Consider the following 56,930-nt stretch of genomic DNA (forward strand, 5'->3'; position numbering starts at 1 on the left):
GAGCGGCGGGTGAATTGATCGTCATCGGGAGGAGCGAAACAACAAAGCGATCCAGAATCCCTCCACGGTGGCATTTCTGGATTGCTTCGCTTTGCTCGCAATGACGGTGCGGAGGCAGACACGCGCCTCAATCCACCGTCATTGCGAGGAGCCCTTGCGACGAAGCAATCCAGACTGTCTCCGTAGAACGACTCTGGATTGCTTCGGTGCGCTCGCAATGACCGCTTTAGTGCTTCCCCGGCCCCATGTAGCCGAACAGGAACCCCGCCACCTTGCGCATCTGGATCTCCTCGCTCCCTTCGGTGATCCGATAGCGACGGTGGTGGCGGTAGATGTGCTCGAACGGCTTGTGACGTGAGTACCCCATGCCGCCGTGGACCTGCATGGCGCGGTCGGCGGATTCGCAGCAGAGGCGGTTCGCCCAGTAATTGCACATCGAGACGCGGTCGGAGAGCGTGCGCTCGATCTGTTCCTGGGTGAGCTGGTCCATCTCCCACGCGGTCTTCCGGATCAACAGGCGCAGCATCTCGGCCTGTGTCGCAAGTTCGACCAGCGGGAACTGGATCGCCTGGTTCTCGGCGAGCGCCTTGCCGAACGGCTTTCGCTCGCGCGCATACGTCACGCTTTCATTGATGCAGTAGACGGCAGCACCAAGCGAGCTCGCCGCCTGCCGGATGCGATTCTGATGCACGAAGCATTGCGCCAGCGACAGGCCGCGGCCGACCTCGCCGAACAAGGCATCCTCCGGCACGAACACGTCCGTGAAGCTGACGCGCGGGTGATCGGTCGGCATGTTGAAGGTCCACATGTACTCCTCGACCTTCACGCCTTCGCTCTTGGCCGGCACCAGAAAGCAGGTGATGCCGCGCGCGTCGCCGTCGTCGCCCGAGGTGCGCGCGAACAGCGCGCAGTGGGTGGCCACGTGCATGCCGGTGGTCCACATCTTCTCGCCGTTGATGATCCAGCCCTTAACGTTGTCGCGCGTCGCGGGCACCGCGCGCGTCTCCATGTGAGTGGCGTCCGAGCCGTGATGCGGCTCGGTAAGACCAAAGGTGATGCGGTACTTGCCCCTGATCGAGCCGTCGATCATCGCCTTCTGGTCGTCGCGACCGTAGCGGTCGAGCATGGTGACCACCGGGAAATTGCCGACGATGGAGTGCTCGTTCTGCAAGTCATTGTGAAGCCCAAGGCCCTTGGCGGCGAAATGCTCGCGGATCACCGCCATCCAGAGATTGGAACCGTCCCTGCCGCCATACTGCTTCGGCACCGGAAGGCGCAGGTGACCCGCGGCGTCCGCGAGATCCTTTGCCTTGCGCAGCAGCGCCTCCCATTCGTGCCGCGGCAGACCGCCATTCTCGAAATCGGTGCGCGCCCATTCGCGGCGATGGTCGAAGAAGCGGATGTTGTCGTCGGCCTCTTCCAGCGGCTTGATCTCGCGTTCGATGAAACGGTCGAGCTCTCCGAGATAGGCGACGAGATCGGCAGGCAATGAGAAATCCACGGTTCTCTCCCGGAATGATTTTGTCGTTTTGCGTTAAGGCGCTACGCGCGTTTTTGCTTCGCACGATTAAGGTGAGAAGAGCGCACGCAAGTCAAGCAAGGCGAGGCGTGTGAAGCACGCAAGGCGCGCCCGCGCAAATCGATGGTGCTGCGGCGTGTCCGCGCGCTACTATGAGCCCATAATTCTCTGCCACAGAAAAATCCGGGAGCGACCATGGAGCTGAAATTTTCCAAAGTGGAACGCAAGGGGCCGATCACGATCATCACGTTGTCGCGGCCCGAGGTCTACAACGCTCTGCATACCGATGCGCATTTCGAGCTCAACAAGGTGTTCGACGATTTCTCCGCCGATCCCGAGCAGTGGATCGCAATCGTCACCGGCGCCGGCGACAAGGCGTTCTGCGCCGGCAATGATCTGAAGTGGCAGGCGGCCGGCGGCAAGCGCGGCTGGGACAAGGGCGGCTTTGCGGGCCTGACCTCACGCTTCGATTGCGACAAGCCGATCATCGCCGCCGTGAACGGCGTCGCGATGGGCGGCGGCTTCGAGATCGCGCTCGCCTGCGACCTCATCATCGCCTCGGAGAATGCGACCTTCGCCCTGCCCGAGCCGCGCGTCGGCCTTGCCGCGCTCGCCGGCGGCCTGCACCGGCTGCCACGTCAGATCGGCGTGAAGCGCGCCATGGGCATGATCCTCACCGCGCGCCATGTCAGCGCCAAGGAGGGCCTTGAGCTCGGCTTCGTCAACGAGGTGGTGCCGCAGGGCGAGGCGCTGACGGCCGCGCTGCGCTGGGCCGAGATGATCACCAAGAACTCGCCGATGTCGATCCGGGCCTCGAAGCAGACCATCCAGAAGGGCCTCGCCGTCTCGCTCGAGCAGGCGATCGAGGAGCAGCGGGACTACCCGGCGGTAAAGGCGATGGTGGCCTCGCAGGACTACATCGAAGGCCCGAAGGCGTTCGCGGAGAAGCGGCCGCCGAAATGGCTGGGGAAGTAAGACGTCTTCCCCTCTCGTCATTCCGGGGCGCGCCCGCTTGGGCGCGAGCCCGGAATCCATCTCGCGGCAGAGACAGCGGATGAATGGATTCCGGGCTCGTCGCTGCGCGACGCCCCGGAATGACGGTAGAGAAAGAAGCACGCTTGGCTCGACACCGTCATTGCGAGCGCAGCGAAGCAATCCAGGCTGTCACCGCGGAAAGACTCTGGATTGCTTCGCTGCGCTCGCAATGACGGAGGATGTGGCGCCGCCTATTCGCTTCTCGACACTTCCCGCTTGTAGGAGGCGTAGTTCGGCTGATCCACGGCGAGCTTGTCCATCGTGGTCTGCCAGAGATGCTCGGCCAAGCCCGGCGTCGCGAGATCCACCTCGCCCTTGGCGATGCGTTCTGCCAGCGCGCGGTTGAGCTCGGTGACCGAGCCATTCATGCCAAGCAGCGTGCGCAGGCGCTCGACCTCCTTCGCGTCACTCCCCTCCTCCAGCGCCAGCTGCCGGGTGACGAGATCGAGGATGTTGATGGCGACGCGCAGCTTGAACGCCTGGTGGCCGGAGATCAGCGGCGCGATGTCGTTGCGGAGGAAATCGGCGACGGCCTTGGTCAGCTCGATCGGTGTCGGTTCGTCCTGCATGCATCACCTCCCGCGCGGCGCGAGCAGCCGCAACAGATCGATCTCGGTCTCGGAGGCGCGGCGGCCGATCATGGCGCGCTCCATCGAATGGTCCGGGCCTTCGCGAAAGCGCTGCATCATGCCGCCGCACATGATGCCCCAGCGCAACGTGCCCATCACTTCCCAGAATTTGACGCGCGCCGGATCGACCTTGCGGCCCGCGGCCTCATAACCTGCGAACAGCTCCTCGCGCGAGCCGAAGCCGCCGACCGGTTTGTCGATCTCGCCAAAGCGCCACGAGTTGACGCAGAGCCAGCCGAGATCCTCCATGGGATCGCCGAAATGGGCGAGCTCCCAGTCGAGCACGGCGCGCACGCCGTCAGAGCCGATGATGAGATTGCCGTTGCGAAAATCGCCGTGTACCAGCGTCACCTCGACTGAGGGGCCAGGATCGTTGTCGCGCAGCCAGCGCAGCGCCAGCTCGAACACGGGCTTGGGCCAGTTCAGGCTGCGATAGTCGCGCTCGAACTCGTCGATCTCCTTCGCCGCGGTCATGAGGCGCAGCTCGGGCAACTTCTCCTGCGGCAGCCTGTGCAGGCCGGCGAGCACACCGCCGATCTGCCGCGCGAGCACAGGGCGGGCCGCGGCGAACTCGTCGTCGCGGAGAATCTTGCGCGCGATGGTCTCGCCCTCGACCCGCTGCATGATGAAGCCGGTACCGAGATCGTCCTCCGGCGTGAGTACATGCAGCACCCGCGGCGACGGCACACCGGCTTCATAGGCGAGCTGCATCAACCTCGCCTCGGCGGCAAGCCCCGCCGCGCGCGTCGGCGCGGCGCCATAGCCTTTTGGCGCGCGACGCAGGATCGCGCCGATCGGCCCGTCGGGATGCTCGATGTCGAAGCGCCAGGTTTCCTGGCTGGCGCCGCCGGACAGCTTTGCGGCGCAGCTCGCGCCGGTCGCGCCCGGGCACCAGCGCACCACGCTGCGCGAAAGCTCCGTCTCGATCATTTGCCTTTGAACTGCGCCGGGCGCTTCTCCAGGAACGCGCCGACGCCTTCGCGGAAGTCCTGCGTGTCGCCCGCGCGCAGCTGGCACTGAAATTCGAGATTGAGCTGTTCCTCGAAGGAATTCTCCGGGCTGTCCCAGTACAGCTTGCGGATCAGCGCGAGCGCGACCGTCGGGCCACTCGCGAGTTCGTGCGCGAGCTTCATCGCCTCCTCCATCAGCACGCCGTCGTCATAGACGCGGTTGACGAGGCCCCATTCCAGCGCCTTTTCGGCCGGAAGGCGCTCGCCCATCAACGACAATTCGACCGAGCGCGCCTTGCCGATCAGCCGCGGCAGCAGCCAGGTCGAGCCGCAATCGGGCACGAGGCCGATGCGGCGGAAGGCCTGCAGGAAATAGGACGAGCGCGCGCACAGGATCATGTCGCCGAGCAGCGCGAAGCTCATGCCGGCGCCGGCGGCCGGGCCATTGACCGCTGTGACGATCGGACAATGCAGATTGCGGATGCGTCGCAGAAATGGATGAAAACCGGTCTCGAGCGTCAAGCCGGCCTTGGTCTTCTTCGACTGGTTGTTGCGGCCCTGAAGATTCGCGCCCGTGCAGAACGCCCGCCCCGCGCCGGTCAGCACGACGCAGCGCACCTCCTCCTTTTTCTCCTCGATCGCGTCAAGCGCATCAGCGAGGCCACCCAGCATATCCATGGAGACCGCGTTCATCACCTCCTGATGGTCGAGCTTCAGGATCGCGACTGAACCATCGAACTCGAGCGTGACGTGTTTGAACTGCATCGTTTCCTCGTCAGTTGCGGCCTGCGTCAGTTTCGCAGACCGGAATTAGGTTTGCCGGGGCGCATATTTGATTTTTGGCGCGGCCTTGTCCATGGTGGAGCGAACATACCTTACCGTCGTATCGCACAATCTTGCGCGCACCGGCTGGCGCGCGGGCGTGCCAAGAACAGGAAACGCTCCATGAACATTTTCGACCTCACCGGCCGCGTGGCCGTGATCACCGGCGGCAATGGCGGTATCGGGCTCGGCATCGCGCAGGCGCTCGCGGGCCAGGGCTGCAATGTCTCGATCTGGGGCCGCAACGCTGACAAGAATAAAGGCGCTGCCGCGAGCATGGCCGACCTGCCCGGCAAGGTCGATACCCGCGTGTGCGACGTCACTGATCCGGCCTCGGTCAATGCGGCGATGAAGGCGACGCTCGACACGTTCGGCCGGGTCGACGGCTGCTTCGCCAATGCCGGCATCGGCGGCGGCGGCCGGCGTTCCTTCATCGAGCGCACCGAGGAAGAGTGGCGCACGATGTTCGCGACCAACCTCGACGGCGTGTTCCACGCCTTCCAGGCCGCCGCAAAACACATGACCGACCGCGCCAATGCCGGCGATCCCTTCGGCCGTCTGGTCGCAACCTCCAGCCTCGCCTCGATCTTCGGCACCGCGCGCAACGAGCACTATGCCGCGACCAAGGCCGCCATCAACGCGCTGGTCCGCGCGCTCGGCGTCGAGCTCGCCCGCCACGGCGTCACCGCGAACGCAATCCTGCCCGGCTGGATCAAGAGCGACATGACCGCCGGCATCATGGCCAACGACAAATTCGTCGCCAACGTGATGCCGCGGATTCCGCAGCGCCGCTTCGGCGAGCCCAGCGATTTCGGCGGCATCGCGGTGTACCTGATGAGCAAGGCGTCGTCCTATCACACCGCCGATACGTTCGTGATCGACGGCGGCTATACCGCGTTTTGAGATTTCGTAGGGTAGGCAGAGGCGCGCTTGCGCCGTGCCCACCAACGTTATTTTCCATTGCCATGGTGGGCACGCTGCGCTTTGCCCACCCTACGGTCTCTGGTTTTGTAAGCGCAGAAGGGGGATAGGCAAACATGTTCTCGCACGTGATGGTCGGCACCAACGACCTCGACAAGGCCAAGGCGTTCTACGACAAGCTGCTCGGCACGCTCGAGGTACGACCGGCAAGGCTTGACGGCCACCGCATCTTCTACATCACCAAGACCGGCATATTCTCCGTCTCCAAGCCGATCAACGGCGAGCCCGCAACGCCCGCCAATGGCGGCACCATCGGCTTTGCCTGCAACTCGCCGGAGCAGGTCGATGCGTGGCACGCGGCCGGCCTCGCCGCTGGCGGCAAGACGTGCGAGAATCCGCCCGGCATCCGCCAGGGCCCGGGCGGCAAGCTCTATCTTGCGTATTTGCGCGACCTCGATGGCAACAAGATCTGCGCGATGCACAGGCTGGGGTGAGTGCGCCCATACGTAACGCTGTCATTCCCCGCGAAAGCGGGGAAGCCATTAGGCCGTGGCTTCTTCGTGAGTCACCGACGCCTCTGGAATACTGGATCGCCCGCCCCAGTGCGCAATTGCGCACAAGGCGGGCGATAACGACGGAGAGCGTGAAGCCTAGCAGCACCGTTCAAACAACATTTCAAACGCTCTCGCGATATTCCATCGCATGGCATGGCGCGCGTGAAAAATGCGCGCTCGCGCTTTGGCCGCGCTGCGACTATTCTCCGGCCCAACGCGATGTCAACGAAACGGGAGGAACAATGAAACACACCTACATTCCCCGCACCACCAACTACACCCTCAATCCCGGCGACGAGCTCAACGACCTCAGGATGTCGGACCAGGTCCGGCCGCTCTATGATCACGTCAAGAAGTTCATCCGCGACACCGTCGAGCCGATGTCGATCGAGTTCGCCAAGGCCGGCGAGAACAAGGAAGACCGCTGGAGCTTTACGCCGAAGCAGCTCGAGGTGCTGGAGAAGGCCAAGGACAAGGCCAAGAAGGAAGGCCTCTGGAACTTCTTCCTGCCCGATGACGAGACCGGCCAGGGCCTGAAGAATCTCGACTACGCCTATATCGCGGCCGAGCTCGGCAAGAGCCCGCTGGCCTCGGAAAGCATGAACTGCTCGGCGCCCGACACCGGCAACATGGAAGTGCTGGAGCGCGTCGGAACCAAGGAGCAGAAGGAGAAGTGGCTGAAGCCGTTGCTCAACGGCGAGATCCGCTCGGCCTATGTCATGACCGAGCCGAACGTCGCCTCCTCCGACGCCAAGAACATCTCGACGACGGCCAAGCTCGTCGGCGACGAATGGGTCATCAACGGCGAAAAGTATTACATCTCCGGTCTCGGCGATCCCCGCTGCAAGATCCTCATCGTGATGGTGAAGACCAATCCGGATGCGGCGCCGAGCAAGCAGCAGTCGCAGATCCTGGTGCCGCGCGACACGCCCGGCGTCGAGGTGCTGGGGCCCATGTACGTGTTCGGACAGGATCATGCGCCGCGCGGCCACATGCATATGCGCTTCAACAATGTGCGGGTGCCGAAGGAGAACATGCTGCTCGGCGAAGGCCGCGGCTTCGAGATCTCGCAGCTCCGCCTCGGACCCGGCCGCATCCATCACTGCATGCGCACGATCGGCAAGGCCGAGAAGGCGCTCGACCTGATGGTGCAGCGTGGCCTCACCCGCGAAGCCTTCGGCAAGAAGATCGCCCATCTCGGCGGCAACATGCAGATCATCGCGCAGGCGCGCTGCGAGATCGAGGCGATGCGACTGATGGTGCTGAAGGCGGCGAAGGCCATGGACGTGCTCGGCAACAAGGAGGCTCGCGTCTGGGTCTCGATGGTCAAGGCGATGGTGCCGGAGCGCGCCTGCAAGATCATCGACCAGGCGATCCAGATGCACGGCGCGACCGGCATCTCGCACTGGACGCCGCTCGCCGAGATGTATCAGGACGTGCGCCACCTCCGCTTTGCCGACGGTCCGGACGAGGTGCACTGGATGGTGGTGGGACGCCACGAGCTGAGCATGGCGTAAGGGCTCGCCTCTTGCGGGGGGCCGTAGGGTGGGCAAAGGCGCGCTCCTCGCGCGCCGTGCCCACCATCGCAGTTTTCGCATGAAGTTGGTGGGCACGCTTCGCTTTGCCCACCCCACGATATCTTCATGCGATGCGACCTCTCCCCGCAAGCGGGGCGAGGTAGGAGGAGCGCCGCCTACGACGCAGCTGCCTCGATCTTGTCCTGCGTCTTGGTCTCGAAATCGCTCGCGTCGTGACGCTCATGGAGCTGGCTTGCGGGATCGCCGGAGACGCGGTTGACCATGCGTCCGCGTTTCACTGCGGGACGTTTGGCAATCTGGTCGGTCCAGCGCTGCACGTTCTTGTAGTCCTGCACGGACAAGAATTCGCCTGCGCCATAGACCAGCCCCTTGGCGAGCGCGCCGTACCATGGCCACACCGCGATGTCGGCGATGGTGTATTCGTTGCCCGCGAGATACTCGTTGTCCGCGAGCCGCCGGTCGAGCACATCGAGCTGGCGCTTGGTCTCCATCGCGAAGCGGTCGATGGCATATTCGATCTTGGTCGGCGCGTAGGCATAGAAGTGGCCGAAGCCACCGCCGAGATAGGGCGCGCTGCCCATCTGCCAGAACAGCCAGGACATGGCTTCGGTGCGGGTCTTGATATCCTTCGGCAGGAAGGCGCCGAACTTCTCGGCGAGGTAGACCAGGATCGAGCCGGACTCGAATACCCGGATCGGCTCTGGTCCGGAGCGGTCCATCAGCGCCGGGATCTTCGAGTTCGGGCTGATGTCAACAAAGCCACTGCCGAACTGGTCCCCATTGCCGATCTTGATCAGCCAGGCATCGTATTCGGCGCCCTTGTGGCCGAGCGCCAGCAGCTCCTCCAGCATCACCGTGGCCTTCACCCCGTTCGGCGTTGCCAGTGAATAGAGCTGGAGCGGATGGCGGCCGACCGGCAGCTCCTTGTCGTGGGTGGGACCGGCGATCGGACGGTTGATATTGGCGAACTGCCCGCCGTTTTCCTTATTCCAGGTCCAGACTTTGGGCGGTACGTAGGCGGGGGTATCGGTCATGCGGAAGGGCTCCGGCGCGGAAGGCGCGTGGCCTGTTAGCTAGCGACCGGGGCGGGATTGGCAAGGGTATTGGGATGCATTACCCGCCGGGAGGCCTCTGCGTTTCGTCATGGCAGCCCATCTCTACGCCGTCATTCCGGGGCGCCCGAAGGGCGAGCCCGGAATCCATCGTCCCACAGGAGTGCTTGGAGAAATGGATTCCGGGCTCGATGCCCCGGGCCGCGCTTTGCGCGGTCCGGTCGCATCGCCCCGGAATGACGGCGCGGAGAGAGCAACTATGACGCAGCAGCCGCCTCCGGCTGCACCGCCCGCTCCATCACAAATCCCTCATATCCCTTCGCGGCGACGTCGTTGCAGATCTGCCGGTAGACGCCGACGCCGCCGATATAGGGCATGAAGATGCGCGGCTTGCCGGGGATGTTGGCGCCCATGTACCAGGAGTTGGCCTGAGGATAGAGCGTGCCGTGAGCGACCTCGTTGACGTGGGTTACCCATTTGTCCTCGGCCGCCCTGCCCGCCTCCATGGTGGCAAGACCATGCTTGCGCATGTGGACAAGGCCGTCGGCGATCCAGTCGACATGCTGCTCGATCGACACGATCATGTTCGACAGCACCGAGGGGCTGCCCGGCCCGGTGATGATGAAGAGGTTGGGAAAGCCCGCGCTCATCAGGCCAAGATAGGTCTTTGGGCCCTCCGCCCATTTCTGGTTCAACGTCTGTCCACCGCGGCCACGAATGTCGATCTTTGCGACCGATCCGGTCATGGCGTCGAAGCCGGTCGCGAGCACCAACGCATCGACCTCGTGGTCAGTGCCCGCAACGCGCACGGCATTCGCGGTGATCTCCTGGATCGGGTTGGTTTTGATTTCGACCAACGAGACGTTCGGCCGGTTGAAGGTCGCGAAATAATCCGTGTCGATGCAAATGCGCTTGGTGCCGATCGGATGGCTGTTCGGCTGGAGCAGTTTTGCGGTCTCGGGATCGCTAACGATCTCCGCGATCTTACCGCGCACGAAATTCGCTGCCGTGTCGTTCGCGGTGCGATCGAGGCCGAGATTGTTGTAGACATACATGAAGGTCAGTCCGCCTCGCTCCCAGCGCGCTTCATATTTGCCGCGCCTTGCATCAGCGTCGTCGTCCAGCGCACCGCGATCAGGCTGCTGTGCATAGATGCCGTTGCGCGCCACTTCGCGCGCGAAACGGCGGATCTCCGGATAGTTCTTGCGGAACGCCTCGCGCTCCTCGTCCGTCAATGCAGCATTGCGGGCGGGAATCGAAAAATTCGCCGTGCGCTGAAACACGGTGAGGTGCTTTGCCTGCTCGGCAATCACGGGCGCCGACTGGATGCCGGATGATCCGGTGCCGATGAGGGCAACGCGCAGGCCGGTGAAGTCCACCGGTTCATGCGGCCAGTTGCCGGTGTGGTAGACAGGCCCCTTGAAGTTTTCGAGGCCGTTGATGTCGGGCTTGCGCGCGTTCGAGAGGCAGCCGGTCGCAAGCACCACGAACCTGGCGTTTACTGTCTTCCCATCGGAGGTCGTCACAGACCAGCTATTGGAGCGCTCATCGAACGCAGCGCGTTCGACGCGGGTGCTGAACTGGATGTCGCGGCGCAGATCAAAACGGTCGGCGACGTGGTTGGCGTATTTCAAAATCTCCGGCTGCGGGGCGTAGCGCTCACTCCAGTCCCATTCCTGCTGGAGCTCCTCCGAGAACGAGTAGGAATACTGCATGCTCTCGACGTCGCAGCGTGCGCCGGGATAGCGGTTCCAGTACCAGGTGCCGCCGACGCCCCCACCCTGTTCAAACAGGCGCGCAGAGAAGCCGAGCCCGCGCAGACGATGCAGCATGTACATGCCGGCAAAGCCGGCGCCGACGACGACCACGTCGTAGCCTTCGGTTGCGATGCGCTCGACGGGACTCGACTGCGCTGACGACATCGGTTGGCGCTCCCTCGTTATTTCTGTTCTTGTGAGCAGCATTCTATCGGCCTGACAAAAGCGCAAGAGGCAAATGGGCGAGCCCTGCTCTGCTTATTTTGTGCAGCGGAATGCGCTGTCCGCGGCGTGACGCCTGCACGCAAGATACGCGCGGGAAATCGGCTTGGCATCGCAGGCGACGATGGGCTAGCGTCGAACAGCCTTCGCCGGAGAAGCAACAACAGCAACGCGAAGGGCCGCCGGGAGAGGACCATGAAATCGCCGATCTGCGACATGCTGGGCATCGAGTTCCCACTGCTCGCCTTCAGCCATTGCCGCGACGTCGTCGCCGCCGTCAGCCGCGCCGGCGGTTTTGGCGTGCTCGGCGCGACTGTGCACACGCCGGAAACTCTCGAACGCGAGCTGAACTGGATCGACGCGCACGTCGACGGCAAGCCCTACGGCATCGATGTGCTGATCCCTGAAAACATCTCGACCGCCGGCGAGAAGGATGTCACCTGGAAGAGCCTCGAGGCGCGCGTGCCGCAAGAGCACCGCAACTACACCCGCGAGCTCCTGAAGAAGTACGATATCGAGCTGACCACGACCTCAGTTGCCGACAATCAGCCGCAGCCGTTCGATGCCAAGACCGCGATGGAGCTGCTGGAAGTCGCCTTCCGCCATCCGATCCGGCTGATCGCGAATGCGCTGGGCGTGCCGCCGAAGGCGATGATCGAAATGGGCAAGACGCACGGCGTGCCGGTCGCAGCCCTCGTCGGCGCCAAGGAGCATGCGCTGCGCCAGGTCGCGGCCGGCGTCGACATCCTGGTCGTGCAGGGCACCGAGGCCGGCGGCCATTGCGGCGAGGTCTCGACCATGGTGCTGGTGCCGGAGGTGATCAAGGCGATCAAACCCATCCGCGACGTGCCGGTGCTGGCGGCCGGCGGCATCATGACCGGACGGCAGATGGCGGCCTGCATGGCGATGGGCGCGGCCGGCGCCTGGACCGGCTCGGTGTGGCTCGCAACCGTCGAGGCCGAGACCACGGAAATCTTTCGCGAGAAGATGATCGCGGCGTCGTCGCGCGATGCGGTGAGATCGAAGGGCCGCACCGGAAAACCGGCGCGGCAGCTCCGCTCGGTGTGGACCGATGCCTGGGATCGCGCGCCGGAGAGCCCGGGCGCACTGCCGATGCCGCTGCAAAGCATCATCAGCCGCGATGCCTTCAATTCGATCGACCGCGCGGCCGCCGCCGGCAACGAAAGGGCGCGTGATCTCGTGAGTTATTTCGTCGGTCAGGGCGTGGGGCTGATCGACAGCGTCAAATCGGCCGGCGCCGTGGTGCAGGAGTTCAAGGAAGAATTTGCCGAAGCCGTCGAGCACATGAACGCGCTGGTGGCGGAGTGATCGCCACACCGTCATTGCGAGCGAAGCGAAGCAGTCCAGATTGTCGCCGCGGAAAGACCCTGGATTGCTTCGCTTCGCTCGCAATGACGAAACAACTGATACCGTGAATTGAAGCATGACAGATAAGACCAACATTTCCCCAGACCGCATTCCCGTCATCGTCGGCATCGGCGAGATCATCGATCGGCCCAAGGAGATCGCCGGCGGCCTCGAGCCGCTCGATCTGCTCGAGCAGGCGTTGCGGCGCGCGGAAGCGGATGCCGGTGCGAAGCTGCTTGACGAATTGCAGTCGCTCGACGTCGTCAATTTCCTGAGCTGGCGCTATCGCGATCCGGAGAAGCTGCTGGCGCAGCGGCTCGGTGCTGCGCCATCGCATTGCTATTACGGCCCGGTCGGCGGCGAGAGCCCGATCCGCTATATCCACGAGGCCGCGCAGCGCATCGCGCGCGGCGAATGCAGCGTGGCCGCGGTCTGCGGCGCCGAGGCGCAGTCGACCGCGACCAAGGCCGAGCGCGCCGGTGTCAAATTGCCGTGGACGCCGTTCGCCCATGATGTCGAGGAGCCCAAGCGCGGCGCGGCGTTCCAGAAGCCGCTTGCGGTCAAGCTCGGCGTGTTCCGCCCCGTCACGGTCTATCCCTTCTATGAAGCGGCCTCGTCGGCGCATTGGGGCCAGACACCGCGCGAGGCGATGGCCGAGTCAGGCACGTTGTGGTCGCGCTATGCGGACGCCGCCGCGCAAAATCCCAACGCCTGGCTGAAGCGCCGTCATGCGCCAGACGAGATCACGACGCCAACGGCCGACAACCGCCTGATCGCGTGGCCTTATACGAAGCTGATGGTTGCCAATCCCAGTGTCAACATGGGCGGCGCGCTTCTGCTCACCAGTCTCGCCAAGGCGCGCGCGGCCGGCATCACCGAGGACCGGCTGGTCTACCCGCTCGGCGGCGCCTCGGCCGAGGAGCCGCGCGACTATCTGCTGCGTGACCAGTTCCATGAGAGTCATCCGCAGAATGCGGTGTTAAGGGCAGCGATGGATCTCGCCGGCGGTGACGGCAAGAATTTCGACGCGATCGAGCTCTACAGCTGCTTCCCTTGCGTGCCCAAGATGGCGCGGCGGACGCTGGGCTTAGGGGCGGACGTGCAGCCGACCGTGAACGGCGGCCTCACCTTCTTCGGCGCTCCGCTCAACACCTACATGACCCATGCGGCCTGTGCGATGGTGCGCCGTCTGCGCGATGGCGCCAAGCTCGGCCTGCTCTACGGCCAGGGCGGCTTCGTCACCAAGCATCACGCGCTGGTGGTCTCGAAGGGGCCAGCACGCGAAGCGCTGGCGCAGGCGACCAGCGTGCAAGCGGAGGCGGACCGCAACAAGCGCGCCGTGCCGGATTTCGTCACGGAAGCCTCAGGCAAAGGCAAGGTCGAGAGCTTTACGGTGCTCTATGGCCGGGGTGGCGAGGTCGAGCACGGCGTCGTCATGCTGCGCACGAGTGACGACCAGCGCACCCTGGCGCGCATTCCCGCAAACGACAGCGCAACGCTGGCGCATCTGCTGAACATGGACCGGACTCCGGTCGGCTCGCTCGGCGACATCACGATGGCCGCTGATGGCGTGCCGGAGTGGCGGGTGGCGGAGCTCCCGTAGGGCGGGCAAAGGCGCTCTTGCGCCGTGCCCACCTTCTTTCCGCGATCGCTTGGAGATTGGTGGGCACGCTTCGCTTTGCGCACCCTACAAGCTCAGAGCTAGCTCCTCGGCGCCTGCTTCTCCGACGCGGTGGCCGGCTTGCCTTTGGCACCGGCGCCGACGACGCGCACTTGATCGCCGTCAGAAAGGCCGTCCGGCGGAGCCGTGATGATGCGGTCGCCGGGCGCGATGCCTGAGGCAAGCTCGATCTCGCGGCCGAGATCGCGGGCGATCGTCACGGTCTTGAACTGCACCTTGTCGTCGGGGCCGACGGTCGCGACACGCAGGCCATTGCTGTTGAAGATGAGAGCGCTGGCGGGGATGCTGAGCGGCGCGGAATCGCGCTGCAGATTGAGCTTCACGCTGGCATAGCCGCCGGGCATCAGTTCGCCGCTCGAATTGTCCAGCCCGAGCTGCATGCGCGTGGTGCCGGAGGCGACGTCGACGGCCTGCGAGGAAGCTTCCACCGTCGCCTGGAACGTCCGGTTCGGGTATTCCGGCAGGGTGATGGTGGCCTTGGCGCCGATCTTGATCGCCGGCACATAATTCTGCGGCACGTTGACGTAGACGCGCAGCTTGGTGATGTCGGAGACCACGAACATCGCCGGGCCCGAGCCGCCACCGGCATTGATCAGCGCGCCGACGTCGGTGTCGCGCGCCGTGACCACGCCGTCGAACGGCGCGGTGATCTTCTTGTAGCCGGCCAGCGCCTCCAGGCGCTCGACATTGGCCTGTCCGGAGTGGACGGCAGCGTTCTTGTTGGAGAGGTCGGCCGTGCGTTCGTCGATCTCCTGCGCGGAGACGAAGTTGGAGGCGACCAGCGTCTTGCGCCGGTTCAACGTCGCTTCCGACAGCCGCGCGCTGGCCTGCTGGCTGGCGAGGTCGGCGCGGGCCTGGAGCAGCTGCTGGTCGAGATCGGGCGCCTCGATCTCGGCGATCACCTGCCCGGCTTTGACGCGGGCGCCCATGTCGGCGCTCCAGCTCTTCAGATAGCCCGAGACGCGCGCGAAGATCGGAGCGCGGTAATAGGCTTCCAGCCGGCCCGGCAGGTCGATGGTGGCGTTGAGGCCCTTGGCGTTGGGCGAGGTCACCGCAACACTCGGAACGGCCTGATCATCGGTCCATTCCTTCAGCTTGGAGCCCTGTTCCTCGCGGGCACGGATGCCGGTGCCGACGAGGAGGCCTGCCGCTATCAGTGCCACCACGCCGAAGATGCCCAGTTTCCGGTGCGACACCGGCGAGCGAGGTTCAGTGGGCGACATGCGGAGTCTCCAATGGGGCGGCGGCTTTGGCGCCTTGTTTCTTGTGTACCATACTGAACACCACGGGAACAAACATCAGCGTGGCAAAAGTTGCAAAGATCAGGCCGCCGATCACGGCGCGGCCAAGTGGCGCATTCTGCTCACCGCCCTCGCCCAGCCCCAACGCCATCGGGGCCATGCCGATGATCATGGCAAGCGCCGTCATCAGCACCGGGCGGAACCGGACGAAGCCGGCCTCGAGCGCGGCCGCGACGGGGTCGCCGAGCTCCTCATAGCGCTCGCGGGCGAAGGAGATCACGAGCACGCTGTTGGCGGTGGCAACGCCCATGCACATGATGGCGCCGGTGAGCGCCGGCACTGACAGCGTGGTCTCGGTGGTGAAGAGCATCCAGATGATGCCGGCGAGCGCAGCCGGCAACGCCGTGATGATCACAAAGGGATCGGACCAGGACTGGAAGTTCACGACAATCAGGAAGTAGATCAGCACGACCGCGCCTAACAGGCCGAACAAGAGGCCGGTGAAAGCGCTGTTCATGGTCTGCACCTGACCGAGCAGCACCACGGAGGAGCCCTTCGGCACCTCCTTGGCGGTATCTGCGATCACCTGGCGGATATCATTGGCGACCGCGCCGAGATCGCGGCCTTGCGTCGTGGCGAAGATCTGCACCATCGACTGGATGTCGTATTGCGACACCACCGCGCTCGACGTCGAGCGCTTGATGTCCGCGATGCCGCCGAGGATCGGCGACTGTGAGTTGCCGGTCGCCGTGATCGGCAGCGTCTGCAGCGCGCTGAGCGAGTCGATCTGGTATTGCGGCGTCTGCATCACGATGGAGTAGGACACGCCGTTGTCCGGATTCAGGTAGTATGTCGGCGCCACCTGCGAGGAGCCGGCGAGATTGACCACCAGGCTGTTGGTGACGTCGCGCTCGGTCAGGCCGACATATTGCGCGCGGGTGCGGTCGACATCGATGTTGAAGGTCGGGTTGTTCGGCGACTGCTGGATGCGCGCATCGGCCACGCCGGGAATCCTGCGCACCTTCGCCAGCAGCTTGTTGGCATAGGCGAAGTTGGCATCGAGGTTGGCGCCGCGGATCTGCAGGTCGATCGGCGCGGGCGCGCCGAAGTTCAGGATCTGGCTGACGATGTCGGCCGGCAGGAACGCGAAGCTCACACCCGGGAACAGACGCGGCAATTGCTCGCGCAGCACGCGCACATGTTCCTCGGTGGGCTTGTGGCCCTCCTTCAGCTTGATCTGGATGTCTCCGTCCTGCGGACCGATCACGCCGGTGTTGTTGTAGGTCATGTTGATGCCGGAGATCGGCATGCCGATGTTGTCGGTCAGCGTCTCGATCTCGCCCGGGATCAGCTTGCGGATCGCCTTCTGCACGTCGGCGAGCTGGTTGGCGGTCTCTTCCACGCGCGTTCCGACCTGGGTGCGGACATGCATCAGGATATTGCCGGCATCGACTGCGGGGAAGAAGTTGCGGCCCAGGAACGGCACCAGCGCGAATGACGCGCCGACCACGCAGAGGAAGCCGATCACGAACACGGCGCGGTGCGCCAGTGCCATGCCCAGGAGGCCGCGATAGCCGCCGCGGATGCGCTCGAACCGCGCCTCGAAGCCGCGCTGGAACCAGACGAAGGGATTGCGCGATTTCGGCGGCGCGCCCTCGTGATGGACATGCGCCTGCAACAGGTAGTTCGCCATGGTCGGCATCAGCGTGCGCGACAGGATGAACGACCAGATCATCGCGAACATCACCGCCTCGGCCATCGGCACGAACAGGAAGCGCGCGACGCCGGTGAGGAAGAACATCGGCACGAACACGATGCAGATGCACAGCAGCGAGACGAAAGCCGGCGTCACGATTTGGTTGGCGCCATCGAGGATCGACTGCTCGACCGGCTTGCCCTGCTCGAGATGATAGTTGATGTTCTCGATTGTGACGGTGGCGTCGTCGACGAGGATGCCGACGGCGAGCGCCAGCCCACCGAGGGTCATGATGTTGAGCGTCTCGCCGATCGCCGAGAGCATGATGATGGCGCCCAGCACCGACAGCGGGATCGAGACCGCGATGATGACGGTGGAGCGCCAGCTGCCGAGGAACAGGAGGATCATGACACTGGTCAGCAGCGCCGCGATCACGCCTTCGAAGGCAACACCTTCAATCGCGCCGCGGACGAACACCGACTGGTCGCCGATGAAGCCGATCTTCAACGCGTCCGGCAGCTGATCCTTGACGTCGATCACCTTCTGCTTGATGCCCGAGATGATGTCGAGCGTCGAGGTCGCGCCCGCCTTCAGCACCATCATCAGCACCGAGCGGTTGCCGTCGACATGGACGATATTGGTCTGCGGCGGATTGCCGTCGCGCACGGTTGCGACATCGCGCACATAGACCATCGCGCCGTTGACGGTCTTGATCGGCAGATTGCCGAGCTCGTCCATCTTGAGTGGAGAGTTGTTGAGCTGGATGTTGTATTCGAACTCGCCGATCTTCTGGGTGCCGACCGGCGTGATCAGGTTCTGGGCGGCGAGCGCGTTGGCGACGTCCTGACCCGAGAGGCCGCGCGCCTGGAGTGCGGTTGGATTGAGGTCGATCTGCACCTGGCGCTGCTTGCCGCCGAACGGATACGGGATCGCCGCGCCGGGCACGGTGACCAGCGGCGTACGCAGCTGGTTGATGCCGATATCAGCGAGGTTCTGCTCGGTGAGCCCGTCGCCCGAAAGCGCCACCTGGATGATCGGCACGGTCGAGGCCGAGTAGTTCAGGATCAAGGGCGGTGTCGCGCCCGGCGGCATCTGCTTCAGCAGCGTCTGCGAGATCGCGGTCACCTGCGCGTTGGCGGTGCGGATGTCGACATTGGGCTGGAAGAAGATCTTGATGATGCCAAAGCCGTTATAGGAGTTGGCGACGATGTGTTCGATGTCATTGACCGTCGTGGTCAGCGCCCGCTGGAACGGCGTCGTGATGCGGCCGGACATCTGGTCCGGTGGCAGGCCAGTGTACTGCCAGACCACGCCGATCACGGGAATGCGGATATCCGGGAAGATGTCGGTTGGCGTCCGAAGCGCCGCGAGCGGCCCGATGATCAGAAGCAGAAGCGCGAGCACGACGAAAGTATAGGGCCGGCTCAGGGCAATACGGACCAGGGCAATCATTCGCCGGGCAATTCCAGGTCAAGTGGGAAAACGGAATCCGCCCCACGGGGATTCCTCTTTTCCCTTTACCCGAACACCACTGGAAGCGCCAACGCGAAGCGGCCTCGCGCCATTCAATTCCCTGCTACCCGCACTGCGGATAAGGCATCGCAGCTATGCAGCCCGTGCTCGAAAGATTACAGCGCCAGCTTTCGGCTGCGCAGAAAAAGAGCGGCGCCCGAAGGCGCCGCTCTCGCAGAACTCTCGTGTCTCCGCGGCCTACGCAGCGCGGACATTGGTCAGGAACCTGCTGACCTCGGTCTTCAGCCGGCTCGAGTCGTTCGACAGCATCTGGGCCGCCGATAGCACCTGCGAGGACGCCGTCCCGGTCTCGGTCGCGCCGCGCTGCACGTCGGTGATGTTGGACGACACTTGCTGGGTGCCCTGCGCCGCCTGCTGCACGTTGCGGGCGATCTCCTGGGTCGCGGCGCCCTGCTCTTCCACCGCGGCGGCGATGGCCGAGGAGATTTCCGACAGACGCTCGATAGTCGAGGAGATCTCCTTGATCGCGCCGACCGAGTCGTTGGTCGCGGCCTGGATGCCGGCGATCTGCTGGCCGATCTCGCCGGTCGCCTTCGCGGTCTGCTCGGCAAGCGCCTTCACTTCGGAGGCCACCACCGCGAAGCCGCGGCCGGCCTCGCCGGCACGCGCCGCCTCGATGGTCGCATTCAGCGCCAGAAGGTTGGTCTGGCCGGCGATGGTGTTGATCAGCTCGACGACGTCGCCAATGCGGGAGGCCGCCTTGGAAAGCTCGCTGACGCGGTCGGTGGTGGCGCGCGCCTGACCGACCGCATCGCCCGCCATGCGGGCCGATTCCTGCACCTGGCGGCTGATCTCGCCGACCGATGAAGCCATCTCCTCGGTCGCCGAAGCCACCGACTGCACGTTGGTGGAGGCTTCCTCCGACGCCGCCGCGACCGTGGTCGCCATCTTCTGCGAGCGATCGGCGGTCGAGGTCAGCGTCGAGGCGGAGGCTTCGAGCTGGGTCGAGGCGGACGACACGGTCTGGACGATCTCGCCGATCATCGTCTCGAATTCGCGGGTGATGTTGTCGACGCGGCGGCCGCGCTCGATCTTGGCCTCGGCATCGTGCGCGGCGGCTTCGTCGGCCGCCTTCTTGGCGATCAGCGCCTCCTTGAAGACCTGGAGCACATCGGCCATGGCGCCGATCTCGGTCTTCTCGCCACGGTGCGGGACTTCCGCGGTGAGGTCGCCCTTGCCCAGCGCCTGCATCGGCTCGACGATGGAGTTGATGCCGCTGGAGACGTCGTGGACGAGATAGAAGCCGACGCCGATGCCCGACAGAACCGCAGCGCCCAAGATGATCGCGACGAGGATAAAGGCGTTGTAATAGGTATCGGCGGCATCCGCAGCGGCCTGATCGCCCCCCTTTGTGTTCAGCTCGATGTCCTTTGCCAGGATGGCGTCGGCTTCAAGCCCGATCTTGTTGACGGTCTTGCTGTTCAGCTCGTGCGCCTCATGCGGGATCTTGCCGGCCTCCTGACGCGACAGCGCCATGACCTGCTGAGTGCCTTTCTTGTACTCTTCCCAAGTCTTAGACCACTGATCGTACAGAGCGCGCTCCTCGGGCGAGGTGATCATCGTCTCATAGGTCTTGCGGAATTTGGCGTTGGACTCGACCACCGTCGCGAGTGTTTTCTCGGCTGCGAGCTTTTCCTCCAGCGTCTCTGCCAGCATGTGCTCGCGGATCACGTTGCGGTAAGTGATGACGCCCGCACGAAGATCGCCGATCACACGTACGCTGGGCATCCAGCTCGTGGTGATGTCGATCGTGTTGGCGTTCATCGACCGCATCTTCATGACGGCGAGCAGGCCCATGCCGCCCATCGCGAAGAGCAGGAACGCCAGGACAGTGATGATCTTGGCGCGAATGGAGATCTTGGCGAACATAATCGGGTCTCTTTGCGTTGGACGCGTTGGCGCGTCCTGGAAATGGCGATCAACCAAAAGGATCGGCGCCGTTATCCAACAACAAAGCGACTGAGCAGTTGTTAACTACGACTCCGTACGACTACCGAAGCCGAAAGAAATGAACAGGCGGCTAAGAAGGCCCTGCGCTCAGCGCATGAGCCTAAGCGCGTCCGAGAAAAACTCCGGTCCACCGAAATTGCCCGACTTCAACGCGAGCAGCATATCGCCGGCATCAGAGCCAACTGCGCGCAACACAGGCACACCAGCGGCGATTTCTACTCCCACGAGAAATCCGGGAATCCTCAACCGGTCGACCACCGCGCCGGATGTCTCGCCGCCTGCGACGATCAGACGCCGCACGCCCGCCTGCACAAGGCCTTCCGCGATATCGGCCATGGTTTGCTCGATGGCGTGACCGGCCGCGTCGCGGCCGTGACGCGCCTGCAGTGCTGCGACCTGATCCGGTGTCGCGCTCGACGCGATCAGGACCGGGCCGTCGGCAAGCCGCGGCGTCGCCCACGCCAGCGCACGCTGCGCTTCGTCCTTCCCCGTAATAATACGGTCCGAGTCGAGATGTAACACCGGCATGACAGCTTCGGCCTTGGCGATCTGCTGGAGCGTCGCCTGCGAGCAGCTTCCGGCAAGACAAGCCGCGGGTCCGCCGACCGCGGCGCCCTCCGCGCTGCCGGCCGAGGCCGATTTGACCTTACCTGTCGACACCAGCGCCCGCGCCAGCCCGAGGCCGATGCCGGAGGCGCCAACCGACAGCGTGTGTTCGGCGGCGACGAGACCGATGGTCTCGAGATCGCGGTCGAACACGGCGTCGATGATCGCCGCGCCGATGCCCCTGCCCGAAAGCTCGGCCAGCCGCGCCCGCACGGCATCGACGCTGCGCGTGACGGCCGCGAGGTCGACGAGGCCGACTTGCGCCTTGCTCTGGCGCGCCAGCACCCGCACCAGGTTGGAATCGTGCATGGGGTTGAGCGGGTGATCCTTCAGCGGGCTCTCGTTGAGCGGCACGGCGCCGACGAACAGATTGCCCTGGTAGACGGTGCGGCCGGTCTCCGGGAAGGCCGGCGTCACCAGCACGATCGCTTCGCCGCAATCGGCGCGCAGCGCATCCATCACCGGGCCGATATTCCCGGCATCGGTGGAATCGAAGGTCGAGCAGATCTTGAACAGCACGTGGTGCGCGCCGCGGCCGCGCAGCCATGCCTCGGCCGCGCGGGAGCGCGACACGGCGAGACCCGCCTCGATCGAGCGGCTCTTGAGCGACACCACGACGGCGTCGACCTCAGGCAGCGCCAGATCATCTGCGGGCACGCCGATGGTCTGCACGGTGCGCAGGCCCGCGCGCGTCAGCGTGTTGGCAAGATCGGAGGCGCCGGTGTAGTCGTCGGCGATGCAGCCCAACGCAAGAGTCACGGCTTCACTCCTGCATAGGGCTTGAACCAGGCGAGACCGTCGGTGGTCTTGCCGCGCGGATTGTATTCGCAGCCGACGAAGCCGGGATAGCCAAGCCGGTCGAGTTCAGTGAACAGGAACGGATAGTTCAGCTCCTCGCCATCAGGCTCGTTGCGCGAGGGAATGCTGGCGATCTGGACGTGGCCGATGATCGGCATCATCTCGCGCAGCCGCATCGTCACGTCACCATGGATGATCTGGCAGTGATAGATGTCGAACTGGAGCTTCAGGTTGGGGAGCCTCAACTCCTGGACCACGTCGCGCGAGAACCCGAAATCGTTGAGGAAATAGCCGGGCACGTTGCGCGCATTGATCGGCTCGATCACGATGTCGATGCCGTGCGGGCCGAAGAACTCCGCCGCCCACGCCACCGACTTGTAAAAGGCCTCGATCGCGAGGCGGTCGCCGCGGTTGGCGATGCCGGCCATCAGATGCAGACGCTTGACGCCGGTCGCCTTGGCGTAGGGCAGCGCCGTGTCGAGGCTCTGCTTGAGATCGGCAAAGCGCGCCGGCAACGCCGCAAAGCCCTTCTCGCCGGCATTCCAGTCGCCCGGCGGCAGGTTGAACAAGGCCTGCGTCAGGCCGTTGCGCTTGAGCCGCTCGCCGACCTCCTCGGCCGGATGCTCGTAAGGAAAGAGGAATTCGACGGCGGTGAAGCCGGCTTGCGCTGCGGCATCGAAGCGGTCGAGGAACGGTACCTCGGTGAACATCATCGAGAGATTGGCGGCAAAACGCGGCATTGGAGTCCTCTTGCTTACTTGTCGCCGGGAAGCTTCACACCGGTGACCTGCGCATACATCCGCGCCACCGACGCGTCATCGTCGCGGCCCATGCCGGCGGCAGCCGTCATCAGGAACATCTGCAGCGCGGCGGCTGAGACCGGCACCGGGAATCTGGCCGTGCGCGCCATGTCCTGGATGATGCCAAGATCCTTGACGAATATCTCGACCGCGCTGCGCGGCGTATAATCGCCGTCGAGCACATGCGGCATGCGGTTCTCGAACATCCAGGAATTGCCGGCGGAGGCCGTGATCACCTCATAGACCTTGCGGATGTCGAGACCCTGCTTGGCTGCGAACGCCATCGCCTCGGACGCGGCGGCGATGTGCACGCCGGCAAGCAACTGGTTGATCATCTTGAAGGCGGCGCCTTGGCCTGCGGCATCGCCGAGCTCGTAGAGCTTTGCAGCCATGGCATCGAGCGCGGCGCGCGCCTTTGCAAAGGCGGCGGGAGTGCCCGAAGCGAGGATCGTCAGTTCGCCTTGCGCGGCACGCTGCGCACCGCCGGAGATCGGCGCGTCCAGATAATGCCGGCCGGACGCCTCCAACTGCTTTGCGAGACGCCGCGCCACATCGGGATCCATGGTGGCCGAGGAGATGAAGACGCTGTCCTTCGGCATGGTCTCGGCGGCACCATCCTTGCCGAACAGGACCGCCTCGGTCTGCGCGGCGTTGACGACGACGCTGACGACGACGTCAGCGCCCTTGGCCGCCTCGGCCGGTGTCTTGGCGCCCGCGCCGCCGTCCTTCACGAAGCGCGCCACCGCATCGGCCGAGACGTCGCAGCCGGTGACGGCAAACCCAGCGCGTTTCAGCGAGGTCGCCATGCCAAAGCCCATCGAGCCGAGCCCGATGACGGCAACGCGCTGATTCTGTGATGTGGAGGCAGACATGCAACTCATCCTCTGGAACGTTCCCCGATGGCCGGCTTTGGTCGGCGGCCTGGCAAACCGAATATCACGGCTTGGCCGCGCTGCCAAAGCATGAGACAAGCGGGCATGACGGCCATGAGCAGTGAGACACGGCTTCGCGAGGACATCTGCCGCTTCGGACGCTCTTTGTTCGAGCGCGGGCTGACGCCGGGCTCCTCCGGCAATATCAGCGTGAGGCTGGATGCCGGCGGCTGGCTGGTGACGCCGACCAACGCCTCACTCGGCTTCCTCGATCCGGCGCGGCTGTCGCGGCTGGATGAGCAGGGCCGGCTCGTCTCCGGCGATGCGCCGACCAAGGAAGTTCCGCTGCACACCGCGCTCTACGACACGCGCGGGGGTGCACGCGCGATCGTGCATCTGCACTCGACCCATTCGGTCGCTCTGTCGATGCTGCCCGAGATCGACCCGCGCGCCGCGCTGCCGCCGATGACGGCCTATTACCTGATGAAATGCGGTGCCACCGCGCTCGTGCCCTATTATCGGCCAGGTGATCCGGCGGTGGCGGATGCGATCAAGGGTCTGGCGGGGAAGTATTCGTCAGTGCTGCTCGCCAATCACGGCCCTGTGGTCGCCGGCGACACGCTGGAGGCCGCAGTGTTCGCGACCGAAGAGCTGGAGGAGACGGCCAAGCTGTACCTGCTGCTGCGGGGGATGAACCCGCGCTATCTGTCGCCCGAGCAGGTGAAGGATCTGGTGAAGGTGTTCGGGGTGAGATTGCCGGAGCATGAGCACTGGGAATGACCGATCTCGCGCGGCCTACACCAGGTGAGATAGAGGCAGCGGCCCGTGTTCTCCACGAAGTGGGCTTGCACCATCACTGGTGGTTGCCGCGGGCGCTCGCGGAGCATCCTTCGAGGCGCGCATCTCAGGATGACGGTTGCCTGTGTGGAGAGAGCCGTAACGCCTACAGCCCCAGATACGCCTTGCGCACCTCGGGATTGCCCTTGATCTCCGCCGACGGGCCCTGCAGCAGCACGCGGCCGGTTTGCAGGATGTAGGCGCGGTCGGCGATCTCGAGGCACTCGGCCATGCGCTGCTCGACGATCAGAACAGTCATGCCGGCGTCGCGGATGCGCTTGACCGCCTGGAAGATCTCGTCGACCAGCTTTGGCATGATGCCCTGCGAGGGCTCGTCCAGCATCAAGAGCCGCGGGCGTGTCATCAGCGCGCGGCCGATGGCAAGCATCTGCTGCTCGCCGCCACTTAGCGTCTCAGCACGCTGCTCGAGCCGTTCGGACAGGCGTGGAAACAGCTTGAAGACGAGATCGAGCGGCTCCTCGCGATTGGTCTCGCCGCGATAGAGATAGCTGCCGAGGCGGAGATTGTCGCGCACCGACAGGCGCGGAAACAGGCGGCGGTTCTCCGGCACATAAGCGATGCCGGCGGCGGTGATGTGATGCTGCGCCATGCCCTCGAGGCGCTTGCCGTCGAACATCACCGTGCCCGAACGCGGGCGCTCCGCGCCGGCGATGGATTTCAGCAGCGTCGACTTGCCCGCGCCGTTGGCGCCGGCGACGCAGACGATCTCGCCCTTCTCGACCTCGATCGAGACCGCGGAGATCGCGACCAGGCCCTGATAGGCGGTCGTGACTTCATGCACTGACAGCATGACGATCTCCCAGATATGCGCTGATCACCTTGGGATCGCGGACGACCTCAGTGGGCTTGCCTTCGACCAGCACCTTGCCGAGGTCGAGCACGATGGCGCGGTCGACCAGCGGCATCACGATCTCCATGACGTGCTCGACCATCAACACGGTGATGCCCGCATCGCGCACCTTGCGCACCAGCGCGACGCCGGTCTGCGCTTCGGTCGGCGTAAGGCCGGTGAGGACTTCATCGAGCAGCAGCAGCTTTGGTTCGGTCGCAAGCGCACGCGCGACTTCGAGGCGGCGCTTCTCGGCGGGCACGAGGTCGCTCGCGAGCACCTCGGCACGCGCGGCAAGGCCGGTGAAGTCCAACACCTCATACGCCTTGCGGCGGGCCTCGCGCATCACGGTGTTGCGCACCAGCGCTCCCACGATGACGTTGTCGACCACCGTCATGGTCTCAAAGCTCTTGACCACCTGGAAAGTGCGCCCCACCCCGAGCTGGCAGCGCTCGGCAGCACGCATCCGGGTCACGTCCTGGCCGTCGAACCAGATTGAGCCCTGGGTCGGCGGCAGGACGCCGGCGATGAGATTGAACAGCGTCGATTTACCGGCGCCGTTGGGTCCGATCAGGCCGACGATCTCGCCGCGACCAACCGAGATCGAGACGTCGCTGTTTGCGACGAGGCCGCCAAAGCGCTGCCAGACGCCACGGGTTTCGAGGAGCGCAGTCATCGTGTGGCTCCCTTTGCTTTCGCGCGCGAGAACAAGCTCACCAACCCTTGCGGCAACGCCAGCGAGATCAGCACGATCAGCGTACCGTAGACGATCAGATCGACGCCGCGTCCGGAGCCGCCGATATAGGAGCGCGTCAGCTCCGTCATAGGGATCAGGATGGCCGCGCCGAGCACCGCGCCCCAGAGCGTGCCGATGCCGCCGAGCACCGCCGGCAGCGCCATCAACAGCGAGAACTGGAAGCCCATGACGCTTTCGGGATCGATATAGGCGAGATACTGCGCATAGAACGCACCGCCGATGGCGACGAGGAAGGCGGAGACGGCGGCCGCACCCATCTTGGAATTGAACACGACGACGCCGAGGCTTTCAGCGGCGTCCGGATTGTCCTTCACCGCGCGCCACCAGAAGCCCCATTTGGAATCCTCCAGCCACCAGGTCACGAACCAGGCGAGACAGCACAGCGCCAGCGCGAAATAGAAATACGGCAGCTTGCTGCGCAGGAACTGGAATTTCAGCCAGCTATCGCCCCGCACCGGAATGGTGATGCCGAGCGCGGCGCCCGCCCAGTCCCAGTTCTGGAACAGCAGCAGCCCGATCTCGGCGATGACGATGGTCGCGATCACGAAGTAATGACCGCGCAGGCGGAAGAAGGGATAGCCGAGCACCATCGCGATCAGGGCCGCGATCACGCCGCCACTGATCATGCCGAACCACGGCAGCACGCCGAACTTCGTGAACAGCAGCTCGGTGGTGTAGGCGCCGATGCCGAAATAGAGCGCGTGGCCGAGCGAGATCTGCCCGCAATAGCCGGAGAGGATGTTCCAGCTCTGCGACAGCGCCGCATACATCAGCGTCAGGATCAGGATGTTCTGGACGTAGACGTCTTTCACGAATAATGGCGCAAGCGCTGCCATGACCGCGAGGACGGCGGCGATGATGAGATCGCGGCGGCGCCGCGCGGCAAAATTCTTGTCCATCACATCGACCCGAACAGGCCGCGCGGCCGGATGAAGACGACGAGCAGGTAGACGGCGTAGATGCCGACCGACTTCAGCGACGGCGGCAGCACCAGCGCTGTGACGGCTTCGACAAGACCAACGACGATGCCGCCGGCGAAGGCGCCGAACACGCTGCCGAAGCCGCCGAGCGCGACCGTGACATAGGCGATCAGCGCAAAGGACGCCCCGACGTCGGGATAGATGTAGAAGAACACCGCCATGATCGCGCCGGCAAGACCAACCAGCGCGGCGCCCAGGCCCCAGCCCAGCGCGAACACCCGGTTCTTGTCGATGCCGACGAGCGCGACCGCGCCGGGATCTTCACGGGTCGCCTCCAGCGCGCGGCCGAAATCGGTGCGGTTGATGAAGAAGTAGAGGCCGGCAAAGGCCGCGATCGAGACCAGCGCGCCGATCAGCTGCGGCTCCGGCAGGAAGATGCCGGCCACCGACACCGTCTTGCCACCGAGCCAGGACTGCGGAATGCTGCGGTAGTCCGGCGTGAAGAAGAACTGTGCGAGCCCGCGCATCACGATGGCGAGGCCGAAGGTCGAGAAGATCTGCACCATGCCGGCGTTGGCCTTGGCGCGCATGGCAAAGCGCACGATCAATAGATAGACCACCGCCCCAAATATGAAGAGCGCCGCGGCGACCAGCGGCGCCGACAACAAGGGGTCGATCGCGAAGAAGGCGAACAGGAAGAAGGTCGCGTACATCGCGATCATCAGGAACTCGCCATGGGCGAAGTTCACGACGTCCATCAGGCCGAAGATCAGCGCGAGACCGACCGCGATCAGACCGTAGAGCAGCCCCATCAGGAGGCCGCTCGCGAGACTCTGGATAATGGCTTGGGCTGTCACTGCATCTTCCCCCACACTCTGACCTCATCCTGAGGAGCGCGCCCCAGCGCGCGTCTCGAAGGATGGGCCCGCCTCGTCCTTCGAGACGCGGGCTATGCCCGCTCCTCAGGATGAGGGCGGGAGCTACTGTCTAAGCTCCCGCTCTCCGCACTACTTCATCGGCCAGGTCGCCTCGGCGATCGCGGCCTGCGGCGGGAAGACAGTGACGAACTTGCCGCCACGATATTGCAGCAGCACCGGGTCGGCGTCGTTGTTCTGGCCCATCTCGTCGAACTTGACGCGCTTCCAGGGCATGATGGTCTGCTCGCCCGGGATGTCGGTGGCGGCCAGCGCATCGCGGATCTTCTCGCCGTCGGCCGACTTGGCGCGGTTGATCGCATCCGCCAGGATGATCAGGCCCATGAACTGGCGCGAGGTGAGGTCGTTGAGGTCCTTGCCCGACTTTGCCTTGAACATCTCGTTGATCTTGCCGACCATCGGGCGCTTCTGAGCGAGGTCAAGCGAGAAGGTGCCGCGCGAGATCACGCCTTCGAGCTTGTCGCCGACGGCGTCATACAGCGCCTTCTCGGAGAAGCCGGCGTCCTGCGCCACGATCGCGTTCGGCTTGTAGCCGAGCTCGGCCATGGTCTTGACCAGGAGGATACCGTCGGTGGTGTAGCTGGAGGGCATCAGAACGTCGGCGTTCGCGGTCTTGAGCTGCTGCACTTCGGCGGACAGCGACGGCGAGTTGGCGCGGTACTTGATGTCGGAGACGATCTTGTAGCCGCGCTCGCCCGCGATCTTGGCCTGGGCGTTGCCGGAGTCGGTGCCGAAGATAGTGTCCTCGTGGAACAGCGCCAGCGTCTCGATCTTGGTGCCCTTCTTCTTCATGGCATCGAAGAAGTCGAACATCGCGGCCGAGTACATCTCGTCGTGCGGTGAAGCGCGGAAGTAATATTTCAGGCCGCGGCGATGCAGGCTCGGCGAGGAGTTGTCGGCGGACACGAACGGGATCTGGTAGCGTTCGCAGATCTGGCTAACCGTGACGGCGACCGCGCTCTGATAGGTCCCGATGATGGCGGAGACCTTCTCCTGCGTGATCAGGCGCTCCGCCTCGGCGCGGCCCTTCTGCGGATCGGCCTGGTGGTCGGCGAACACGAGGCGAACCTTGGCGCCACCGAGGCCGGGCAGGCCCTCGCCCTTCGCCAGCGGCAGGTCGAAATCGGTATCCTTGTTGATGACCTCCAGCGCGGTCTCATAGGCCTTCTGCGCATCGATGCCCTGCTGCGCGCTGCCGCCGGAGAACGGATAGATCACGCCGATCACGACTTCCGAGGTCTGCGCGCGGGCCGCGAGCGGCATCAGTGCGGCAGTGGCGGTGGCACCCAACAATACGTCGCGGCGAGTGATCGTCATGGCAAAGTCCCCTGTTACCCATTTTGGTTCATCGAATGGAGCGATTGATAGACGCCGTAAAGCCTGAAGAAGCAGCAACCGCTGCCCACTAAATCACGGCCATGTTCTTGTTCTTGAGATCCGTCACCAGCATCAGCCCCGGCGAATGCGTGATCGCGAACGGTAGCTTGGCAGCATTGATGACCGATTGCGGCGTGACGCCGCAGGCCCAGAACACGGGGATCTCGTCATCGGCGACCGGCACGGGATCACCGTAATCGGGCTTCGAGATATCCTTGATGCCGATCAGATGCGGATGACCGAGATGCACCGGCGCGCCGTGGACGGCCGGATAGCGCGAGGTGATCTGCACCGCGCGGATCGCATCGGCCGACTTGAACGGACGCATCGACACCACCATGGGGCCGGCGAATGGACCCGACGGGCTGCACGCGATGTTGGTGCGGTACATCGGCACCCGCACATCGTGCTCGATGTGACGGATCGGCATGCCCTCGTCGAGCAGCGCCTCCTCGAACGAGAAGGAGCAGCCGAGCACGAAGGTGACGAGATCATCGCGCCAATGCTTGGACACGTCGGTCGGCTCGTCGACGACCTCGCCGTCGCGCCAGACGCGGTAGCGCGGCACGTCGGTGCGGATGTCGAGATCGGCGCCGAGCGCGGGGATGTGCGGGCTGCCGACGTCGGACATGCCGATGATCGGGCACGGCTTCGGATTGAGCTGGCAGAAGCGATGAAAGGCGCTGGCGTATTTCTCGGGCAGGATCGCCAGATTGCCCTGGACGAAGCCTGGGGCGATGCCGGCGGTGGAGGCGACGCGCCCGTCGCGGTAGGCGAGCCGGGCCTGACGGCTCGGGAGGGCGTCGGGCGTTTCAGTTTGCTGCGCTGCCACCAAAACAGTCATGTGATCGACCTGCCTATAAACTCGACAAGGACAGCCAACACCAAGCATGCTATAAAGTCTAATCGTCCTTTCTAATCAATATCGATAAAGCGGATTTATCGATCGGGAAATTCCTTTCAATGCTGGACTTCAAATCGATCGAAACGTTCCTCTGGGTCGTGAAGCTCGGCAGCTTCCGCGGCGCGGCGGCGCGGCTCAACACCACCCAGCCGGCGATTTCCCAGCGCATCGCCCAGCTCGAACGCGAGATGGGCGTGAAGTTGCTCAACCGCGATCATCGCGTGGCATCGCCAACGCCGAGCGGTCGGCAGATGATGGTCTACGCAGAAAAGCTGATCGGCCTGCGCGCGGCGATGATGGCCGAGATCGGCGACCGGTCCGCGATGCGCGGCGTGATGCGTCTCGGCGTCGCCGAAACCATCGTGCACACCTGGCTGCCGCGACTCGTCAAAAGCGTGAACGAGCTCTATCCGAACCTGTCGCTGGAGATCGAGGTCGACATCACGCCGAACCTGACCGCGCGCCTGCTCGGCCAGGAAATCGAACTCGCATTTGTGGTGGGACCGCTGTCGACCTCGGGCGTGCACAACCGCGTACTCGCCGATTATCCGATCGGTTTTCTTGCGAGCCCCTCGCTCGGCCTCGGCCGCGGCCCGGTGACACGGGCCGAGCTTGCACGGTTCCCGATCATCACCTTCCCGCGCAAGACGCGGCCCTACGAGGTGGTGCGCGAGGTGTTCGACCGGCCGGAGCTGCCGCCGATCCGCCTGCACGCCTCCGCCTCGCTCGCGACCGTCATCCACATGGCGGTCGAGGGACTCGGCATCGCCGTGATCCCGGCGGCGATCGTCGAGAACGAGCTCGCGGACGGACGGCTGCAACTGCTCGACACCGACCTCAACATCGCACCGCTGACGTTCACGGCAAGCTGGCTCGCCTCGCCCGACGTCGTGGCAGTGGAGCGCGTCGCCGAGCTTGCCCGGCAGATCGCGCAGAGCAGCCTCGCGGTTGACGCCGCCGTGACGGCGCGTCATTGAATCAGTCGCCGGACAACTAAATCGTCATTCCGGGGCGACGCGTCAGCGTCGAACCCGGAATCTCGAGATTTCGGGTTCGCGCTTTGGGTGCCCCGGAATGACAAGTGAGAGAACGACCGCATGAGCCGAGCCGCCACCAATCTGCAAATCGATTCCGCCCGCCTCTGGGGCTCCATCCACGAGACCGCGCAATTCGGCGCGACGGCCAAGGGCGGTGTGCGGCGGCTGACGCTGAGTGCCGAAGACAAGCAGGTGCGCGACTGGTTCCGCAAGGCCTGCGAGGACGCCGGACTGGAGGTGCATGTCGATGCGCTCGGCTCGATGTTCGGATTGCGCAAGGGGCGAGACATGTCGAAGCCGCCCGTCGGCATCGGCTCGCATCTAGACACCCAGCCGACCGGGGGCAAGTATGACGGCATCCTGGGCACGCTCGGCGCACTCGAAGTCATCCGCACGCTGAACGATGCCGGCATCGAGACCGAAGCGCCGATCTGTGTCGTCAACTGGACCAACGAGGAAGGCTCGCGCTTTGCACCTGCGATGATGGCCTCTGCCGCCTATGTCGGCGACTTCACCACCGACGACATCCTCTCGCGCAAGGACGTCGAGGGCGTCACGGTCGGCCAGGCACTCGACGGCATCGGCTATCGCGGCGACAAGCCGGTCGGCTTCCAGAAGCTCGGCTGCTTCGTCGAATTGCACATCGAGCAGGGCCCGATCCTGGAGGCCGAAGGCAAGACCATCGGCGTGGTCGATTCCGGCCAGGGCGTGTTGTGGTACGACGGCAAGATCACCGGCTTCGAGAGCCATGCCGGCTCGACGCCGATGCCGCTGCGGCGGGATGCACTGGCCACGCTGTCCGAGATCGTACTGGCGATGGAGGCCACTGCGAAGAAGCGCGGGCCGAAGGCGGTCGGCACCATCGGCGAAGCCATCATCGCCAACCCCTCGCGCAATGTCATTCCCGGCGAGATCGCCTTCACGGTGGATTGCCGCAGCGCCGATGCGACCATCATGGATGCGCTCGACCGCGACCTGCGCGCCGCGATTGCCGAGATCGCCGCGCGCCGCAAGGTCGAGGTGAAGCTCGACCTGGTCTGGCGCAAGCCGCCGACGCACTTCGATCCGAAGCTCATCGCGGCCGTCGAGAACGCGGCCAGGACGCTCGGCTATTCCAGCCGCCACATCACTTCCGGCGCCGGCCATGACGCCTGCAACCTCAATACCGTCATTCCGGCCGCGATGGTGTTCGTGCCCTGTAAGGACGGCATCAGCCACAACGAGCTGGAAGACGCCACGCAGCCCGACTGTGCCGCGGGCACCAACGTGCTCATGCACACCGTGCTGGCGATCGCCGGCGTCGCGTCCTGATCGGAGAAAAACATGCGCGGAGTTTTCGTCGACGCCAATCAAGCCATGGCCGTGATCATGGAGCGGCTCACGAGGCCCGGCGATCCCAAAGTGCGGATCCATCGCGATCCCGACATCAAGCCGGAGCAGTATCCCGAGATTCTCGACGGCGCCGAGATCGCGATCGTCGACCACACCGCGCTGCCGACCGAGGTTGCGAAGAAGTGCGCAGGGCTCAAGCACGTGGTGTTCCTCGGCACCGGCGCCCGCAGCTACATGAATCCTGAGGAGCTTAGCCAGCTCGGCATCTCCGTGCATCTGATCAAGGGCTATGGCGACACCGCGGTGGCGGAATCCGCGATCGCGCTGATGTGGGGCTCGGCCCGCGTCATCGCGATGATGGATCGCGAGATGCGAGCCGGCAACTGGCTGCGCGAGGACGGCATGCAGCTCACCGGCAAGACGCTCGGCCTGATCGGCTTCGGCGGCATCGCCGCGGAAGTCGCGCGCATCGCCTCAGGCAGCGGCATGAAGGTGATCGCCTGGAACCGCTCGCCGAAGAGCCATCCGGGCGTGGAGTTCACCGATCTCGACACGGTGCTGGCCAGAAGCGACGTGGTGTCGCTGCATCTGCTGCTCAACGACGAGACGCGCGGCATGATCACGCGCGAGAAGATCGCGAAGATGAAGCCGGGCGTCGTGCTCATCAACACCGCGCGTGGCGCGATCGTCGACGAGCAGGCGATGATCGATGCGCTGAAGTCGGGCCACATCCGCCATGCCGGCCTCGACGTCTTCAACATCGAGCCGCTGCCAGCCGATCATCCGCTCACGAAACTGCCGAACGTGACGCTGTCGGCGCATTCGGCGTTCCGCACGCCGGAGGCGAGCGAGAACCTGATTTTTGCGGCATGGGAACACTGCCGCCGGATCGCGAAAGGATAAGAACAACAACAATGGCCGATTACCGCACCATCAAAGCCGAGCCGCTCACCAACGTCATCCGCGCCATCGCCAAGGCCGGCGGCTCCACGGACCGCGAAGCGGACCTCGTTGCAACCAACCTCGTCGAAGCAAACCTGAAAGGCCACGATTCGCACGGCGTCGGCATGATCCCGCGCTATGCCGAAGCGGTCAGCGAGGGCGGCCTCGCCGTAAACCAGCACGTCAAGATCGTGATGGATACGGGCCCCCTGCTCACGCTCGACGGCCTCACCGGCTACGGCCAGGTGATGGGTTTTGAGGCGATGGAACTGGGCGCCGAGCGAGCCAAGAGCAACGGCGTGTGCGTCGTCGGTCTCTCCAACGCGCATCATATCGGCCGCATCGGCCATTGGGCCGAGCAGTGCATCGACCATGGCCTCGTCTCGATCCACTTCGTCAACGTGATCTCGCGGCCCATCGTTGCACCCTGGGGCGGCAGCGATGCGCGCCACGGCACCAACCCGTTCTGCGTCGGCATCCCGCGCACGGGCAAGGAGCCGATCGTGCTCGACTTCGCAACCAGCAAGATCGCGCAGGGCAAGACCCGCGTCGCCTTCAACAAGGGCGTCGAGCTCGAGCCCGGCACCATCATCGACAACGAGGGCAAGCCGACCGTCAATCCGCGCTACACCGTGATCGCGCCGCACGGCGCCATCCTGCCATTCGGCGAGCACAAGGGCTCGGGGCTCGCACTGGTGTGTGAAATCCTGGGCGGCGCGCTTTCGGGCGGCGAGACTGTCAAAGGCCCGGCCGACGGCAAGCGCCGCGTCCTCAACGGGATGCTCTCGATCATCATCGACCCGACCAAACTCGGCACCGCCGAGAACCTCGCGCGTGAAGTCGAGAGCTTCGTCGCCTGGCATACGGGCTCGCCCCCCGGCCCTGGCGTCGACAAGGTGAAAATCGCCGGCGACCCCGAGCGCGAAACGAAGACGAAGCGTTTGGCCGAAGGTATCCCGGTCGATCCGAACACCTGGCAGGAGATTTTGGATGCCGGGAAGAAGTTTGGGCTGGATCAGGCGGCGATCGAGAAGATCGCGGGCTAGCTGCCTCCTTCACCGTCGTCCCGCCAAGGCCGGGACGACGGTGGAGTTTGTTGCGGCGGCAGAGCTGACGCTCGCTGGCGCCCTGCCCTAATCCAGCATCTCCGCAACGGCCTTGCCGCAGGCCGTCGTGTCGGCGTTGCCGCCGAGATCCTTCGTCCGCAGGGTGCGTTCGGCGAGCGTGCGCTCGATCGCATCGACGATCGACTTGCCGGCTTCCTTCTCGCCGAGATGCTCGAACATCATCGCGCCCGACCAAATCATGCCGATCGGATTGGCGATGCCCTGCCCTGCGATATCCGGCGCCGAGCCGTGCACCGGCTCGAACACCGAGGGGAAATTGCGCTCGGGATTGATGTTGCCGGACGGTGCGATGCCGATCGTGCCGGTGCAGGCGGGACCGAGATCAGAGAGGATGTCACCGAACAGGTTCGAGCCGACCACGACGTCGAACCAGTCCGGATGCAGCACGAAGTTCGCGGTCAGGATGTCGATGTGGTACTTGTCCCACTTCACGCCCGGGAACTTCTTGGCCATCGCCTCCACGCGCTCGTCCCAATAGGGCATGGTGATCGAGATGCCGTTGGACTTGGTCGCCGAGGTCAAATGCTTCTTCGGCCGCGACTGCGCGAGCTCGAAGGCGAATTTCAGGATGCGGTCGACGCCGGTACGCGTCATCACCGTCTGCTGCGTGACGAACTCGCGGTCCGTATCCGGGAACATGCGGCCACCGACGGAGGAATATTCGCCTTCGGTGTTCTCGCGCACCACCCAGAAATCGATGTCGCCGGGCTTGCGGTTTGCCAGCGGCGACTGCACGCCCGGCATCAGCCGCACCGGGCGCAGGTTCACATACTGGTCGAACTCGCGGCGGAATTTTATGAGCGAGCCCCACAGCGAGACGTGATCCGGGATCTTGGCCGGCCAGCCGACCGCGCCGAAATAGATCGCGTCGTGCTTGCCGATCTTCTCCTTCCAGTCGTCCGGCATCATCTGGCCGTGCTTCTCGTAGTAATCCCACGAAGAGAAGTCGAAATGGTCGAAATGCACGGCGACACCGTGCTTCTTCGCCGCCGCCTCCAGAACGCGCAGTCCTTCGGGCATCACTTCCTTGCCGATGCCGTCGCCGGGAATGACTGCGATCCGGTATTGTTTCTTGCTCATCGAGAACGTCCTTGGTTGGTCCGGCAGCCGCCGCCTTTTGATCGCCCTGCAATGGACCAAACTCGCAGGCAGTGCAACGCTGCACTGCAAGGTTGACCATGGCGCAGCCGACCGCCTACTGATTTGATCCTGTTCCCACCGAGCGAGAAGTCCCCATGGATCTGCATCTGCGTGGCAAGCGCGTTTTGATCACGGGCGCGTCCAAGGGCATCGGCGCAGCCGCAGCCGAGGCGTTTGCCGAGGAAGGCGCGCATCTCCTGCTTGCCGCCCGCAGCGGCGACCAGCTCAAGGCGCTGGCCGATCGCCTGCGCTCCGCGCACCAGATCGATGCCACGACGAGCGTCGTCGACCTGCGCAAGGCTGAGGACGTCGCGCGGCTCGCCAGGGAGGCCGCCAATATCGACATCCTCGTCAACAACGCCGGCGACATTCCCGGCGGCTCGATCGACAAGATCGACGAGGTGACCTGGCGGCACGCCTGGGAATTGAAGGTGTTTGGCTACATCAACCTGACGCGGCAGATCTACGCGCAGATGAAGGCGCGCGGCGGCGGCGTCATCGTCAACGACATCGGCGCGGCCGGCGAGAAGTTCGATGCCAACTACATCTGCGGCAGTGCCGGTAACGCGGCACTGATGGCCTTCACCCGCGCGCTCGGGGGCAAGAGCCTCGCCGACAATATCCGCGTCGTCGGCATCAATCCCGGCCCGGTCGGCACCGACCGCCACGTCACGCTGCTCAAGACGCGTGCCAAGCACCAATTCGGCGACGAGAACCGCTACAAGGAATTCCAGAAGGGCCTGCCGCTGGGCAGGCCGGCGCACGCGCGCGAGATCGGAGATCTCATGGCGTTCCTGGCATCGGATCGCTCCGGCTATACGTCGGGCGTGATCTACACGGTGGATGGCGGCATCAGCGCGGGGTGGGGATAGATTCGGCACCGGCAAAAACCACGCTACGCGCCCCCATACACCGTCATTGCGAGCGCAGCGAAGCAATCCAGGAATGTTCCCGCGGGAACAGACCGGATTGCTTCGCCGCGCTCGCAATGACGACACCAAGACCGGGCATAGGAGTAAAATAATTGTCTCAAGACCTGATCCGCGAAACCGCATGCGCCGTCGTCGACAAGCTGCGTTCGGGCGATGTCACGCCGCTCGAGCTGCTGGATGTGCTGGAGAAGCACATTGCGGAGGTCGACGGCAAGGTCAACGCGCTGCCGACGCTGTGCTTCGATCGCGCGCGGGATAGCGCGAAAGCACTGATGCAGAAGCCGGCCGGCGCGCGCGGGCTGCTGGCTGGCCTTCCGGTGCCAATCAAGGACCTGACGGACGTTGCCGGCATGTTGAACACGCAGGGCTCGCCGATCTTCAAGGACAACATTCCGGCGAAGTCGGACCTCATGGTCGAGAACCTCGAGGCCAACGGCGCGGTCGTCTACGCAAAATCCAACACGCCGGAATTCGGTGCCGGCGCCAACACCTTCAACGAGGTGTTCGGGGCAACGCTCAATCCCTGGGACACGTCGCGCTCGGCCGCCGGCTCTTCCGGAGGCGCGGCAGTAGCGCTTGCGACCGGCATGGCCTGGCTAGCGCACGGCACCGACATGGGCGGCTCGCTGCGCAATCCCGCAAGCTTCTGCGGCGTCGTGGGAATGCGGCCAAGTATCGGCCGCGTTGCGCGCACGCCAAGCGCAAAGATCGACCGGAACCTGACCGTCCACGGCCCAATGGCCCGCAATGTCGAGGACCTTGCGTTACTGCTCGATGCCATGAGCGGCGATTATGCAGCCGATCCGCTGTCGCTGCCTGCGCCGGCGACCTCGTTCCTGTCAGCCGCACGCTCGGGCAAAAAGCCGAAGCGGATCGCCTATTCGCCCGATCTCGGCATCACGCCGGTCGATCCCGAGGTCAAGGCGATCACGCGCAAGGCGGCGGAGCGCTTTGCCGAAGCGGGCGCCATCGTCGAGGAGGCGCATCCGGACTGGCGCGAGGCGCATGAATGCTTTCACGTGCTGCGCGCCTTCGACTTCGCGATCAGCAAGGCGCAATTGTTGCGGACCAAGCGCGACCTGCTCAAACCCGAGGTGATCTGGAACATCGAGGAAGGCCTCAAGCTTGCGGTCGATCAGCTCGCGCGCGCCGAGGCGCAACGTGTCGGAATGACCGCGCGCGCGGTCGAATTCTTTGGGAACTACGACCTGCTGCTGGTCCCGACGACGATCGTGCCACCCTTCCCGGTCGAGAACCGCTACGTCGCCGAATGCGCCGGCAAGAGGTTCGACAACTACATCGAATGGCTGGGCATCGTCTACGCGATCACGCTCGCCTGCTGTCCCTCGCTGTCGCTACCCTGCGGCTTCACCGCCTCAGGCCTGCCGGTCGGCGTCCAGGTGGTCGGCGCCCCGCGTGCCGATGCGCAGGTGCTCGCAGGCGCGAAAGTGCTCGAGGATGTTCTGGGTCTGCGCGGCACGACGCCGATCGATCCGCGAGTGAAGGCGTGACGCGGTCTGCACCGGGGGGAGCTTTAGCTGTCCCTCCGGTGCCGGCATCTTGCCCTTGGATCGATCTGGATAATCCCTTACCGGAATCCGATAGGTCGCGAGGCGAGCCACTGACGTTCGACGCCTTGGTCAAATCCTAGTCGTTCGCTTTCGGTCCGCCGTGATACTGATGCGCATCGTACCCGGAGTCCTCCCCCATTGGAGCGGCAAAGCCGAGGGAGTTCGGATGGACTTCCGATACCCGCATGGTGGCTTCCGAAGCCATGTGTGGATGGTGCATTGCGTCGCGAGCAGCGGCGGCGGAGCAAAGCGCGACCAGCATGGCCGACGCTACGAGAACGGACCTGATCATGATTCCATGTGCCTCTTGTTGAGTACCACCAGCAAACTGCAGATGGATTTGGCAGCGTAGGATTGCCAGTCTGAGTCCAGGCCCGCATTATAGGTGCGGCATAAGCATTCCGCATTCCAGCATAGACTGTCTCTGATCCGCGCCTTCCTTATCGCAAGCGCGTGCACCGGCGCCCGCGACGAGGCGCTTGCCTGTGCGGCCTTCTCCCAAAGCGAGGGAGGAAGGCAGGTCACCTCGATGTGGTATGCGCCTCCAGGCTGCGGCTGTAGCGCGACATCGCGAAGCAGAAGGCGAAATAGATCGCGGCGACGAAGATGTAGACCTCGACCGAAAACTGCTGCCAGGCCGGATCGATGATCGCGGTCTTGGCGGTCGTGAGCAGGTCGAAGATGCCGATGATGAGGACGAGGCTGGTGTCCTTGAAGAAGGCGATGAAGGTGTTGACCAGCGGCGGGATGACGTGGCGGATCGCCTGCGGCAGGATGATCAGCCGGTTCTTTCGCCAGTAGGACAGCCCCAGCGCGTCGGCGGCCTCATATTGTCCGCGCGGCACGGCCTGCAGGCCGCCGCGGACGACTTCGGCGAGATAAGCACCCGCGAACAGGATGATCGCGATCTGCGCGCGCAGCAGCTTGTCGATGTTGAAGCCGCCGGGCATGAACAACGGGAACATCACGCTCGCCATGAAGAGCAGGCTCACCAGCGGCACGCCACGGATCAGCTCGACATAGAGCACGCAGAGCGAACGGATCGCCGGCAGCTTTGAACGCCGGCCGAGCGCCACCAGGATGCCGAGCGGGAAGCCGAAAGCGAGACCGAAGGTGGCGAGGATCAGCGTCACCGGCAATCCGCCCCAGCGATCCTGCGAAACGTACGACAGGCCCAGCACGCCGCCCCACATCAGCAGGCTGATCAGCGCCAGCGCGCCGATCCAGAGATAGATCAGCTCGCGCCGCCACCAGGCGCGGCGGGTGGAGAGATAGAACAGCGCTATGAACAGGAGCACCGACAGCGCCGGCCGCCACTGCTCGTCGAACGGATAGGTGCCGAACAGGATGAAGCGGTATTTTTCGGGAATGATCGCCCAGCAGGCGCCGACGCCGCGCACGGCGCGACAGGCGCTGGAGTCGTTCGCCGGCGTCAGCCAGACCGCGTTGGCGATACCCCATTGCACGAAACTGACGATGCCCTTGGCGAGTATCGCCAGCAGCACCAGCGAGATGATCGCGTTGGGAATCGACGAGAACAGGTTGGTGCGCAGCCAGCGCAGCACCGGATTGCCCATTTGCGGGCGACGGGCGGCGCGCGGTGCGTCGGGAATGTCGGTGATCACCGTCATGATCAGCGCTCCACCAGCGCGATGCGCGCGTTGTACCAGTTCATGAAGAAGCTGATGCCGAGGCTGATGGTGAGGAACACGGCCATGATCAGCGCGATCGCCTCGATCGCCTGCCCGGTCTGATTCAGCGTGGTGTTGGCGACCGAGACCACGTCCTGGTAGCCGATCGCAACTGCGAGCGAGGAGTTCTTGGTGAGATTGAGATACTGGCTCGTCATCGGCGGTACGATCACGCGCAGCGCCTGCGGCAGGATGATCTGCCGCAGCATGAAGCTGCGGCGCAGGCCGAGTGCATTGGCAGCGTCCCACTGCCCGCGCGGCACGGACTGGATGCCGCTTCGCACGATCTCGGCGATGAAGGCCGAAGTGTAAGTCACGAGCGCGATCAGCAAGGCAAAATATTCCGGCGCGAGCGTCAGCCCGCCGACGAAGTTGAAGCCGCGCAGCTCGGGCCATTCGATTTTCCAGGACACGCCGAGCAGCACGGAGACCAGCGCCGGCAGCACCACGATGAGGCCGAGCGCGATGGGCCATGCCTTGCGCGGCTTGCCGTCCTGCATTTGCTGCGCGATTTGCCAGCGCCGGATGAGATAGAACACGACAAGGCCCAGCGCTGCCGTGCTGAGCACCCAGAGCTGTGGCGTCCCGATCGGGATCGACGGCAGGATCAGCCCGCGATTGGACAGGAACACGCCGTCGACCGGCCGCCACGCCAGGCGCGCGGCCGGCAACGCCTGCATCAGCACGTACCAGAACAAGAGCTGAAGCAGCAGCGGGATGTCGCGCAGCACTTCGACGTAGACGGCGGCAAGCCGCGACAACAGCCAATTGGCAGACAGTCGCGAGATGCCGATCAACGTGCCCAGAATGGTTGCGAGCACGATGCCGATCACGGCGACGCGCAAGGTGTTGGTGACGCCGACGACGAAGGCCCAGAGGTAGGTGTCCTTCGGGCTGTACGACAGCAGGCTGTCGGCGATGGGCATGCCGGCTTCGCGGCCGAGGAAGGCAAAGCCGGTCGTGATGCGGCGGGCCGAGAGATTGGTAACGGTGTTGGACCAGAGGAAAGCGACGACCGCGACCGCAATCCCGACGACAAGCACCTGCCAGAACAGGCCTTTCAGCTCGCGGGGGCCCCATGCACCGAACAAGCTGCGGCGCGGCGGCGGTCTGGGATGATCGGTGGTCACAGCACAAAAATCCTTCGTCAGAGGCGGCGATTTCCGGCAGCGTGCGTCAACTGTTGCACCAATCGGCAATTCGTGCAACAAATGTTTCATGGCCGAGCCCGCGAAATCCTCGCCCTTGAGCGAACTCTGCAGTGCATTGCCATCACTCCCCCTGCGGCTGCAGGAGGTCGGGCGGTTCGTTGCGGCCAATGATTACGACGCCACCACCCGTTCGATGCGCGACCTCGCCGCGGAAGCCGGCGCCGATCCGGCCGCGTTCACGCGCCTTGCGAAGGCGATCGGCTATTCCGGCTGGGACGAATTGCGCGCGGCGCTGACGGAGGCGCGACGGCCGTCGCAGACCTCGCCGTTCTCCGGCCGTGCCAAGAGCCGCCGCCATGGCCCCAATGCCGATGTCGCGCTCGTCACCGAGAAGCTCGAGGCCGAGGCCGCGGGCCTGCCGCGCATCCCGGCCCAGTCGATCGCGGATGCCGCCCGCGCCCTGCATAGCGCGAAGCGGATCTGGATCGCCGGCTACCGCAGCTGCCGCAGCGTCGCTGAATTGCTGAATTACGAGCTCCGGCTGTTCCGGCCCGACCAGGTGCAGATCGTCGGCGGCTCCGGCCCCGATGATCTCGATCTCGGCGCGTTCCGTCCCGGCGAAGCGGTCATCGTCATCGGCTTTCTGCCGTACACGCGCGCGAGCGTCCGCGTGGCGCAGGCCGCCTATCACGCCGGCGCGACGCTGATCGCGATTGCGGATAGCGTCGCTGCGCCGATGGCCGAAGGCGCCAATCACGTGCTGCTGTTCGAGGCGGATTCCCCGCCCGGCTTCTTTCCGAGCCTGACCGGCGCCATCGCGATTGCACAGTCGCTGGCGGCGGTGACGTTCTCGCTCGGCGGCTCGGCCGCGAAGAAGCGCCTCCAGGACACCGAGGCGCGGCTGGCCGCAGCCTCCACCTACGTCTCAGAGAAAGGTTGATCCATGGCCGCTCGCACCACACGCGTGCTGCACCGCTCATTGCGTGAAACGCCGCCCAAGGCGATCGGCGGCGAAGGCGTCTATCTCTTTGCCGAGGACGGCAGCCGCGTGATCGACGCCTCCGGAGGCGCGGCGGTCTCCTGCCTCGGCCACCAACACCCGCGCGTGATCGCGGCGATGGCGAAACAAGCTTCGACCCTGGCCTATGCCCACACCGCCTTCTTCTCGTCCCAGCCGGCGGAAGCGCTCGCCGAGATGCTGGTCGGCCACGAGCCCGGCGGTCTTGCCTACGCTTATTTCGTCAGCGGCGGATCGGAGGCGATCGAAGCCAGCATCAAGCTGGCGCGGCAGTATTTCATCGAGCGCGGCGAGCCGCAGCGGCAACATTTCATCGCACGGCGGCAGAGCTATCATGGCAACACGCTCGGAGCCCTTGCCGCCGGCGGCAATGCCTGGCGGCGCGCGCCCTATGCGCCCCTGCTCTCGGCCGCGTTCAGCCATGTGACGCCGGCCTTTGCCTATCACGAGAAGCGCGACGGCGAGTCGGATGCGCAGTTCGTGGCGCGGCTTGCCGCCGAGTTAGAGGCCGAATTTCAGCGGCTCGGGCCCGACACCGTCGCGGCGTTTCTCGCCGAGCCGGTCGTCGGCGCGACCGCGGGCGCGGTGACGGCGCCGGATGGCTACTTCAAGGCAATGCGCGAAATCTGCGACCGGCACGGCGCGCTGCTCATCCTCGACGAAGTCATGAGTGGCATGGGTCGTACCGGCACCACGCATGCCTGGGAACAGGAAGGCGTCGCGCCGGACATCCAGGCGATTGCAAAGGGGCTCGGTGGCGGCTACCAGCCGATCGGTGCGATGCTCGCAAGCGGCACGATCATCGACACGATTCGTGCGGGAAGCGGTGCCTTCCAGCACGGCCATACCTACCTTGCGCATCCCCTCGCCTGTGCGGCAGCGCTGGCGGTGCAGCAGGTGATCCGCGAGGATCGCCTGCTCGACCGCGTCAAGGAGCGCGGCAAGCAGCTCGAGCAGCGCCTCATCGACCGCTTCGGCAATCATCGCCATGTCGGCGATATCAGAGGCCGCGGCCTGTTCTGGGCGATCGAGCTCGTGACCGATCGCGCCAGCCGCACCTCGTTCGATCCCGCGCTCAAGCTGCACCAGAAGATCAAGGCGGAGGCCTTTGCCAACGGGCTCGGCTGCTATCCCGGCGGCGGCACCGTGGATGGCGTCCGTGGCGACCACGTGCTACTGGCGCCGCCCTACATCGCCTCGGCGGCGGAGATCGACCTGATCGTCGACAAGCTCGGCACGGCCGTCGACAACGTCTTGCGTAGTGTCAATCACTGAGGGGAGAGTAGAATGATGAGGAAAGTGGTTATCGCCGCGGGTCTATTCGCGGCTTCGACGGCGATGGGGTCGGCTGCAACGCTCGACACGGTCAAGAGCCGCGGCACGCTGGTATGCGGTGTCAGCGCCGGCTTCGCCGGCTTCTCCGCGCCTGACTCGCAAGGCAATTACAAGGGCCTCGACGTCGATTATTGCCGCGCGCTCGCAGCCGGCGTGCTCGGTGATCCCAACAAGGTCCGCTACGTCGCGCTGACCGCGCAGAACCGCTTCACCGCGCTGCAATCGGGCGAGATCGACGTGCTCTATCGGAACTCGACGCAGACATATCTGCGTGGCGTCACGCTGGGCCTGCGGCAGGGTCCGATCAACTTCTACGACGGCCAGGGCTTTGTCGTGAAGAAGGACCTCGGCGTGAAGGAACTGAAGGATCTGAAGGGCGCCACCGTCTGCGTCGCGCAGGGCACCACCCATGAGGTCACGCTCGGCGACTACGGCCGCGCCAACGGCATCGACTGGAAGCCGCTGGTGTTCGACCGCGTCGACACCATGTATCAGACCTTCTTCGGCGGCCGCTGCGATGCCATGACCCAGGACGCCTCCGCGCTCGCCGGCGCGGTGACGACCGCAGCGCCGAACCCGGCCGACTATATCGTGCTGCCGCAGACCATCAGCAAGGAGCCGCTCGGGCCCTTCACCCGCAACGGCGACGAGGTCTGGAGCGACATCATCACCTGGCTGCACTACGGACTGATCGAGGCCGAGGAGCTCGGCGTGACGCAGGCCAACGTCGATGAGATGACGAAGTCGACCACGCCTGCGATCCAGCGGCTGCTCGGCACCTCCGGCGATCTCGGCTCGCGGCTGGGGCTGGACAACAAATGGCTGGTCGTGGCGATCAAGGCCGGCGGCAATTACGGCGAGATCTATGAGCGCAACGTCGGCAAGGCGAGCCCGCTCAAGCTCGAGCGCGGCCTCAACGGCCTCTGGAGCAAGGGCGGCTTGATGTACGCGGTGCCGTTCAAGTAAAGGCTGGCGCGCTTTCACCTCTCCCCGTTCGCGGGGAGAGGTCGACCGCGAAGCGTCGGGTGAGGGGGAGCGTCCGCGAGTCCAACTCTCACCTTCTTTGCGGATAGAGCCCCTCCCCCGTAAGAACGGGGAGAGAGAGAGAAGAGATATCGATGCGCATCGCCCTCATCCACGCACTCAAGCATTCCATCGCGCCGATCGAAGCTGCGTTCGCAAAGGCCTGGCCAGAGGCGCGGCTGATGAACCTGCTCGATGACAGCCTGTCAGCGGATCTGGCGCGTGACGGCGCGCTCAACGATGCCATGACCGAGCGCTTCCTTGCGCTCGGCGATTATGCAGCGGCGACAGGGGCGAACGCGATCCTGTTCACCTGCTCGGCCTTCGGCCCCTGCATCGAGGCGGTTGCCCGCGCACATGCGCCCATGCCAGTGCTGAAGCCGAACGAAGCGATGATCGAGCAGGCGGTGATGATGGGCAAGCGGATCGGCCTGCTCGCGACCTTCCCGCCGACGCTGGCCTCGATGCCATCGGAGTTTCCGGCCTCCGTCCAGGTCGTGCCGAGACTTGCCGAGGGGGCACTGGCCGCGCTCGACCGCGGCGACCGCGCCGAGCACGACCGGCTGATCGCCGAGGCCTCGCGCGACTTGTGCGACTGCGACGTCGTCGCTCTCGCCCAGTTCAGCATTGCCGCGATAGCGCCGCTGGTCTCGCAGGCGACAGGCCGCCCCGTTGTGACCACGCCGGACAGCGCGGTCGAGAAACTGATGAAATTGCTTGGGGCGAACGCTTAAGCGTTAGCCTTGCCCCGACGCTGCGCGTCCCCGATCGCGGCCGCCAGCGCTGTCTTCGTCTCGTTGACGAAATCCTCGACCAGCTCCTCGCGCGTGGCATGCGCGGCCTCGCCCGTGAACAGACCCTGCTCGGCCAGCATCACCACGCCATGCAGCGCCGCCCAGATCTTGAGCGCCTGCCGCTCGCGCAAATAGCCCACTGCCGGCGCTTCCAGGGCTTCGATCACCAGCGCGAAAGTCTCGCGGGTGGCCTCATGCAGCTCGCTGCCCTTTGCGGCGCAAGACACCGTGCGCGAGGCGAACATCAAACGATAGATGCCGTTGCGGCGCAGACCGAAATCGAGCGTCGCCTGCGCCAGCCGCGACAGCTTCGACTTTTTCGATGGCTTCGCCATCGCCTCGCGCAGCACGACGGTGAGCTGCCGGAACGCCTCCGCCGTCACCGCGGCGAGCAGCGCCTCGCGATCGGAAAAATGCCGATAAGGCGCCGGCTGCGAAACGCCGAGCTGCTTTGCGAGGGCCTTGATGCTGATCGCCTCCGCCCCGCCCCGCTCCGCCTCGCGTAGCGCAGCTTTGATCAGGGCATCACGGAGATCGCCGTGATGATAGGCGTTCTGCGGCTTGCGGGCGAGTTGTGACGGCATCTTGACGCGAAACCTATAAGTTTGCGCTTGACAGGGGAAGCCCATCGCGAATGTAATATACTATAACTTCAATTAGCGGCGAATGCCGTCGATAAAATCAAACATGAGGAAACGCGCCCGGCCTTTTTAGGCCCGCGCCCACGACCGAGGACGCCAATGGCAGAGCGACTCAAGGTTCACGTCGATCCCGACAAATGTCAGGGCCATGCGCGTTGCAAGGCGCTGGCGCCGGAATTGTTCGAGCTCGACGAATACGGCAACGCCCACGAGGCCGGAGATGGCACCGTCCCGGCCGGCCTGGAAGACAAGGCCTGGCTTGCCAAATCCAACTGTCCGGAAATCGCGATCGACGTAATCGAGGAATAGCGCGCCTTTCGCAACGCGCGCCCCTTCAGCGAAAACCAGCGTGAGGATTCCCTGAGATGTCCGACGTCAGCCAACCTGCCGCCCATCCGCCCGTCACCGACTGGCTCAACGATTTCGACCACACCGATCCGCAATGGACGGAAGATCCCTTCCCGATCTGGGACGAGCTGCGCGCCGCAAGCCCGGTGGTGCATACCGAGCGTTTCCTCGGCTGCTACCTGCCGACGACGTACGAGGCGGTACGAGCGATCGCCAACGATCCCGAGCACTTCTCGTCGCGCCGCATCATCGTCCGCGACGCGCGGCCGGAAATAACCAAGAGCGCCGCACCCCCGATCACCTCCGATCCGCCCGTGCACAAGCCGGCCAAGCAATTGCTGCTGCCGCCGTTCACGCCGGACGCGATGAAGAAGCTCGAGCCGCGGGTCCGCGCCATCTGCAACGAGCTGATCGACGGCTTCATCACCGAGAAGCAGGTGGACGCTGCGGCGCGCTACACCAAGCACATCCCGGTGCGGGCAATCGCCCACATGCTTGGCATTCCCGAAAGCGACAGCGACCTCTTCATCAACTGGATCCACATGATCTTGGAGCTCGGCATCAAGGACGAGAACATGCTGCTCCAGGCCGTCCACGAGATGAGCGACTATTTCAGCGCGCATATCGAGGAGCGCAGATCGAGGCCGACCGATGATCTCATTTCCTATCTGATGAACGCTCGGGGCAAGGACGGCCAGCCGCTCGAGGAAGAGCACGTGCTGGGCTCGCTGCGCCTACTGCTGATCGCCGGCATCGACACCACCTGGAGCGCGATCGGCTCCTCGCTCTGGCATCTCGCCCACACGCCAGCCGATCGCGAGCGCCTGGTCGCCGAGCCGGAACTGATGCCGACGGCCGTCGAAGAATTCCTGCGCGCCTATTCTCCAGTGACGATGGCACGCGAGGTGGTCAAGGAGACCACGGTCTCGGGCTGCCCGGTGAAGCCGGGCAACATGGTGCTGCTGTCCTTCCCCGCAGCCAACCGCGATCCCAAGATGTTTCCGGACGCTGACAAAGTCGTGATCGACCGTCGGGAGAACCGCCACGCCGCGTTCGGCCTCGGCATCCATCGCTGCGTCGGTTCCAACCTGGCGCGGATGGAGATGCAGGTTGCGCTGGAGGAATGGCTGAAACGGATTCCGGACTTCGCCCTCGACCCGGCAGGCTCCGTGACCTGGTCGCAGGGGACGGTGAGAGGCCCCCGCCAGTTGCCATTTCTGCTCGGAAAGGCGATGTAGGCCTCTCCAAAAGCAAAAGCGGAGAGGCCGGATATGACAGAGCAAGCAATCAAACCGGCCTCCGAGCAATTTGACATCGCCGACGCCGAGCGGCGGATCAAGGCGATCTTCATCGGCTCGATCGGCAATCTCGTCGAATGGTATGATTTTTACGCCTATACGGCGTTCGCCCTGTATTTCGCGCCGGCCTTCTTCCCCGGCAACGATCCCGTCGTCCAGCAATTGAACGCAGCCGTCGTGTTCGCGGCGACCTTCCTGATGCGCCCCTTGGGCGGCTGGTTCTTCGGCTACCTCGCCGACCATTTCGGCCGGCGCATTTCGCTGACGCTGTCGGTCGTCTTCATGTGCTTCGGCTCGCTGATCATCGCGTTGACGCCGACCTATGCCACGATCGGCTTTGCCGCCCCGGTGATCCTGGCGCTGGCCCGCGTAATCGAGGGCCTGAGCCTCGGCGGCGAATACGGCGCCAGCGCAACTTACCTGAGCGAGGTCGCCGATCCCAAACGCCGCGGCTTTTATTCAAGCTTTCAATACGTCACGCTGATCGGCGGCCAGCTCACCGCGATCATCGTGCTGCTCCTGCTGCAAAAGGTCTTCCTCACCCCGGAAGAGCTGAAGGCCTGGGGCTGGCGCATCCCGTTTGCGATTGGCGCGGCGCTCGCGATCTTCGCCGCGGTGATGCGGCGCGGCCTGCACGAGACCGAGGCGTTCGAGGAAGCCAAGAAGGTGGTGAAGCCGACCGGTTCGATCACCAACCTGCTGCGATATCCGCGCGAGCTGTTGCTGGTGATGGGCCTGACCGCCGGCGGTACCGCGGCGTTCTACACCTTCACCACCTACATGCAGACCTTCGTCAAGCTCTCGGTCGGATTGACCGAGGACCAGACAACCTTCGTTATCTTCGGCACCCTGATCTTCGCGACCATCCTGCAGCCAATCTATGGCGCGATCTCCGACAAGATCGGACGCAAGCCGCTCCTGATCTTCTTCGGCGTCGCCGGCACGCTCGCGACCGTTCCGCTGCTGATGACGCTGAAGGAGACCAAGTCGCCCTTCATCGCCTTCATCCTGATCTGCGCCGCCTGGCTGTTCGTGGCCGGCTATACGTCGATCAACGCGGTGGTGAAGGCCGAGCTGTTCCCGACCAATGTCCGCGCCCTCGGCGTCGGCCTGCCCTATGCGATCACGGTGTCGATCTTCGGCGGCACGGCGCCGGCGATCGCGCTCTATTTCAAGACCATCGGGCACGAGGAATGGTTCTACTTCTACCTCAGCGGCATCATCTGCATCTCGCTGATCATCTATGCTACGATGCGCGACACCAAGCATGCCTCCGCGATGCATCGCCACGAGTAGCCCAGTCACGAGTAACCAATGGCCGACGACAACGAGCCGCCGCCCGACAGCAAGCTGACGCGCACCAAGGAGAAATGGGCGCGCGAGGGCCGCTTCCTGACCGGCAGGATGACCCGCCCGGAGGACCAGCGCCTGCCGCCTGGCCAGCACCTCACCAGGGACTGGCCGGTGCTCGACCTCGGCCTTTCACCGGAGATCTCGCGCGAGCGCTGGCGGCTCGACGTCTATGGCGCGGTCGACAACCCCGTGTTCTGGACCTTTGCGGAATTCGCCGCCCAAAGACAGGCGCAGTTCACCTCCGACATCCACTGCGTCACGACCTGGTCCCGCTACGACAATCAGTGGGAAGGCCTCGCAACGCGCGAGCTGCTCGACATCTGCCAACCGCGCGCTGATGCACGCTTCGTGGTGCTGCATTCCTATGACGGCTACACCACCAATCTCGCACTCGACGATTTTGCAGCCGAGGATGCTTTGCTCGCCCATACCTGGTCGGGCGAGCCTCTGACGGACGAGCACGGCGGCCCGGTGCGGCTGGTTGTACCGCATCTCTATTTCTGGAAGAGCGCGAAATGGCTCCAGGCCATCGAATTCCTGACCGAGGACGCGCCGGGCTTCTGGGAAGTCCGCGGCTACCATAACCGCGGCGATCCCTGGGCCGAACAGCGCTATTCGAGCGATTAGAGTTCACGAAGAACGGGGGAGAGCCCATGGCTACGGAACGCTTTCAATTCCAGGGCGAAGGCGGCCATCAGCTTGCGGCCGCGCTGGAGCTGCCGGACGGCGAGCCGGCGGCCTACGCGCTGTTCGCGCATTGCTTCACCTGCGGCAAGGATACGCTGGCAGCCAAGCGCATCTCGGTCTCGCTCGCGGCCAAGGGCATCGCGGTGCTGCGCTTCGACTTCACCGGCCTCGGCTCCAGCGAGGGCGACTTCGCCAATTCGACGTTCTCCTCCAACGTCGCCGATCTCGTCCATGCCGCCGACCACCTGCGCGAGACCCGCAAGGCGCCGTCGATGCTGATCGGACACAGCCTCGGCGGCGCCGCGATCCTGGCGGCGGCCGACAAAATTCCGGAGGCCAAGGCCGTCGCGACCATCGCCGCCCCCTCCGATCCAGCGCACGTCACCGGCCTGTTCAAGGATCATGTCGACGCGATCCGCGCGCAGGGCGAGGTCGAAGTGTCGCTCGCAGGGCGCCCGTTCCGGATCAAGCGCGAATTCCTCGACGACATCGTCGAGCAAGAGCTGATGAAGGACATCACCGGCCTGCACAAGGCGCTACTGGTGATGCATTCGCCGGTCGACGACACCGTCGGCATCGACAATGCGACCAAGATATTCATCTCGGCAAAGCACCCCAAGAGTTTCGTCTCGCTCGATCATGCCGATCATCTGCTCACAAAGCCCGCGGACGCACTCTATACGGCCGACGTGATCACAGCTTGGGCGAGCCGCTACATCAACACGGCAAAGCCTGCAAAGGCGATGGATCTCGCCGAGGCGCCGCGCCAGGTGGTGGTGCAGGAGACGCGCAAAAGCAAGTTCAACCAGACCATTTCGGTCGGACCACATCGCCTGGTGGCGGACGAGCCGGTTGCTGCAGGCGGCGAGGATGCCGGCCCCGGGCCCTACGATTTCCTGCTGGCCGGACTTGGCGCTTGCACCTCCATGACGATGCGGCTCTATGCCGACCGCAAGTCGCTGCCGCTCGACCGTGTCACCGTCACGCTGAAGCATTCCAAGATCTACGCAAAGGACTGCGCAGAGTGCGAGACGCGCGACGGCATGCTCGACCAGATCGATCGCGTGATTGCGATGGAAGGCACGCTCGACGTCGAGCAGCGCAAGAAGCTGATGGAGATCGCCGACAAGTGTCCGGTGCACCGGACCCTGACCTCGGAGATCCGTATCGTGACGAAGGCTGCGGAGTGAGGTAACCACTCTAGAAGCAGGACGCCATCGTCCGCACGGCCGCGCTGATCTCGTTCTCGCGCCATGCCGCGAAGCCGAGCAATAGGCCGTGATCGCGCGGTCGGCCGAGCGACAGGCTGGACAGAGCTCGCGTCTCGACCCCGGCCTCGACCAGCCGTTTGACCGCCGTACGATCTGCGCTGCCGCGCTTGAGGCGCGCAATGAGCTGGATGCCGCCTGAGGGCGCCTCGACCTCGAGAAAATCGCCGAGGCGGCGTTCCATCTCGCCGACGAGGTGATCGCGCCGCGCATGGTAGAGTCGGCGCATCCGGCGCAGATGCGCGAGGAAGTGCCCGTCGGCGATGAACTCGGCCAGCGCTTCCTGGATGTTGCTGGCTGCGATCAGCCCGATGTGCCGCTGCGCGATCTCCAGGGTATCGCGCAGGGCCGGCGGCGCGACGAGGTATCCGAGGCGGATATCTGAGGTCATCACCTTCGAGAAGGTGCCGACGTAGAACACGCGGCCGAGCGTATCGAGCCCCTGCAAGGACGGCACCGGCCGACTGTCATAGTGGAACTCGCCGTCGTAATCGTCCTCGATGATCCAGGTCTTGCCCGGCCGGCATGCAGCGAGAAATTCGCTGCGACGGGCAAGCGACATCAATCGACCCGTCGGATGCTGGTGCGACGGCGTCATAAAGATGAGCTTTGGCGCGGCCGTTCCAACCACCCGCTGCATGCCCTGCTCATCCAGCCCGAGGCCGATCACGCGCGCACCGGAAGCGCGGAAGGCGGCCGCAGCGCCGGGATAGCCGGGGTCTTCGACCCAAACCTCGTCACCGGGCGTGATGAGGGTGGCTGCAATCAAGGTCAACGCAGCCTGCGCGCTCGGCAGAATCATGATCTGCTCCGCCGCCGCGCGCACGCCCCTGTTGGTCGCGAGGTAGTGCGCCAGCGCCTCGCGCAGGCGCGGCCGGTTCACCGGTCCGAGTTCACGTTTCCCCGCACGCACGGCACTGCGGCGCAGGCAGCGCGCCCAGATCTCGTTCGGAAACTCTCGGGCATCCGCATGGCCAGGCCTCAAGGGGCGGAGCGGCGCCAGATACGACATCGGCCAATCCGTCTCGCGCAGCTTCGAGGCCCAGGGCGAGAGCCGGGGCTTGCCAGGCTGCACGCGCGACGCGGCAGCGCCAACTCGCTCGATGCGTTCGGCGCCATCGATCATCACAACCGGACGTCGCCCGTGGGACATCTCCAGATATCCCTCCGCAGCGAGCTGCTCGAACGCAAAGCTGACGGTGTTGCGCGACACATCGAGATCACTTGCTAGCCGGCGGCTCGACGGCAGCACACGGCCCTTGCCGAGCCGACCGCTCGCAATGAGACGCCGAAGCTGGCTCGTCAATTGCGCAACCAGCCCATCGTGGCCGGATCGCTCCAGCACGATCAGCCCGGAGATCATCGCCTCGGAAACTGGCACCTTGTTTCTTTCCAATCTGGCACTTTTTTTGGTGCCAATTGCGATGCTATCTGTCGGACGACGCCGCTTCAAGGAACTTGCAATGAACGCCTCCCTGTCACCTCGCGCGGCCATCGGCCTGTTCCTGATCGTCGTCCTGGCCTGGGGCGTGAACTGGTCGGTGACCAAGCAGCTGGTACAGTTCGTGCCGCCGCTGTGGAGCGCGGCGATCCGGAGCTGGATCGCGCTCGTCGGCCTGTTCGTGATCCTGTGCGCGAGCGACAACCTCGTCATTCCGGAACGTCACGACGTGCCCGTGATCTTGAGCGTCGCGCTGCTGCACATGACATTGTTCTCGACGCTGACCGCCGCTGGCCTGCGCTTCATTCCCGCCAGCAAGGGCATCGTGCTCGGCTATACGACTCCGCTCTGGGTCGCGCTCGCGGCGCCGCTGCTCGGAAAGGAAAGGCTGACCGCGCCGAAGGTCGGCGGCGCATTGCTGGGCCTGGCCGGCCTCGCCGTGATCCTGAACCCATCCTCGATCGACTGGACCAACGTCAATGTCGTGCTCGGCGCCGGCATGGTGATCCTCGCGGCCATTTGCTGGGCCGCGAACATCATCTATCTGCGCTCGCATCGCTGGATCGCGTCCCCGCTCCAGCTCCTGATCTGGCAAGTGCTCGTGGCGACGGTGGTGCTGACGATCACGGCGACGATCACGGACGGACTGCTGCACGTCGAATGGTCATCCCGGCTCGTGCTGCTGTTCCTGTATTCGGGCCTGATCGGAACGGTGCTGGCCTATTGGGCGATGTCGATGGTCAACAAGAGCATCTCGGCCCTGACCACGTCGCTCGGCACCACAGGAACGCCGATTGTCGGCATCGCCAGCGCCGCGATCCTGCTCGGCGAACCTATCGACATCAGCCTTGCCGTCGCGGCCGCGTTGATCGTCGCTGGCATCGGCGTTGCCACGCTGGCCGACCGGCCTCTGCGCGGTCAGGCCACCGCGAGAGGCTGAACGCGCAGCGCGCCGCGCAGGCCTGCGGCGGTGCCGAGCAGGATGCCGGCGACTGCGACGAATGAGGCCAGCGCGAGGGTCGACAGGCCGGTGAGCCCCTGCCCGATCGAGCAGCCGAACGCCATCACTCCGCCGATGCCCATCAGCGCCGCGCCGCTGCCCGAGCGCAACATGTGGCGCGGCGAGGAATAGCCTTCGAGCTTGAAGCGGCCGCTAGCAAGCGCCGTTGTGAGGCTGCCGGCGAACACGCCGGCAACGGTTGCGATGCCGAAGTTCGGCGTCAGGCCCGTCGAGAGCATCGCGTATTGCAGCGCATCCGCGATCGGCGCGATGAAGGTGAGCGAGGTGACCGGAACCGGATTGAAATCATCGGCGCCGAGATAGCCGGTGACGAACCAGCCGCCGGCAACGAGGAGACCAACAATGATGCCGGCCGCGATCTGCCCCGGCGAACGCCGAAAACCGGCGTGGGCGAAAGCAAAGAGCATCAGGGCGACGACGATTGCCGCGGCAGCCAGCGTGCGCGAAACGGTTTCGCCGAGACCAAGCGTTGCCAGCAACGACGGCAGCGAGTTTGAGTTCGCGGTCGCCTGCGAGACCTGAACGAGCGCGATTCGCGCCGGCGCGATCAGTCCCTTGAGCGTCATCTGGGCGGCAATGCCGAGCACGATGACGACGACGAAGGAGCGGAGATTGCCGCGACCGAGCAGCACAAGTGCGCGCGAACCGCAGCCGTTCGACAGCACCATGCCATAGCCAAACAGGAGGCCACCGAGGAACAGCACTGGCGCTGAGAACGTCGGTTGCAGATAGATCGATTTGCCGAGATCGACCGTGCCGCCGCCGGCGAGGATCTGGCTTGCGGCGATCGCGACCGCGACCGCCAGCGCATAGGTGCGCACCAGCCGCCCATCTCCCTCCGCGAGCCAGCCGCGCATGCTGCTCATCAGGCAAAAGCCGCTGAGCAGGCCGACGGCGCCGTAGATCAGGCCGATGGCGAGGCCGGCGAAGATGACGAGTTGAGCGGACGATTCCATAGCTACGGCTTCAGGATCACGCGATCGCGCGAGGAGCCGGCGACAGCCGTATACGCCTCCTTGGCGCTCTCTAGCGGATAGATCGCACTCGCCTTGATCAGGAACGGTTTCAGGTGCCCGCTCGCAAAGCCGGGGCCGAGGTCGCGCAGCACCGCGCCGGTTGCCGCCGACGACAGGCCGAGCGTGTCGATGCCGACATAGGTGTGCTGTCCCCGGTAGAATTCGAGGATGTTGAACTGCACGATGCGGTCGATCGCTGCAATGAGGATCTGGCGACCGCGAAGAGCGAGCGATTTGTGCGCGGCCTGGAAATAGGGATCGCCGACGGTGTTGAAGACGATATCGGCGCCCTTGCCACCGGTCACTTCGCGCACGCGCGCGGCGACATCGGTGGCGGAGGCATCGATCACCTCGGTGGGCGCGTTGGTGTGGCCCTCATAGGCCTCCGCCTTGCGCACCACGCCGATAACGCGCGCGCCCTGCCAGGTCGCGATCTGCACCGCCGCCTGGCCGACCTTGCCGTTGACGCCGAACACGAGCACGGTCTCGCCGCTCTTCGGCACCCCCGCGCGACGAAAGCCCTCCATGGCAGTGACAAAGGGCACGCCGATACCGGCGGCCTCCTCCCAGGAGACGGACTTCGGTTTCTCCACCACCGCATCAGCCTCGACGACGAGATGGGTGGCGTGGGTGCCATCGCGGCGAATGCCGAGATCGCCGGAGGAACCGAACACATCGCGGCCGATCGTGCCCGCCGGACCATCGATCACTACGCCGGCATAGTCGCGGCCGGGCGTGCGCGGGAAGACCGCATAGGGCATCAGGCCGGTCGCGGCCTTTACATCGGACGGGTTGACGGCAGCGGCCTTGACCTCAATCAGCACGTCGTCGGCGCCACGAGCCAGCGTATGGCGTTCGACGACCGGCGCGAGCACAGCAGAGTTCTCGGCCTTGGCATTGAGGCGCACACAGCGCGCCTCAACGGCTCTGGTATCGGCTGATGACATCGAAAAACCCATGATTTCTCGCGGGTCTTGTCGCCTTCCGCGACCGCCAAGTCAACCGCCGCGGGGTGCCCTGCCCCATGTCACAAGGGGCAGAGCTAATCCTTCGGCCGCTTGTCGTAGACCCGCCTGGCCTTGCCGAGCGAGCGCTCCAGCGTGGCCGGCGCGACCGCCTGCACCTTCGCCGTGACGCCGATGGTGTTCTTGATGTGAGTCGAGATGCGATCGGCATGGTCGACGAGACCCCGGCCGTCCCAGTATTCGGACCGCGCCTCCGCAATAATCGTCAGCTCGTCCATGCGGCCTTCGCGGGTCAGTTCGAGGATGAAGTGGCCGCCACACCAATCGGTCGCGAGCAGCAGCTCTTCGATCTGGGTCGGGAACAGGTTGACGCCGCGCAGGATGATCATGTCGTCCGAGCGGCCTGTCACCTTCTCCATTCGCCGCATGCCAGGGCGCGCCGTGCCCGGCAACAGCCGCGTCAAATCGCGGGTGCGATAGCGGATCACCGGGAATGCTTCCTTGGTCAGCGAGGTGAAGACCAGCTCGCCCTTCGCGCCGTCCGGCAGCACCGCACCGGTCTCGGGATCAATCACCTCGGGATAGAAGTGGTCCTCCCAGATGTGCAGGCCATCCTTGGTTTCGATGCACTCCTGCGCGACGCCGGGGCCGATCACCTCGGAAAGCCCATAGATGTCGGTCGCATCCATGTCGAAGGCTTCTTCGATCTCGCCGCGCATCGCATTGGTCCAGGGCTCGGCGCCGAAGATGCCGACCTTGAGTGAACACTGGCGCGGATCGAGCTTCTGGCGCTTGAACTCGTCGAGGATCGCCAGCATGTAGCTCGGCGTCACCGTGATGATGTCGGGGCGGAAATCGTTGATGAGCTGCACCTGCCGCTCGGTCATGCCGCCGGAGATCGGCACCACGGTACAGCCGAGCTTTTCCGCGCCATAATGCACGCCGAGCCCGCCAGTGAAGAGGCCGTAGCCATAGGCATTATGGATGATCATGCCGCTGCGGCCGCCGGCGGCGCGGATCGAGCGCGCCATCACCTCCGACCAGGTCTCGATATCGCGCTGGGTGTAACCGACGACGATCGGCTTGCCCGTCGTGCCGGATGACGCATGCACGCGCACCAGCTTTTCGCGGGGAACGGCGAACATGTTGAAGGGGTAGTTGTCGCGCAGGTCCGTCTTCACCGTGAACGGGAACTTTGCGAGATCGGACAAGGCGCGGAAGTCGGAAGGATGCACGCCGGCCTTGTCGAAAGCTTTGCGGTAATGCGCGACGTTGTCGTAGGCATGCTTCAGCGACCAGGCCAGGCGCTGCATCTGCAACGCCATGATCTCGTCGCGCGACGCGCGCTCATGCGCGTCCATCTCCGGACTATAGGTGTTGCCACCTTCCTCGAGCCTGGTCAGAGCCATCCTCGTTTCCCCACATTGGTTCGTTTTTCTTTATCAGTCGCTTTATTGATCTTGCGTCGGCAGCCACGTGCCGGGAATGACACGCGAATGCCCGCGGAATTCAGCGATGACGGTGTCACCGGCGGTGACGCGCACGTCGTAGATGCCGGAACGGCCGCCACGGGTAATCTCTCGCGCCTTCGCAATGAGGCGATCGCCGAGCTTGCCCGGCTTGATGAAGGTGATCTGCCCTTGCGCCGCGACTACGCGCTCATTGTGTGAGTTGC

Annotated in this window: 50 protein-coding genes (1 of these 50 cut by a window edge); 23 read left to right on the forward strand and 27 right to left on the reverse strand. The window is 64.7% G+C overall.

Going from position 1 to position 56,930, the window contains the following annotated elements; all coding sequences use genetic code 11:
- Nucleotides 1–226: 226 nt before the first annotated feature.
- A complete protein-coding gene (locus tag AXW67_RS30055) occupies nt 227–1,501 on the reverse strand; it encodes an acyl-CoA dehydrogenase family protein (protein WP_063680803.1) in 1,275 nt (424 codons plus the stop codon).
- Nucleotides 1,502–1,714: 213 nt separating this feature from the next.
- Between AXW67_RS30055 and AXW67_RS30060 the strand changes: the two genes are divergently transcribed.
- Nucleotides 1,715–2,494, forward strand: coding sequence for an enoyl-CoA hydratase-related protein (locus AXW67_RS30060; RefSeq protein WP_027550357.1), 780 nt, complete (start codon nt 1,715–1,717; stop codon nt 2,492–2,494).
- Nucleotides 2,495–2,745: 251 nt separating this feature from the next.
- Here the strand turns inward: AXW67_RS30060 and AXW67_RS30065 are convergent, their stop codons facing one another.
- From AXW67_RS30065 to AXW67_RS30075, 3 genes are read right to left on the reverse strand one after another with little or no spacing between them, the layout of a single operon-like run.
- The gene (locus AXW67_RS30065) at nt 2,746–3,123 is read right to left on the reverse strand and encodes a DUF6285 domain-containing protein (RefSeq protein WP_063680804.1); all 378 of its coding nucleotides are present in this window, start codon (nt 3,121–3,123) and stop codon (nt 2,746–2,748) included.
- A gap of 3 nt (nt 3,124–3,126) precedes the next feature.
- Nucleotides 3,127–4,113 carry a phosphotransferase family protein gene (locus AXW67_RS30070; RefSeq protein ID WP_063680805.1) on the reverse strand — a complete coding sequence of 329 codons (987 nt, stop codon included), beginning with the start codon at nt 4,111–4,113 and terminating at the stop codon, nt 3,127–3,129.
- Nucleotides 4,110–4,898, reverse strand: coding sequence for an enoyl-CoA hydratase/isomerase (locus AXW67_RS30075; RefSeq protein WP_063680806.1), 789 nt, complete (start codon nt 4,896–4,898; stop codon nt 4,110–4,112). Before AXW67_RS30075 ends, AXW67_RS30070 begins: the two co-directional genes overlap by 4 nt.
- 180 nt (nt 4,899–5,078) lie before the next feature.
- Here AXW67_RS30075 and AXW67_RS30080 point away from each other — a divergent pair, with 180 nt between their 5' ends.
- The 3 genes from AXW67_RS30080 to AXW67_RS30090 all read left to right on the forward strand — a co-directional run bounded on the left by AXW67_RS30080 (nt 5,079) and on the right by AXW67_RS30090 (nt 7,947).
- On the forward strand, nt 5,079–5,858 hold the full coding sequence (locus AXW67_RS30080) for an SDR family NAD(P)-dependent oxidoreductase (RefSeq protein WP_063680807.1): 780 nt from the start codon (nt 5,079–5,081) through the stop codon (nt 5,856–5,858).
- A 134-nt stretch (nt 5,859–5,992) separates the two neighbouring features.
- Nucleotides 5,993–6,370 carry a VOC family protein gene (locus AXW67_RS30085; RefSeq protein ID WP_027550352.1) on the forward strand — a complete coding sequence of 126 codons (378 nt, stop codon included), beginning with the start codon at nt 5,993–5,995 and terminating at the stop codon, nt 6,368–6,370.
- 302 nt (nt 6,371–6,672) lie between these two features.
- Nucleotides 6,673–7,947, forward strand: a complete 1,275-nt coding sequence (locus AXW67_RS30090) for an acyl-CoA dehydrogenase family protein (RefSeq protein WP_027550351.1) — start codon at nt 6,673–6,675, stop codon at nt 7,945–7,947.
- 176 nt (nt 7,948–8,123) lie between these two features.
- Here AXW67_RS30090 and yghU read toward each other — a convergent pair whose 3' ends face one another.
- Together yghU and AXW67_RS30100 are read right to left on the reverse strand one after the other, a co-directional pair.
- Complete coding sequence (gene yghU, locus AXW67_RS30095) at nt 8,124–9,002, reverse strand: glutathione-dependent disulfide-bond oxidoreductase (RefSeq protein WP_063680808.1); 879 nt, start codon at nt 9,000–9,002, stop codon at nt 8,124–8,126.
- Nucleotides 9,003–9,277: 275 nt separating this feature from the next.
- On the reverse strand, nt 9,278–10,942 hold the full coding sequence (locus AXW67_RS30100; RefSeq protein ID WP_063680809.1) for a flavin-containing monooxygenase: 1,665 nt from the start codon (nt 10,940–10,942) through the stop codon (nt 9,278–9,280).
- 252 nt (nt 10,943–11,194) lie between these two features.
- Here AXW67_RS30100 and AXW67_RS30105 point away from each other — a divergent pair, with 252 nt between their 5' ends.
- Together AXW67_RS30105 and AXW67_RS30110 are read left to right on the forward strand one after the other, a co-directional pair.
- Complete coding sequence (locus tag AXW67_RS30105) at nt 11,195–12,328, forward strand: nitronate monooxygenase (RefSeq protein WP_027550348.1); 1,134 nt, start codon at nt 11,195–11,197, stop codon at nt 12,326–12,328.
- A gap of 115 nt (nt 12,329–12,443) precedes the next feature.
- The gene (locus AXW67_RS30110; protein ID WP_063680810.1) at nt 12,444–13,970 is read left to right on the forward strand and encodes an acetyl-CoA acetyltransferase; all 1,527 of its coding nucleotides are present in this window, start codon (nt 12,444–12,446) and stop codon (nt 13,968–13,970) included.
- A gap of 98 nt (nt 13,971–14,068) precedes the next feature.
- Here AXW67_RS30110 and AXW67_RS30115 read toward each other — a convergent pair whose 3' ends face one another.
- The 6 genes from AXW67_RS30115 to ltnD form a co-directional block, all read right to left on the reverse strand.
- Nucleotides 14,069–15,271: an efflux RND transporter periplasmic adaptor subunit gene (locus AXW67_RS30115; RefSeq protein ID WP_063680811.1), complete on the reverse strand. Its 1,203-nt coding sequence runs from the start codon at nt 15,269–15,271 to the stop codon at nt 14,069–14,071.
- Nucleotides 15,258–18,437, reverse strand: coding sequence for an efflux RND transporter permease subunit (locus tag AXW67_RS30120; RefSeq protein WP_063680812.1), 3,180 nt, complete (start codon nt 18,435–18,437; stop codon nt 15,258–15,260). The genes AXW67_RS30115 and AXW67_RS30120 overlap by 14 nt, the downstream gene beginning before the upstream one ends.
- A 258-nt stretch (nt 18,438–18,695) precedes the next feature.
- On the reverse strand, nt 18,696–20,387 hold the full coding sequence (locus AXW67_RS30125; RefSeq protein WP_063680813.1) for a methyl-accepting chemotaxis protein: 1,692 nt from the start codon (nt 20,385–20,387) through the stop codon (nt 18,696–18,698).
- A gap of 168 nt (nt 20,388–20,555) precedes the next feature.
- Entirely contained in the window at nt 20,556–21,833 is a 1,278-nt protein-coding gene (gene otnK, locus AXW67_RS30130; protein WP_063680814.1) for a 3-oxo-tetronate kinase, read from the reverse strand.
- Nucleotides 21,830–22,612 carry a 2-oxo-tetronate isomerase gene (otnI, locus tag AXW67_RS30135; protein ID WP_063680815.1) on the reverse strand — a complete coding sequence of 261 codons (783 nt, stop codon included), beginning with the start codon at nt 22,610–22,612 and terminating at the stop codon, nt 21,830–21,832. The genes otnK and otnI overlap by 4 nt, the downstream gene beginning before the upstream one ends.
- 14 nt (nt 22,613–22,626) lie before the next feature.
- Complete coding sequence (gene ltnD, locus AXW67_RS30140; protein WP_430648739.1) at nt 22,627–23,607, reverse strand: L-threonate dehydrogenase; 981 nt, start codon at nt 23,605–23,607, stop codon at nt 22,627–22,629.
- A gap of 42 nt (nt 23,608–23,649) precedes the next feature.
- On the opposite strand from ltnD, the gene otnC reads away from it, so the two are divergent.
- On the forward strand, nt 23,650–24,324 hold the full coding sequence (otnC, locus tag AXW67_RS30145) for a 3-oxo-tetronate 4-phosphate decarboxylase (RefSeq protein ID WP_063680817.1): 675 nt from the start codon (nt 23,650–23,652) through the stop codon (nt 24,322–24,324).
- Between the two features lie 163 nt (nt 24,325–24,487).
- Here otnC and AXW67_RS30150 read toward each other — a convergent pair whose 3' ends face one another.
- The 6 genes from AXW67_RS30150 to AXW67_RS30175 form a co-directional block, all read right to left on the reverse strand.
- Entirely contained in the window at nt 24,488–25,192 is a 705-nt protein-coding gene (locus AXW67_RS30150; protein ID WP_063680818.1) for an ABC transporter ATP-binding protein, read from the reverse strand.
- A complete protein-coding gene (locus AXW67_RS30155; protein ID WP_063680819.1) occupies nt 25,176–25,907 on the reverse strand; it encodes an ABC transporter ATP-binding protein in 732 nt (243 codons plus the stop codon). Before AXW67_RS30155 ends, AXW67_RS30150 begins: the two co-directional genes overlap by 17 nt.
- Complete coding sequence (locus AXW67_RS30160; RefSeq protein WP_063680820.1) at nt 25,904–26,887, reverse strand: branched-chain amino acid ABC transporter permease; 984 nt, start codon at nt 26,885–26,887, stop codon at nt 25,904–25,906. Before AXW67_RS30160 ends, AXW67_RS30155 begins: the two co-directional genes overlap by 4 nt.
- The gene (locus AXW67_RS30165) at nt 26,887–27,720 is read right to left on the reverse strand and encodes a branched-chain amino acid ABC transporter permease (protein WP_245283843.1); all 834 of its coding nucleotides are present in this window, start codon (nt 27,718–27,720) and stop codon (nt 26,887–26,889) included. The genes AXW67_RS30160 and AXW67_RS30165 overlap by 1 nt, the downstream gene beginning before the upstream one ends.
- 195 nt (nt 27,721–27,915) lie before the next feature.
- On the reverse strand, nt 27,916–29,160 hold the full coding sequence (locus tag AXW67_RS30170; RefSeq protein ID WP_063680821.1) for an ABC transporter substrate-binding protein: 1,245 nt from the start codon (nt 29,158–29,160) through the stop codon (nt 27,916–27,918).
- An 88-nt stretch (nt 29,161–29,248) separates the two neighbouring features.
- A complete protein-coding gene (locus AXW67_RS30175; protein ID WP_027550334.1) occupies nt 29,249–30,064 on the reverse strand; it encodes a putative hydro-lyase in 816 nt (271 codons plus the stop codon).
- Between the two features lie 119 nt (nt 30,065–30,183).
- Here AXW67_RS30175 and AXW67_RS30180 point away from each other — a divergent pair, with 119 nt between their 5' ends.
- From AXW67_RS30180 to AXW67_RS30195, 4 genes are all read left to right on the forward strand, one after another.
- Nucleotides 30,184–31,101, forward strand: coding sequence for a LysR family transcriptional regulator (locus AXW67_RS30180; RefSeq protein ID WP_063680822.1), 918 nt, complete (start codon nt 30,184–30,186; stop codon nt 31,099–31,101).
- Between the two features lie 120 nt (nt 31,102–31,221).
- Complete coding sequence (locus tag AXW67_RS30185; RefSeq protein WP_063680823.1) at nt 31,222–32,472, forward strand: Zn-dependent hydrolase; 1,251 nt, start codon at nt 31,222–31,224, stop codon at nt 32,470–32,472.
- A 12-nt stretch (nt 32,473–32,484) separates the two neighbouring features.
- Nucleotides 32,485–33,396 (forward strand): NAD(P)-dependent oxidoreductase, encoded by a 912-nt coding sequence (locus AXW67_RS30190; protein WP_063680824.1) that lies wholly within the window; start codon nt 32,485–32,487, stop codon nt 33,394–33,396.
- Between the two features lie 11 nt (nt 33,397–33,407).
- Nucleotides 33,408–34,481, forward strand: a complete 1,074-nt coding sequence (locus AXW67_RS30195) for a malate/lactate/ureidoglycolate dehydrogenase (protein ID WP_027550330.1) — start codon at nt 33,408–33,410, stop codon at nt 34,479–34,481.
- 87 nt (nt 34,482–34,568) lie between these two features.
- On the opposite strand, the gene AXW67_RS30200 is transcribed toward AXW67_RS30195, so the two are convergent.
- A complete protein-coding gene (locus AXW67_RS30200; protein WP_063680825.1) occupies nt 34,569–35,642 on the reverse strand; it encodes a tartrate dehydrogenase in 1,074 nt (357 codons plus the stop codon).
- Between the two features lie 155 nt (nt 35,643–35,797).
- On the opposite strand from AXW67_RS30200, the gene AXW67_RS30205 reads away from it, so the two are divergent.
- On the forward strand, nt 35,798–36,574 hold the full coding sequence (locus AXW67_RS30205) for an SDR family oxidoreductase (protein ID WP_063680826.1): 777 nt from the start codon (nt 35,798–35,800) through the stop codon (nt 36,572–36,574).
- A gap of 152 nt (nt 36,575–36,726) precedes the next feature.
- Nucleotides 36,727–38,145: an amidase gene (locus AXW67_RS30210; protein WP_063680827.1), complete on the forward strand. Its 1,419-nt coding sequence runs from the start codon at nt 36,727–36,729 to the stop codon at nt 38,143–38,145.
- 581 nt (nt 38,146–38,726) lie between these two features.
- On the opposite strand, the gene AXW67_RS30220 is transcribed toward AXW67_RS30210, so the two are convergent.
- Nucleotides 38,727–39,836 carry an amino acid ABC transporter permease gene (locus AXW67_RS30220; protein ID WP_063680829.1) on the reverse strand — a complete coding sequence of 370 codons (1,110 nt, stop codon included), beginning with the start codon at nt 39,834–39,836 and terminating at the stop codon, nt 38,727–38,729.
- A gap of 2 nt (nt 39,837–39,838) precedes the next feature.
- Complete coding sequence (locus tag AXW67_RS30225) at nt 39,839–41,026, reverse strand: amino acid ABC transporter permease (protein ID WP_063680971.1); 1,188 nt, start codon at nt 41,024–41,026, stop codon at nt 39,839–39,841.
- Between the two features lie 88 nt (nt 41,027–41,114).
- On the opposite strand from AXW67_RS30225, the gene AXW67_RS30230 reads away from it, so the two are divergent.
- The 4 genes from AXW67_RS30230 (at nt 41,115) to AXW67_RS30245 (ending at nt 45,157) form a co-directional block, all read left to right on the forward strand.
- Complete coding sequence (locus AXW67_RS30230) at nt 41,115–41,987, forward strand: MurR/RpiR family transcriptional regulator (RefSeq protein WP_063680830.1); 873 nt, start codon at nt 41,115–41,117, stop codon at nt 41,985–41,987.
- Between the two features lie 3 nt (nt 41,988–41,990).
- On the forward strand, nt 41,991–43,340 hold the full coding sequence (locus AXW67_RS30235) for an aspartate aminotransferase family protein (RefSeq protein WP_027550322.1): 1,350 nt from the start codon (nt 41,991–41,993) through the stop codon (nt 43,338–43,340).
- Between the two features lie 12 nt (nt 43,341–43,352).
- The gene (locus AXW67_RS30240; protein ID WP_063680831.1) at nt 43,353–44,366 is read left to right on the forward strand and encodes an amino acid ABC transporter substrate-binding protein; all 1,014 of its coding nucleotides are present in this window, start codon (nt 43,353–43,355) and stop codon (nt 44,364–44,366) included.
- A 152-nt stretch (nt 44,367–44,518) separates the two neighbouring features.
- Nucleotides 44,519–45,157 carry an aspartate/glutamate racemase family protein gene (locus AXW67_RS30245; RefSeq protein ID WP_063680832.1) on the forward strand — a complete coding sequence of 213 codons (639 nt, stop codon included), beginning with the start codon at nt 44,519–44,521 and terminating at the stop codon, nt 45,155–45,157.
- On the opposite strand, the gene AXW67_RS30250 is transcribed toward AXW67_RS30245, so the two are convergent.
- Nucleotides 45,154–45,801, reverse strand: coding sequence for a TetR/AcrR family transcriptional regulator (locus AXW67_RS30250; RefSeq protein ID WP_063680833.1), 648 nt, complete (start codon nt 45,799–45,801; stop codon nt 45,154–45,156). The genes AXW67_RS30245 and AXW67_RS30250 overlap by 4 nt on opposite strands.
- A gap of 156 nt (nt 45,802–45,957) precedes the next feature.
- On the opposite strand from AXW67_RS30250, the gene AXW67_RS30255 reads away from it, so the two are divergent.
- The 5 genes from AXW67_RS30255 to AXW67_RS30275 are packed head-to-tail and all read left to right on the forward strand — an operon-like array spanning nt 45,958 to nt 50,734.
- On the forward strand, nt 45,958–46,167 hold the full coding sequence (locus AXW67_RS30255) for a ferredoxin (RefSeq protein ID WP_027550318.1): 210 nt from the start codon (nt 45,958–45,960) through the stop codon (nt 46,165–46,167).
- Nucleotides 46,168–46,223: 56 nt separating this feature from the next.
- Nucleotides 46,224–47,444 (forward strand): cytochrome P450, encoded by a 1,221-nt coding sequence (locus AXW67_RS30260; RefSeq protein WP_063680834.1) that lies wholly within the window; start codon nt 46,224–46,226, stop codon nt 47,442–47,444.
- A 33-nt stretch (nt 47,445–47,477) separates the two neighbouring features.
- Nucleotides 47,478–48,800, forward strand: a complete 1,323-nt coding sequence (locus AXW67_RS30265; protein WP_063680835.1) for an MFS transporter — start codon at nt 47,478–47,480, stop codon at nt 48,798–48,800.
- 18 nt (nt 48,801–48,818) lie between these two features.
- Nucleotides 48,819–49,484: a sulfite oxidase-like oxidoreductase gene (locus AXW67_RS30270; protein ID WP_063680836.1), complete on the forward strand. Its 666-nt coding sequence runs from the start codon at nt 48,819–48,821 to the stop codon at nt 49,482–49,484.
- 26 nt (nt 49,485–49,510) lie between these two features.
- Entirely contained in the window at nt 49,511–50,734 is a 1,224-nt protein-coding gene (locus AXW67_RS30275; RefSeq protein ID WP_063680837.1) for a bifunctional alpha/beta hydrolase/OsmC family protein, read from the forward strand.
- Nucleotides 50,735–50,744: 10 nt separating this feature from the next.
- Here the strand turns inward: AXW67_RS30275 and pdxR are convergent, their stop codons facing one another.
- Nucleotides 50,745–52,175 (reverse strand): MocR-like pyridoxine biosynthesis transcription factor PdxR, encoded by a 1,431-nt coding sequence (gene pdxR / locus AXW67_RS30280; RefSeq protein ID WP_201723738.1) that lies wholly within the window; start codon nt 52,173–52,175, stop codon nt 50,745–50,747.
- Nucleotides 52,176–52,275: 100 nt separating this feature from the next.
- Between pdxR and AXW67_RS30285 the strand changes: the two genes are divergently transcribed.
- Entirely contained in the window at nt 52,276–53,193 is a 918-nt protein-coding gene (locus tag AXW67_RS30285) for a DMT family transporter (RefSeq protein ID WP_063680838.1), read from the forward strand.
- Here the strand turns inward: AXW67_RS30285 and AXW67_RS30290 are convergent.
- The 4 genes from AXW67_RS30290 to paaI form a co-directional block, all read right to left on the reverse strand.
- A complete protein-coding gene (locus AXW67_RS30290) occupies nt 53,172–54,230 on the reverse strand; it encodes a YeeE/YedE family protein (protein WP_063680839.1) in 1,059 nt (352 codons plus the stop codon). The genes AXW67_RS30285 and AXW67_RS30290 overlap by 22 nt on opposite strands.
- A gap of 2 nt (nt 54,231–54,232) precedes the next feature.
- Nucleotides 54,233–55,237 (reverse strand): quinone oxidoreductase family protein, encoded by a 1,005-nt coding sequence (locus tag AXW67_RS30295; protein ID WP_063680973.1) that lies wholly within the window; start codon nt 55,235–55,237, stop codon nt 54,233–54,235.
- A 95-nt stretch (nt 55,238–55,332) separates the two neighbouring features.
- A complete protein-coding gene (gene paaK, locus AXW67_RS30300; protein ID WP_063680840.1) occupies nt 55,333–56,664 on the reverse strand; it encodes a phenylacetate--CoA ligase PaaK in 1,332 nt (443 codons plus the stop codon).
- Nucleotides 56,665–56,706: 42 nt separating this feature from the next.
- Nucleotides 56,707–56,930, reverse strand: partial view of a hydroxyphenylacetyl-CoA thioesterase PaaI gene (gene paaI, locus AXW67_RS30305; protein ID WP_027550308.1) — the 3' end only. The gene runs 226 nt beyond the window's last position; the window shows 224 of its 450 coding nt (coding positions 227–450); its start codon lies off the right edge, out of view — the gene reads right to left on this strand; it ends in the stop codon at nt 56,707–56,709.

It is taken from the genome of Bradyrhizobium neotropicale (genome assembly GCF_001641695.1).
Lineage (GTDB): Bacteria > Pseudomonadota > Alphaproteobacteria > Rhizobiales > Xanthobacteraceae > Bradyrhizobium > Bradyrhizobium neotropicale.

Coding starts and splice junctions, on each gene's coding strand:
- AXW67_RS30060 (WP_027550357.1), top strand. CDS start 1,715: ATGGAGCTGAAATTTTCCAAAGTGGAACGCAAGGGGCCGATCACGATC.
- AXW67_RS30065 (WP_063680804.1), bottom strand. CDS start 3,123: ATGCAGGACGAACCGACACCGATCGAGCTGACCAAGGCCGTCGCCGAT.
- AXW67_RS30070 (WP_063680805.1), bottom strand. CDS start 4,113: ATGATCGAGACGGAGCTTTCGCGCAGCGTGGTGCGCTGGTGCCCGGGC.
- AXW67_RS30075 (WP_063680806.1), bottom strand. CDS start 4,898: ATGCAGTTCAAACACGTCACGCTCGAGTTCGATGGTTCAGTCGCGATC.
- AXW67_RS30080 (WP_063680807.1), top strand. CDS start 5,079: ATGAACATTTTCGACCTCACCGGCCGCGTGGCCGTGATCACCGGCGGC.
- AXW67_RS30085 (WP_027550352.1), top strand. CDS start 5,993: ATGTTCTCGCACGTGATGGTCGGCACCAACGACCTCGACAAGGCCAAG.
- AXW67_RS30090 (WP_027550351.1), top strand. CDS start 6,673: ATGAAACACACCTACATTCCCCGCACCACCAACTACACCCTCAATCCC.
- yghU (WP_063680808.1), bottom strand. CDS start 9,002: ATGACCGATACCCCCGCCTACGTACCGCCCAAAGTCTGGACCTGGAAT.
- AXW67_RS30100 (WP_063680809.1), bottom strand. CDS start 10,942: ATGTCGTCAGCGCAGTCGAGTCCCGTCGAGCGCATCGCAACCGAAGGC.
- AXW67_RS30105 (WP_027550348.1), top strand. CDS start 11,195: ATGAAATCGCCGATCTGCGACATGCTGGGCATCGAGTTCCCACTGCTC.
- AXW67_RS30110 (WP_063680810.1), top strand. CDS start 12,444: ATGACAGATAAGACCAACATTTCCCCAGACCGCATTCCCGTCATCGTC.
- AXW67_RS30115 (WP_063680811.1), bottom strand. CDS start 15,271: ATGTCGCCCACTGAACCTCGCTCGCCGGTGTCGCACCGGAAACTGGGC.
- AXW67_RS30120 (WP_063680812.1), bottom strand. CDS start 18,437: ATGATTGCCCTGGTCCGTATTGCCCTGAGCCGGCCCTATACTTTCGTC.
- AXW67_RS30125 (WP_063680813.1), bottom strand. CDS start 20,387: ATGTTCGCCAAGATCTCCATTCGCGCCAAGATCATCACTGTCCTGGCG.
- otnI (WP_063680815.1), bottom strand. CDS start 22,612: ATGCCGCGTTTTGCCGCCAATCTCTCGATGATGTTCACCGAGGTACCG.
- otnC (WP_063680817.1), top strand. CDS start 23,650: ATGACGGCCATGAGCAGTGAGACACGGCTTCGCGAGGACATCTGCCGC.
- AXW67_RS30150 (WP_063680818.1), bottom strand. CDS start 25,192: ATGCTGTCAGTGCATGAAGTCACGACCGCCTATCAGGGCCTGGTCGCG.
- AXW67_RS30155 (WP_063680819.1), bottom strand. CDS start 25,907: ATGACTGCGCTCCTCGAAACCCGTGGCGTCTGGCAGCGCTTTGGCGGC.
- AXW67_RS30160 (WP_063680820.1), bottom strand. CDS start 26,887: ATGGACAAGAATTTTGCCGCGCGGCGCCGCCGCGATCTCATCATCGCC.
- AXW67_RS30165 (WP_245283843.1), bottom strand. CDS start 27,720: ATGGGGCTGCTCTACGGTCTGATCGCGGTCGGTCTCGCGCTGATCTTC.
- AXW67_RS30170 (WP_063680821.1), bottom strand. CDS start 29,160: ATGACGATCACTCGCCGCGACGTATTGTTGGGTGCCACCGCCACTGCC.
- AXW67_RS30175 (WP_027550334.1), bottom strand. CDS start 30,064: ATGACTGTTTTGGTGGCAGCGCAGCAAACTGAAACGCCCGACGCCCTC.
- AXW67_RS30180 (WP_063680822.1), top strand. CDS start 30,184: ATGCTGGACTTCAAATCGATCGAAACGTTCCTCTGGGTCGTGAAGCTC.
- AXW67_RS30185 (WP_063680823.1), top strand. CDS start 31,222: ATGAGCCGAGCCGCCACCAATCTGCAAATCGATTCCGCCCGCCTCTGG.
- AXW67_RS30190 (WP_063680824.1), top strand. CDS start 32,485: ATGCGCGGAGTTTTCGTCGACGCCAATCAAGCCATGGCCGTGATCATG.
- AXW67_RS30195 (WP_027550330.1), top strand. CDS start 33,408: ATGGCCGATTACCGCACCATCAAAGCCGAGCCGCTCACCAACGTCATC.
- AXW67_RS30200 (WP_063680825.1), bottom strand. CDS start 35,642: ATGAGCAAGAAACAATACCGGATCGCAGTCATTCCCGGCGACGGCATC.
- AXW67_RS30205 (WP_063680826.1), top strand. CDS start 35,798: ATGGATCTGCATCTGCGTGGCAAGCGCGTTTTGATCACGGGCGCGTCC.
- AXW67_RS30220 (WP_063680829.1), bottom strand. CDS start 39,836: ATGACGGTGATCACCGACATTCCCGACGCACCGCGCGCCGCCCGTCGC.
- AXW67_RS30230 (WP_063680830.1), top strand. CDS start 41,115: ATGGCCGAGCCCGCGAAATCCTCGCCCTTGAGCGAACTCTGCAGTGCA.
- AXW67_RS30235 (WP_027550322.1), top strand. CDS start 41,991: ATGGCCGCTCGCACCACACGCGTGCTGCACCGCTCATTGCGTGAAACG.
- AXW67_RS30240 (WP_063680831.1), top strand. CDS start 43,353: ATGATGAGGAAAGTGGTTATCGCCGCGGGTCTATTCGCGGCTTCGACG.
- AXW67_RS30245 (WP_063680832.1), top strand. CDS start 44,519: ATGCGCATCGCCCTCATCCACGCACTCAAGCATTCCATCGCGCCGATC.
- AXW67_RS30250 (WP_063680833.1), bottom strand. CDS start 45,801: ATGCCGTCACAACTCGCCCGCAAGCCGCAGAACGCCTATCATCACGGC.
- AXW67_RS30255 (WP_027550318.1), top strand. CDS start 45,958: ATGGCAGAGCGACTCAAGGTTCACGTCGATCCCGACAAATGTCAGGGC.
- AXW67_RS30260 (WP_063680834.1), top strand. CDS start 46,224: ATGTCCGACGTCAGCCAACCTGCCGCCCATCCGCCCGTCACCGACTGG.
- AXW67_RS30265 (WP_063680835.1), top strand. CDS start 47,478: ATGACAGAGCAAGCAATCAAACCGGCCTCCGAGCAATTTGACATCGCC.
- AXW67_RS30270 (WP_063680836.1), top strand. CDS start 48,819: ATGGCCGACGACAACGAGCCGCCGCCCGACAGCAAGCTGACGCGCACC.
- AXW67_RS30275 (WP_063680837.1), top strand. CDS start 49,511: ATGGCTACGGAACGCTTTCAATTCCAGGGCGAAGGCGGCCATCAGCTT.
- pdxR (WP_201723738.1), bottom strand. CDS start 52,175: ATGATCTCCGGGCTGATCGTGCTGGAGCGATCCGGCCACGATGGGCTG.
- AXW67_RS30285 (WP_063680838.1), top strand. CDS start 52,276: ATGAACGCCTCCCTGTCACCTCGCGCGGCCATCGGCCTGTTCCTGATC.
- AXW67_RS30290 (WP_063680839.1), bottom strand. CDS start 54,230: ATGGAATCGTCCGCTCAACTCGTCATCTTCGCCGGCCTCGCCATCGGC.
- AXW67_RS30295 (WP_063680973.1), bottom strand. CDS start 55,237: ATGTCATCAGCCGATACCAGAGCCGTTGAGGCGCGCTGTGTGCGCCTC.
- paaK (WP_063680840.1), bottom strand. CDS start 56,664: ATGGCTCTGACCAGGCTCGAGGAAGGTGGCAACACCTATAGTCCGGAG.